34 protein-coding genes, 1 pseudogene and 1 riboswitch are annotated in these 41,652 nt (G+C 69.5%); of the genes and pseudogenes, 7 read left to right on the top strand and 28 right to left on the bottom strand.

Going from position 1 to position 41,652, the window contains the following annotated elements; genetic code table 11:
- Positions 1–172: 172 nt before the first annotated feature.
- From gatB to ABZ208_RS34980, 10 genes are all read right to left on the bottom strand, one after another.
- Entirely contained in the window at positions 173–1,681 is a 1,509-nt protein-coding gene (gatB, locus tag ABZ208_RS34935; RefSeq protein ID WP_356913463.1) for an Asp-tRNA(Asn)/Glu-tRNA(Gln) amidotransferase subunit GatB, read from the bottom strand.
- Positions 1,682–1,697: 16 nt separating this feature from the next.
- Complete coding sequence (locus ABZ208_RS34940) at positions 1,698–1,931, bottom strand: hypothetical protein (RefSeq protein WP_328405544.1); 234 nt, start codon at positions 1,929–1,931, stop codon at positions 1,698–1,700.
- A gap of 5 nt (positions 1,932–1,936) precedes the next feature.
- Positions 1,937–3,430: an Asp-tRNA(Asn)/Glu-tRNA(Gln) amidotransferase subunit GatA gene (gatA, locus tag ABZ208_RS34945; RefSeq protein ID WP_328396135.1), complete on the bottom strand. Its 1,494-nt coding sequence runs from the start codon at positions 3,428–3,430 to the stop codon at positions 1,937–1,939.
- A 5-nt stretch (positions 3,431–3,435) separates the two neighbouring features.
- Positions 3,436–3,732, bottom strand: a complete 297-nt coding sequence (gene gatC, locus ABZ208_RS34950) for an Asp-tRNA(Asn)/Glu-tRNA(Gln) amidotransferase subunit GatC (RefSeq protein ID WP_328396137.1) — start codon at positions 3,730–3,732, stop codon at positions 3,436–3,438.
- A 494-nt stretch (positions 3,733–4,226) separates the two neighbouring features.
- Entirely contained in the window at positions 4,227–4,700 is a 474-nt protein-coding gene (locus tag ABZ208_RS34955) for a carboxymuconolactone decarboxylase family protein (protein ID WP_356913464.1), read from the bottom strand.
- Between the two features lie 240 nt (positions 4,701–4,940).
- Positions 4,941–7,067, bottom strand: a complete 2,127-nt coding sequence (locus ABZ208_RS34960) for an EAL domain-containing protein (protein ID WP_356913465.1) — start codon at positions 7,065–7,067, stop codon at positions 4,941–4,943.
- Positions 7,068–7,384: 317 nt separating this feature from the next.
- The gene (ligA, locus tag ABZ208_RS34965) at positions 7,385–9,568 is read right to left on the bottom strand and encodes an NAD-dependent DNA ligase LigA (protein ID WP_356913466.1); all 2,184 of its coding nucleotides are present in this window, start codon (positions 9,566–9,568) and stop codon (positions 7,385–7,387) included.
- A gap of 31 nt (positions 9,569–9,599) precedes the next feature.
- A complete protein-coding gene (locus tag ABZ208_RS34970; RefSeq protein ID WP_356913467.1) occupies positions 9,600–10,604 on the bottom strand; it encodes a methionine synthase in 1,005 nt (334 codons plus the stop codon).
- A 186-nt stretch (positions 10,605–10,790) separates the two neighbouring features.
- Positions 10,791–11,480, bottom strand: a complete 690-nt coding sequence (locus tag ABZ208_RS34975) for an SDR family oxidoreductase (RefSeq protein WP_356913468.1) — start codon at positions 11,478–11,480, stop codon at positions 10,791–10,793.
- 24 nt (positions 11,481–11,504) lie between these two features.
- Positions 11,505–12,044, bottom strand: a complete 540-nt coding sequence (locus ABZ208_RS34980; RefSeq protein ID WP_356913469.1) for a TIGR00730 family Rossman fold protein — start codon at positions 12,042–12,044, stop codon at positions 11,505–11,507.
- A 395-nt stretch (positions 12,045–12,439) separates the two neighbouring features.
- Between ABZ208_RS34980 and ABZ208_RS34985 the strand changes: the two genes are divergently transcribed.
- Positions 12,440–14,233, top strand: a complete 1,794-nt coding sequence (locus ABZ208_RS34985) for a hypothetical protein (RefSeq protein ID WP_356913470.1) — start codon at positions 12,440–12,442, stop codon at positions 14,231–14,233.
- A 191-nt stretch (positions 14,234–14,424) separates the two neighbouring features.
- Here ABZ208_RS34985 and mnmA read toward each other — a convergent pair whose 3' ends face one another.
- Positions 14,425–15,549, bottom strand: coding sequence for a tRNA 2-thiouridine(34) synthase MnmA (mnmA, locus tag ABZ208_RS34990; protein ID WP_356913471.1), 1,125 nt, complete (start codon positions 15,547–15,549; stop codon positions 14,425–14,427).
- A 61-nt stretch (positions 15,550–15,610) separates the two neighbouring features.
- Here mnmA and ABZ208_RS34995 point away from each other — a divergent pair, with 61 nt between their 5' ends.
- A complete protein-coding gene (locus ABZ208_RS34995; protein WP_356913472.1) occupies positions 15,611–16,330 on the top strand; it encodes an N-acetylmuramoyl-L-alanine amidase in 720 nt (239 codons plus the stop codon).
- A gap of 118 nt (positions 16,331–16,448) precedes the next feature.
- On the opposite strand, the gene ABZ208_RS35000 is transcribed toward ABZ208_RS34995, so the two are convergent.
- The 4 genes from ABZ208_RS35000 to ABZ208_RS35015 form a co-directional block, all read right to left on the bottom strand.
- Positions 16,449–17,402, bottom strand: a complete 954-nt coding sequence (locus ABZ208_RS35000) for an IS481 family transposase (RefSeq protein ID WP_356913473.1) — start codon at positions 17,400–17,402, stop codon at positions 16,449–16,451.
- 129 nt (positions 17,403–17,531) lie between these two features.
- The gene (locus ABZ208_RS35005; protein ID WP_356913474.1) at positions 17,532–18,695 is read right to left on the bottom strand and encodes a cysteine desulfurase family protein; all 1,164 of its coding nucleotides are present in this window, start codon (positions 18,693–18,695) and stop codon (positions 17,532–17,534) included.
- A 120-nt stretch (positions 18,696–18,815) separates the two neighbouring features.
- Positions 18,816–19,106 (bottom strand): DUF4190 domain-containing protein, encoded by a 291-nt coding sequence (locus tag ABZ208_RS35010; protein ID WP_356913475.1) that lies wholly within the window; start codon positions 19,104–19,106, stop codon positions 18,816–18,818.
- A 22-nt stretch (positions 19,107–19,128) separates the two neighbouring features.
- Positions 19,129–19,281: a hypothetical protein gene (locus ABZ208_RS35015; RefSeq protein ID WP_356913476.1), complete on the bottom strand. Its 153-nt coding sequence runs from the start codon at positions 19,279–19,281 to the stop codon at positions 19,129–19,131.
- A 132-nt stretch (positions 19,282–19,413) separates the two neighbouring features.
- On the opposite strand from ABZ208_RS35015, the gene ABZ208_RS35020 reads away from it, so the two are divergent.
- A complete protein-coding gene (locus ABZ208_RS35020) occupies positions 19,414–20,028 on the top strand; it encodes a TetR family transcriptional regulator (RefSeq protein ID WP_356913477.1) in 615 nt (204 codons plus the stop codon).
- Between the two features lie 181 nt (positions 20,029–20,209).
- Here the strand turns inward: ABZ208_RS35020 and ABZ208_RS35025 are convergent, their stop codons facing one another.
- From ABZ208_RS35025 to ABZ208_RS35070, 10 genes are all read right to left on the bottom strand, one after another.
- Complete coding sequence (locus tag ABZ208_RS35025; protein WP_356913478.1) at positions 20,210–21,058, bottom strand: thioesterase family protein; 849 nt, start codon at positions 21,056–21,058, stop codon at positions 20,210–20,212.
- Positions 21,059–21,120: 62 nt separating this feature from the next.
- A complete protein-coding gene (locus ABZ208_RS35030) occupies positions 21,121–21,783 on the bottom strand; it encodes a trimeric intracellular cation channel family protein (protein ID WP_356913479.1) in 663 nt (220 codons plus the stop codon).
- 47 nt (positions 21,784–21,830) lie between these two features.
- Complete coding sequence (locus tag ABZ208_RS35035) at positions 21,831–23,201, bottom strand: oligopeptide/dipeptide ABC transporter ATP-binding protein (RefSeq protein WP_356913480.1); 1,371 nt, start codon at positions 23,199–23,201, stop codon at positions 21,831–21,833.
- Positions 23,198–24,196, bottom strand: coding sequence for an ABC transporter ATP-binding protein (locus tag ABZ208_RS35040; protein WP_356913481.1), 999 nt, complete (start codon positions 24,194–24,196; stop codon positions 23,198–23,200). The genes ABZ208_RS35035 and ABZ208_RS35040 overlap by 4 nt, the downstream gene beginning before the upstream one ends.
- Positions 24,197–24,202: 6 nt before the next feature.
- Positions 24,203–25,165, bottom strand: coding sequence for an ABC transporter permease (locus ABZ208_RS35045; RefSeq protein WP_356913482.1), 963 nt, complete (start codon positions 25,163–25,165; stop codon positions 24,203–24,205).
- Between the two features lies 1 nt (position 25,166).
- Positions 25,167–26,171: an ABC transporter permease gene (locus tag ABZ208_RS35050; protein ID WP_356913483.1), complete on the bottom strand. Its 1,005-nt coding sequence runs from the start codon at positions 26,169–26,171 to the stop codon at positions 25,167–25,169.
- Between the two features lie 85 nt (positions 26,172–26,256).
- Positions 26,257–27,924: an ABC transporter substrate-binding protein gene (locus tag ABZ208_RS35055; RefSeq protein WP_356913484.1), complete on the bottom strand. Its 1,668-nt coding sequence runs from the start codon at positions 27,922–27,924 to the stop codon at positions 26,257–26,259.
- A 217-nt stretch (positions 27,925–28,141) separates the two neighbouring features.
- Positions 28,142–28,930 (bottom strand): enhanced serine sensitivity protein SseB C-terminal domain-containing protein, encoded by a 789-nt coding sequence (locus tag ABZ208_RS35060; RefSeq protein WP_356913485.1) that lies wholly within the window; start codon positions 28,928–28,930, stop codon positions 28,142–28,144.
- A 113-nt stretch (positions 28,931–29,043) separates the two neighbouring features.
- On the bottom strand, positions 29,044–29,814 hold the full coding sequence (locus tag ABZ208_RS35065) for an enhanced serine sensitivity protein SseB (protein WP_356913486.1): 771 nt from the start codon (positions 29,812–29,814) through the stop codon (positions 29,044–29,046).
- Between the two features lie 311 nt (positions 29,815–30,125).
- Positions 30,126–30,794, bottom strand: a complete 669-nt coding sequence (locus ABZ208_RS35070; RefSeq protein ID WP_356913487.1) for an AAA family ATPase — start codon at positions 30,792–30,794, stop codon at positions 30,126–30,128.
- Positions 30,795–30,972: 178 nt separating this feature from the next.
- Positions 30,973–31,070, top strand: a riboswitch (glycine riboswitch).
- Between the two features lie 148 nt (positions 31,071–31,218).
- Between ABZ208_RS35070 and gcvT the strand changes: the two genes are divergently transcribed.
- The 4 genes from gcvT (at position 31,219) to ABZ208_RS35090 (ending at position 35,560) form a co-directional block, all read left to right on the top strand.
- Positions 31,219–32,334 carry a glycine cleavage system aminomethyltransferase GcvT gene (gcvT, locus tag ABZ208_RS35075; RefSeq protein WP_356913488.1) on the top strand — a complete coding sequence of 372 codons (1,116 nt, stop codon included), beginning with the start codon at positions 31,219–31,221 and terminating at the stop codon, positions 32,332–32,334.
- 58 nt (positions 32,335–32,392) lie between these two features.
- Positions 32,393–32,767 (top strand): glycine cleavage system protein GcvH, encoded by a 375-nt coding sequence (gene gcvH, locus ABZ208_RS35080; RefSeq protein ID WP_328396192.1) that lies wholly within the window; start codon positions 32,393–32,395, stop codon positions 32,765–32,767.
- Positions 32,768–32,791: 24 nt separating this feature from the next.
- Entirely contained in the window at positions 32,792–34,057 is a 1,266-nt protein-coding gene (gene glyA, locus ABZ208_RS35085; RefSeq protein WP_356913489.1) for a serine hydroxymethyltransferase, read from the top strand.
- Positions 34,058–34,192: 135 nt separating this feature from the next.
- Positions 34,193–35,560 (top strand): L-serine ammonia-lyase, encoded by a 1,368-nt coding sequence (locus ABZ208_RS35090; protein ID WP_356913490.1) that lies wholly within the window; start codon positions 34,193–34,195, stop codon positions 35,558–35,560.
- A 481-nt stretch (positions 35,561–36,041) separates the two neighbouring features.
- On the opposite strand, the gene ABZ208_RS35095 is transcribed toward ABZ208_RS35090, so the two are convergent.
- The 3 genes and pseudogenes from ABZ208_RS35095 to ABZ208_RS35105 all read right to left on the bottom strand — a co-directional run.
- Complete coding sequence (locus ABZ208_RS35095) at positions 36,042–36,668, bottom strand: hypothetical protein (RefSeq protein WP_356913491.1); 627 nt, start codon at positions 36,666–36,668, stop codon at positions 36,042–36,044.
- Positions 36,669–36,757: 89 nt separating this feature from the next.
- Entirely contained in the window at positions 36,758–37,069 is a 312-nt protein-coding gene (locus ABZ208_RS35100; protein WP_356913492.1) for a hypothetical protein, read from the bottom strand.
- Positions 37,070–38,220: 1,151 nt separating this feature from the next.
- Positions 38,221–41,652 (bottom strand): annotated as a pseudogene (locus ABZ208_RS35105) (DUF6531 domain-containing protein); the annotation flags it as partial.

The raw sequence follows: 41,652 nt of genomic DNA on the forward strand, positions 1-41,652 counted from the left end.
CTCCCCCCGCCCCCCCCCCCCCCGGCCCCGCCGGCGTCGGGGCGGGCGTGCGGGGGGGGCCCCCCGCGGGGGGGCGGCCCCCCCCGCGCCCCCCCCACCCCTGTGACGTCCTGCCTGAGGCGAACGGCCGGTGACCGCTGCCGCCGTCAGCCCTCGCTGACGGCGACCTCGATCATTCGCTCACGCCGAGCCGCTCGAGAATCAGTTCCTTGACGCGCGCCGCGTCGGCCTGCCCGCGGGTGGCCTTCATGACCGCGCCCACCAGCGCACCGACAGCGGCAACCTTGCCGCCGCGGATCTTGTCGGCGATGGCCGCGTTGCCTGCGATCGCCTCGTCGACGGCCGTGCCCAGCGCGCCCTCGTCCGAGACGACCTTCAGACCGCGCTTCTCGACGACCGTGTCCGGGTCGCCCTCGCCGGCAAGTACGCCCTCGATGACCTGGCGGGCCAGCTTGTCGTTGAGCGAACCCTCCGTGACCAGCGCGGTCACCCGGGCGACCTGCGCCGGGGTGATCGGGAGCTCGTCCAGGCCCTTGCCCGACTCGTTGGCGTTACGGGCGAGCTCGCCCATCCACCACTTGCGGGCCTGGTCGGCGGGGGCGCCGGCGTCGATCGTGGCGACGATCAGGTCCACCGCACCCGCGTTGAGGATCGACTGCATGTCGTGCTCGGAGACGCCCCACTCCTCGCGGAGCCGGTTGCGGCGCAGCCGCGGCAGTTCGGGCAGCGTGGCACGCAGCTCCTCGACCCACTCACGGGGCGGGGCGACCGGCACCAGGTCGGGCTCGGGGAAGTAGCGGTAGTCCTCCGCCTCCTCCTTGACCCGGCCGGACGTCGTGGAGCCGTCCTCCTCGTGGAAGTGACGGGTCTCCTGGATGATCGTGCCACCGGAGGAGAGCACCGCGGCGTGGCGCTGGATCTCGAACCGGGCGGCACGCTCCACCGAGCGCAGCGAGTTGACGTTCTTGGTCTCCGAGCGGGTACCGAACTTCTCGGTGCCGTGGGGGCGCAGCGACAGGTTCACGTCGCAGCGCATCTGGCCCATCTCCATACGGGCCTCGGAGACGTCGAGCGCCTTGATGAGCTCGCGCAGCTCGGCGACGTACGCCTTGGCGACCTCGGGGGCGCGCTCGCCGGCGCCGACGATCGGCTTGGTGACGATCTCGATCAGCGGGATGCCGGCGCGGTTGTAGTCGAGCAGCGAGTGCTGAGCGCCATGGATACGGCCGGTGGCACCGCCGACGTGCGTCGACTTGCCGGTGTCCTCCTCCATGTGGGCGCGCTCGATCTCCACGCGGAAGACCTCGCCGTCCTCGAGCTGGACGTCCAGATAGCCGTTGAAGGCGATCGGCTCGTCGTACTGCGAGGTCTGGAAGTTCTTCGGCATGTCCGGATAGAAGTAGTTCTTCCGGGCGAAGCGGCACCACTCGGCGATCTCGCAGTGCAGCGCGAGGCCGATCTTGACGGCGGACTCGACGCCGATCGCGTTGACGACCGGGAGGGAGCCGGGCATGCCGAGGCAGGTCGGGCAGGTCTGCGAGTTGGGCGCGGCGCCCAGCTCGGTCGAACACCCGCAGAACATCTTGGTCTTGGTGCCGAGCTCGACATGGACCTCGAGGCCCATGACGGGGTCGTAGGACGCGAGGGCGTCCTCGTACGACACCAGTTCAGTGACGGTCACGATGAAACTTTCCCTCTCAGCCCAGCAGGACGTCGTCGTCGCCGAGGCGCTTCAGCTCGCGGTAGAGGATCGCCAGGCCGGTGACGATGGCAGCGGCCGAGATCCCGGCGTCGATCAGCCGGAGCACGTCGTTGTCCTTGCGCGCCATCTTGGCCTGCTTGGCGACACCGATGGCACCGAAAGCGGTGGTGCCGAGCGACAGGTACAGACCGGACTTGGACTTCTTGAAGTTCTTGGCCTTCTTGGTCATTGCACTCACAGCGACGGAGCCTCCTCCAGCAGCGGGTGACCCCACCTTTCCACGAAGGCGGCCTCGACGGCGGCGCCGACCTTGTACAGCCGGTCGTCCTTCATGGCGGGGGCGATGATCTGCAGACCGACCGGCAGGCCGTCCTCCGGCGCAAGACCGCAGGGCAGCGACATGGCGGCGTTGCCTGCCAGGTTGGTCGGAATGGTGCACAGGTCGGCGAGGTACATGGCCATCGGGTCGTCGGCGCGCTCGCCGATCGGGAAGGCGGTGGTCGGCGTCGTCGGGGAGACGATGACGTCGACCTGCTCGAACGCCTTCTCGAAGTCGCGGGTGATGAGCGTGCGCACCTTCTGGGCCGAGCCGTAGTACGCGTCGTAGTAGCCGGAGCTCAGCGCGTACGTGCCGAGCATGATGCGCCGCTTGACCTCGTCGCCGAAACCGGCTTCGCGGGTCAGCGCGGTGACCTCCTCGGCGGACTTCGTGCCGTCGTCGCCGACCCGCAGGCCGTAGCGCATGGCGTCGAAGCGCGCGAGGTTCGAGGAGCACTCGGACGGCGCGATCAGGTAGTAGGCCGACAGGGCGAGGTCGAAGGAGGGGCAGTCCAGCTCGACGATCTCGGCGCCCAGTTCACGCAGCAGCTCCACCGACTCGTCGAAGCGCTGCACGACTCCGGCCTGGTAGCCCTCACCGCGGAACTGCTTGACGACGCCGACGCGCATGCCCTCGACCGAGCCGTTGCGCGCGGCCTCGACGACCGGCGGGACCGGGGCCTCGATGGAGGTCGAGTCCAGCGGATCGTGCCCGGCGATGACCTCGTGCAGCAGCGCCGCGTCCAGGACCGTACGGGCACAGGGGCCGCCCTGGTCGAGGGAGGAGGAGAAGGCCACCATGCCGTAGCGGGAGACCGCGCCGTAGGTGGGCTTGACGCCGACGGTGGCGGTGACGGCGGCGGGCTGACGGATGGAGCCGCCGGTGTCGGTGCCGATGGCGAGCGGGGCCTGGAAGGAGGCGAGGGCCGCCGAGGAGCCGCCGCCGGAGCCGCCGGGGATACGGGTGAGGTCCCACGGGTTGCCGGTCGGGCCGTAGGCGCTGTTCTCGGTCGAGGACCCCATGGCGAACTCGTCCATGTTGGTCTTGCCGAGGATGACCACGTCGGCAGCCTTGAGCCGCTTGGTCAGCGTCGCGTCGTACGGCGGGATCCAGCCCTCGAGGATCTTGGATCCGACCGTGGTCGGGATGCCCTCGGTGGTGAAGATGTCCTTGAGCGCCAGCGGCACACCGGCCAGCGGACCGAGCTTCTCACCGGCCTCACGCTTGGCGTCGACGGCGCGTGCCTGGGCGAGCGCTCCCTCGCGGTCGACGTGCAGGAAGGCGTGCACCTTCTCGTCGACGGCCTCGATACGGGCCAGGTGCGCCTCGGTGACCTCGACGGCCGTGAGCTCGCCCGCGGCGATCTTCTCGGCGGTCTCGGCCGCGGTGAGCTTGATGATGTCCGTCATGGGATTCAGTCCTCCCCCAGGATCTGCGGCACCTTGAAACGCTGCTGCTCCTGGGCCGGGGCGCCGGACAGCGCCTGCTCGGGGGTGAGCGACGGACGGACCTCGTCCGCGCGCATGACGTTGGTCAGCGGCAGCGGGTGGGAGGTCGGGGGTACGTCTTGGTCGGCGACCTCGGAGACGCGGGCGACCGCGCCGATGATGTCGTCGAGCTGTCCGGCGAAGTGCTCGAGCTCGTCGCCGGAAAGCTCCAGACGCGCCAGCCGGGCGAGGTGGGCAACCTCCTCGCGCGTAATGCCAGGCATGCAGCGATCCTCAGGGTGAGTGTGTGGTGTTTGGCCCAATCCTATGGGGCAGCGACACCCGACCGTGAAACGGTTTGCTCCCTCACCCCGGCCTTCCCCCGGTCCGGGGGAAGGCCGGGTCCCCCTGGGAGGCCACGCAAAGCCGGCGCCCGCCCCTCTCCCACGGTCCGGCTGTGCGCCGCGTGCACGGGCGCGGCGGCGCCACCGAACGGCGATTACCGGGAGCAACCGGGGCGCTTTGGAGATACTCCGCTCTTCGAGGCGCAGCAGGTGCGGATTCGCCCATGACCCGCGAGTCGGGTGCCCCTGACGATGCCGGGTGCGCGCGCCGCTCCGGTGCGCATACGCGTTCGTGCCGCCCTTCGTCTCAGGAGAGCTCGTGAGCGCCGGACCACCGGTGGGCCGGAGAAGCGCCCCGGGGCCGGCGAGGGTGCCGGGCCCGGGGCTGCTGCCGGCACGGCAACGGCCCCGGCCTGCGGGTCAGGCACTCCCGGCTATCCGAACTGGCCGGGCTGGTAGTCGCCGGCGGGCTGCTGGACGATGACGTTCAGCCGGTTGAAGGCATTGATGACGGCGATCAGCGACACCAGGGCGGCGAGCTGCTCCTCGTCGTAGTGCTTGGCGGCATTCGCCCAGGCCTCGTCCGTGACCCCACCGGCCGCATCCGCGATGCGGGTGCCCTGCTCCGCCAGTTCCAGAGCGGCGCGCTCGGCCTCGGTGAAGACCGTGGCCTCCCGCCACGCCGCGACCAGGTTGAGGCGCACCGACGATTCACCGGCGGCTACGGCGTCCTTGGTGTGCATGTCGGTGCAGAAACCGCACCCGTTGATCTGACTCGCGCGGATCTTCACCAGCTCCTGCGTCGCGTCCGGCAATGTCGAGTCCGAGACCACCTTGCCTGCCGAGACGATGTGCTTCAGGAACTTCCCTGCGGTCTCGTTGCCGAAGACGTTCAAACGGGCGCTCATGGTGACTCCTCTGCCGTTGTCGGTGGCTACACACCAATGACGGAACGGCTCGGCGCGATGTGACACGCACGAATGTGACGTGTGTCTCCCCTGCCCGTGCTGTGGGAGCGACCGTCCACCACGAGGTCAGGGCCGTCGGCAGGTCGCCACCCCCGCGCACCGGGGTGGAGGCGCCTCTTCGCTCGACCCCGCGTCGCGGGAGTCTTCCTCCGGTCCGCCCGGTGATCCGGACGAAACGGCCTAGTTCACGACATGGCCCGACGGGCGGTCCGCTTCGGCCGGTCCCGGCGCGGCGGCGGGCAGTTCCGCCGGACGGCGCCAGCCCCGCTTGCCCCTGGCCCGCAGCCACGCCGTCGTCTCCTGCGGCGGCATCGCTGCGGCGACCAGCCAGCCCTGCACCGCGTCGCAGCGCAGGTCGCGCAGCCGCTCCCAGGTCTCGTCGTCCTCGACGCCCTCGGCGACCACCAGCAGTCCGAGCGAATGGGCGAGGTCGACCGTGCAGCGGACGATCTCCGCGTCCTCGTTGTCGACGGCGAGCCGGGCGACGAAGGACCGGTCGATCTTGAGCTCACTGACCGGAAGGCGGCGCAGATGGACCAGAGAGGAGTAGCCGGTGCCGAAGTCGTCCAGCGACATCTTCACCCCGTGGTCGGCGAGCGCGGCGAGCGTGTCGGCGGCGCGCTGCGGGTCCTCCAGCAGCACATGCTCCGTGATCTCCAGCTGGAGCGCCCCGGGCGGGACGCCGTGCCGGGCGAGGCGGGCGGCGACGGCTCCGGCGAATCCGGGGGTGTGGACGTCGCGCGGTGAGACATTGACGGCTACGGGGACGTTGAGCCCCTGGGCCCGCCACCTGGCGACCTGGGCGAGCGCGGTCTCGAGGACGTACTCCGTCAGATGCGGCATCAGGCCGGAGGATTCCGCGATGGCGATGAACTCGTCCGGGGGGACCCGGCCCCGCTCCGGATGCACCCAGCGGACCAGCGCCTCGAGTCCCGCGACCTGGCCGTCGAAGCGGACCTTGGGCTGGTAGTGCAGCTCGACGTCGCCGGCGTCGAGCGCACGGCGCAGATCGCCCAGCAGGCCAAGCCGGTCGGGCGTGTTGCTGTCGCGCTTGGACTCGTACACCTCGACGCCGGTGCGATCACGCTTCGCCTGGTACATCGCCACGTCGGCGCGGCGCAGCAGGCCCTCTGCGTCGAGTGCGTGGTCGGGGAAGACGGCGACCCCGGCACTGGCCTCCAGGACGAGAGTGAGGCCGTCGAGGTCGAGGGGCGAGGAGAGCTCGGCGACGAGGTGGCGGGCGACGCGCTGGGCGCTCGTGGCGGAGTCGGCGGTGGGCAACAGGACGGCGAACTCGTCGCCGCCGAGCCGCGCCGCCTCGGCCCCGCGCGGCAGGGCGAGCCGCAGCCGCTCGGCGATCTGGAGCAGGAGCCGGTCGCCGGCGAGGTGGCCGAGGGTGTCGTTGACGGACCGGAAGCGGTCGAGGTCGATCAGTACGAGGGCGGACCGGGCGCCGCTGCTCTCGGCGTCCTCCAGCGCGGCCCAGGTGCGCTCCAGCAGCCACTGGCGGTTGGGCAGGCCGGTGAGCGGGTCACGCAGCTGCTCCTCGGCCCTGGCCCTGGCTATCCAGAGAGTGGAGTCCAGGGCGATCAGCGGTACGGCGAACAGGGGCAGCAGCAGTGGCATCGCGACGGCGACCACGCAGATCAGCGGAGCGATGCCGAGCAGGGCGACGGCGACAAGTCCCTGCCGGAGCAGGGCCGTACGGGCGACGGTGGGCAGCCCGCCGCCCGACGGCGTCAGCACGTACCAGAGCAGCAGCCGGGTGACGGCGAGATACGCGGTGGCCGCGAGGATCACCTCGGGGACGGCGGAGATCCCCCAGTGGAGCGGGTCCCAGGGCACCTCGACGCTGGGGACGACCCCGAACACGGCGAGGGCGAGCGCCGCGGCGCCGATGCCCAGGATGTCGACGGCGCCGTGCAGCAGCCCCTGGCGCCGGCGGGTGGGGCAGGCGGCGCCGACCAGGGTGACGACGGCCAGGCTGACGAGCCCGGCGGGCAGCCAGCCGAACAGCAGGAGGGCGGCGAGGGTGAGGGCGGCGCCGGAGCCGGTGCCGCCCCACCAGCGGTCGCGGCCCAGTGCGACGAGATGGCCGACGATGATCCCGGTGAGCAGGGCGAGCGACCAGCCGACCGTGCCGGAGGGGAAGAGCGCATGGCTCTCCCGGACCGCCTGGACGATGCCGGTCAGCAGGACGAGCACGGCGCAGGCGACAACGGCCAGGGGCAGCCCGGGGGTTCGGCCCAGCAGGGCCACAAGTGCACGCGGCCGTGTGACCGGGGCGGCGCTCTCGGTCGGTTTCATTCCCGTCCCTCTCACAGCCGGCGGTGCCGATGCCTCGCGATGGCTCCCTGTGTCATGCCACCACGACTGAAATCCCACCACGCAGCCGTGCACGACAGGCGCACATCTCAACAGTAGGGCGCAGGAGGCTCGGACGGGCAGCGCTCTACAGCTCTTGCCCGAATGCGACCTGGCCACCCTTCACCATCTGCTATGCGCTGAACGGGTGACCTGTACCAGCTGTTCCACCGGCGTGGAACGCGTCCGGATCCGGCCCCTGTCGGCGTGCTCGAGCGCCTCGTGCGCCCCCGATGAGCGCCCCTCCCTGCCCCCCTTTGTCACACCTCCGTGGCCGCAGCAGCCTCACGGGCCGCATCAGGGCCCTGTTCGAGGAGTACGGCGAAGCCCGACTCGTCCAGCACCGGCACCTTCAGCTGCACCGCCTTGTCGTACTTGGAACCGGGGTTGTCACCGACGACCACGAACGCAGTTTTCTTGGACACGGAACCGGCCACTTTCGCGCCAAGGCTCTGGAGCGCCTCTTTTGCGCCATCCCTGGTGTGGTTCCGCAGTGTTCCGGTGACGACGACGGTCAGGCCCTCGAGGGGACGCGGCCCGGTGTCCTCGTCAGCGCCCTCGTCCGCCATCCGGACGCCCGCCGCCCGCCACTTGCGCAGGATCTCCTGGTGCCAGTCCTCGGCGAACCACTGCTTGAGCGATGCCGCGATGATCTCGCCGACCCCGTCGGTGGCCGCCAACTCGGCCTCGGTGGCCTGCTCGATCCGGTCGATGGACCGGAACTCGCGGGCAAGTGCCTCCGCGGCGACCGGGCCCACGTGCCGGATGGAGAGCCCGGTGAGGATCCGGGCGAGCGGGCGGTTCCTGGCGGCCGCGATGTTGTCCAGCATCGCGGCGGCGTTCTTCTTCGGCTCACCCTGCTGGTTGGCGAAGACCGTCGCGATCTTCTCCTCTCCGGTCTTCGGGTCGCGCTTGGGAAGTCCGCTGTCCTGGTCGAGCACATACGCCTTGATGGGCAGCAGTTGCTCGACGGTGAGGTCGAACAGGTCCCCCTCGTCGGTCAGCACCGGCTGCGACGGCTCGAGCGGCTTGGTCAGCGCGGCGGCCGCGACATAGCCGAAGTGCTCGATGTCCAGCGACTTGCGGCCCGCGAGGTAGAACAGGCGCTCGCGCAACTGGGCAGGACAGGACCGGGCGTTCGGGCAGCGCAGATCGACGTCGCCCTCCTTCATGGGGCGCAGCGCCGTGCCGCACTCGGGACACTCGGCCGGCATCACGAACTCCCGCTCGGAGCCGTCCCGCAGGTCCACCACCGGGCCGAGGATCTCAGGGATGACATCACCCGCCTTGCGGATCACGACGGTGTCGCCGATGAGAACACCCTTGGCCTTGACCACGTCCTGGTTGTGCAGGGTGGCGAACTCGACCTCGGAGCCCGCCACCGTGACCGGCTCGACCTGGGCGTACGGCGTCACCCGGCCCGTACGGCCCACGCCCACCCGGATGTTGACCAGCTTGGTGTTGACCTCCTCCGGCGGGTACTTCCACGCGATGGCCCAGCGCGGGGCGCGCGCGGTGGAGCCGAGCCGGCCCTGCAGGGGGATCTCGTCCAGCTTGACGACCACACCGTCGATCTCGTGCTCCACCGAGTGCCGGTTCTCGCCGAAGTACGCGATGAACTCCCGTACGGCGTCGAGTGATTCCACCACCTTGTTGTGGCGGGCGGTGGGCAGGCCCCATTCACGCAGCAGGTCGTACGCCTGCGACAGGCGGTCGATGTCGAAGCCCTCGCGCGCGCCGATGCCGTGCACGACCATGTGCAGCGGCAGCTTCGCCGTGACTTTGGGGTCCTTCTGGCGCAGCGAACCGGACGCGGAATTGCGCGGGTTGGCGTACGGCTGCTCCCCGGCCGCCACCCGCCGCGCGTTGAGCTCCTGGAACTGCTCCATCGGGAAGTAGACCTCGCCGCGGATCTCGACGAGGTCCGGGATGCGGTCGCCCTGGAGGCGGTCGGGGATCTCGGCGATGGTGCGCACGTTCGGAGTGATGTCCTCGCCGACCCGGCCGTCGCCGCGGGTGGCCGCGCGGACCAGTCTGCCCTTCTGGTACGTGAGGTTGACCGCGAGGCCGTCGACCTTCAGCTCGCACAGGAAGTGGTAGCCGGAGCCGCCGACGTCCCGGGCGACGCGCTCGGACCAGGCGGCGAGCTCGGTGTCGTCGAAGGCGTTGTCGAGGGAGAGCATGCGCTCGCGGTGCTCGACCTTGGTCAGCTCGGTCTCGTAGTCCCCCGCGACCTTCTGGGTGGGCGAGTCGGGGGTGCGCAGTGCCGGGTACTCCTCCTCGATCGCCTCGAGGCCGCGCAGCAGCTTGTCGAAGTCCGCGTCGCTGATGACGGGGCTGTCCTTCACGTAATACCGGAAGCGGTGCTCCTCGACCTGCTCGGCGAGCCGGGCGTGCTGCTCCCGTGCCTCCGCGGGCAGTGCCGTCTCCTGTTCGCCAGCCACCGTTTCGTCCTCCCGTATGCCGTGCGCCCCGTCACTCAGGGTTGTCTGCGAGCGATCTCGCGGCCCGGACGCAGTGGGCGAGCGCCGCGCGCGCGTAGGCGGGCGATGCGCCGGCGAGCCCGCACGACGGGGTGATGACGACGGACTCGGCGAGAGTCCCCGGATTCAGCCCCAGCCTGCGCCACAGCGTCCTGACACCCATGACGCTACCTGCCGGGTCCGACAATGCCGCGTCGGTGGACGGCACCACGCCCGCGAGCAGCTTGGTGCCTGCCTCCACCGCCTCACCGATCGACTCTTCCTCACGCTCGGTGAGCAGCCCGAAATCGAACGAGACACCCGCGACACCTGCCCTGCGCAGCAGCCCGAACGGCACCTCCGGCGCGCAGGAGTGCACGATCGCGGGGTCGCCGCTCACCTCGATGACGTCGCGCAGGGCGCTCTCGACCACCTGCCGGTCCACCGCCCGGTACGTGCGGTAACCGCTGGCGGTCCTGACCTGCCCGCGCAGCACCGCGGTGAGCGAGGGCTCGTCGAGCTGAAGCACGACCCGGGCGCCCGGCACCCGGCGGCGTACCTCGCCGAGGTGGCCGCGCAGCCCCTCGGCGAGGGACCCCACGAGATCGCGGCAGGCACCCGGGTCACCGAGCGCCGCCTCGCCTCCCCTCAGCTCCAGCGCGGCGGCAAGCGTCCACGGCCCGACAGCCTGCACCTTCAGCGGGCCCTCGTAGCCCTGGGTGAACTCCTCCAGCGCATCGAGGTCCTCGCCGAGCCAGGACCATGCCCTGCGCGTGTCACGCCCTGGCCGGTCGCTGATCCGCCAGCCGCTGGGCTCGACATGGGCGTACATCTCGACGAGCAGTCCGATGGTCCGCCCGATCATGTCGGCGCCGGGCCCTCGGGCCGGCAGCTCGGGCAGGTACGGGAAGTCGTCGAAGGACCCGGCGACGGTCTTGGCGCTTTCCCGGGCGTCCCCACCGGGCATGGACCCGACGCCGGTGGCGGGGCCCCAGCTGAAGTCGTTCTTCTCGCTCACCCGGGAAGCGTACGTGCCACCCCGGGCGCTCCGGGTGCTGCTGCCGGGACAGGGCCCGGCAGCAGCGCGCCCGCGGGACAGGGCACCGCGGGGCGGGGGCGGCAGGCCATCACCGGCGCGACCAGCCGGTTCCCGGCGGGGTGATCATGCCGGTGCGCTGCCGCGGACCGGTCCTGGCCCGGTCCCTCAGCGTCCCGGCCGGACCGTCAGATCGTTGATCTCGGCGTCGCGCGGCAGATCCAGTGCGGTCAGGATCGTCGTGGCCACCGACTCCGGGTCGATCCAGCGGGACTCGTCGTACTCCTTGCCCTCCTGGGAGTGCACCTTGGCCTGCATCGGGCTCGCGGTGCGCCCCGGATAGACGGACGTCACGCGCACGCCGTTGCCGTGCTCCTCGTGGCGCAACGAGTCGGCGAGCGCCTTCAGACCGTGCTTGGAGGCCGCGTACGCAGCCCATTCGGCATGGGCGTTGAGCCCGGCGCCGGAGTTGACGAAGACCACATGCCCCTGGGCGACGCGCAGTTGGGGCAGAAAGAGCCGGGTCAGCTCGGCCGGTGCGACGAGGTTGACGTCGAGCTGGTTGTGCCAGGTCCTGGGGGTGAGGTCGCCGACGCGCCCGAGGTCGACGACGCCGGCGATGTGCAGCAGCGAGTCGATCCGGTCGGGCAGCGTCTGGTGACCGAGCGCCCAGGAGATGCGGTCAGGGGCCGCGAGGTCGGCGACGAGCGTACGGGCGCCGGCGTACCGGTCGGCGAGCTCCTTGGCGCGGCCCGCGTCGCGCGCCACGAGGACGAGGTCGTCGCCGCGCTCGTGCAGACGGCGCGCGACGGCGGCGCCGATGCCGGATCCGGCGCCGGTGATCAGATGGGTAGCCATGTCCGCCATGCTCGCACCACTGCGCTACTGCACACCCACCGACTCCTCCAGGTATGCCAGCGCCCCGGCGGCGTCCTCGGCGAAGAACACCAGCTCGGTCAGGGGCACCGGCAGGAAGCCCTCGGCCTCCATCCGCAGGAACTGCTGCTTCAACCCGTCGTAGAAACCCGCGGTGTTCAGCAGCACGACCGGCTTGGTGGTCCTGCCGTGCTTCTTCAGCTCCAGGATCTCGGTGGCCTCATCCAGCGTCCCGGCACCGCCCACCATGATCACCACCGCGTCCGCCTTGGCGAGCAGCAGCGCCTTTCGCTCGGCCAGGTCCTTGGCGATCACCATCTCGTCGGCGCTCGCCCGGGCGTTCGCGGCCAGGAACTCCACGGACACGCCCACCAGCCGCCCGCCCGCCTCCTGCACACCGTCCGCGACGACCTTCATCAGCCCGCACTCGGAGCCGCCCCATACGAGCGTGTGGCCGCCCTTGCCGATGAGCTTCGCGAACTCGCGTGCGGGGACGGTGTAACGGTCGTCGAGGTCGGCGGCGGAAAGGAAGACGCAGATGTTCATGGATCCCACGGTACGGGCGGCCGCCGGCGGAGTCTCTCCGTGCCCCTCCTCCACGGCCGCCACCGCACCCTGACGGGCCGGACGCACGGTGTGGCGCCGCATGCGCCGGCGCCCGCGTGGGTGGACTTCCTCGACGAGTGACCCGGGGGCGGTGTCACGCGACGAAATCCCTTGCCGCGGTGGTGAATTCGCAGCTCGCGACAGTGTCGGCCTCGAACAGGCCCGCGGCCCCATGCCCTTGCCGCAGCTGCTTCAGGCCCTGGCCGCGCACATCGGCTGCACGTCGTCCCGTTGCGTACTCTCGCGGTCGGCCGGCGAGCAAATCCGTTGATGCCACCGGAATCGGCGTGCCATGCTCCCCGCATGACCTACGGAATCGAGTCCCACCCCGCCCGGTGAGCGCCCCGGAAGAGCGCACCGCGCTCCCCCAGCCGGCCTCCCTGTACGCCTACGCCCTGCGCCTTCAGCGCGCGGAGCCCGACGACCGCCTGCCGAAGGGCGGCTACTCACTACCGGACGCACCAGAGCGCCGCGCCCGGCCCAGCCGCGACTGGCGGGAGTCCGAGGAAGCCGCGCGCAAGGCCCTCGAACCCCTGCTGGCCGAGGCAGACACGGCCCGTGCCGCCGAAGAGGTGGATCGCCGCCTGCGCGAGGCAGGGGTGAACAGCCGTCACATCTTCTCGGTCGTCGACACGATGACTCTGCCCGACGAGGAGCAGGCCAGGACCCTCGGGCGGCGCCTCACCCGCTCCGGGACCACGGCGTACGCCGTGGGCACCGGCATCGCCCTCCTCACGCGCCTCGGCGAGCCGGAGGACGTGCCCTACCTCAGGACCCTCGGCCTGCTGCGCGGTTTCACCCGGCACGCGATCCGGGCCCTCGATACGATCGACGCCCCGACTGCAGCCCTGCTGTGGCTCGGCTGCTACACGGGGGAGAGTGAGCTGCGACCGTTGATCGACGCCCTCACCGCCCGCGACGACGAGGCGGCACGGGCCGGTCTGCTCCGCGTGCCCATGGATCCGCGCGCCGTGGACTCCGCAATCGCCCGCCGGATCGCCGAGAGCGTTCTCCTCTCCGACGTTCTCCGCGACGAGCCGGTCGACGAGGGGATCCTGGCTCAGGGGGCACGTCTGCTGGCCCGGATGACGAGCCCGCGGCACTACGAGGCGGAGATCCGCAGCTACCGGGATGCCGTCACCGTGTACACCGCCGTGATCGCCCAGACCTCCCGCCTCACCCCGTCCCTCGACCACTACGCCACGCTGCTCACGCTCGCGCTCGACCTGCACAGCGGGCCCAGCGTGCTGCTGGACTGGCGACCCGGACAGCGGGAGGCACTGCTCGACGCCCTGGACTCGCTTCTCACCACGCCCGACTGGGCCGCCGTCCTGGACGCCCGCGAACCGGCCGGCCCCGCCGAGCGCCGTCGGCTCCGGTGGGCGCGCCGCACCGCCCGTCAGCCGTTCACCGCCAGGCCCGACACGTTCCGCCTGCGGATCGAGGTCGTCGTGCGCGATCCGGCGGACCCCGACATCGTGGAGACCCGGTTCCTCGTCGACGGACGTCCGCTGGTACCCGAGGCGTTCGGCCGGGGGCCGGGCCACTCCCCCGAACACCTGCTTCACAGCGGTTCGCTGCGGGCCACGGCGGACGGCCAGGAGGTGCAACTGGCTGAGGCGTACTGCACCGAGGGGTGCTGCGGCGCGCTGTTCGTCACCATCCGCCGCGACGGCGACGAGGTGGTGTGGGGCGGCTGGCGCGGCACCTCCAAGGGCGTGGTGCTCCCCGAGTACCGCTTCGACGCCGCCGCCTACGACGCCGAGATCGGGCGGGCCGAGACCGACCACTCCTGGGCATGGCCCGCCCGGACGACGGCCCGGCTGATCACGAACGGCCTCCGCGAGTCTCCGGATGTCGTCAGCCGGTGGCGGCTGAGCCGGGGCCGGGCAGACACGGACTTCTCGGACCCGGACACGGTTGTGGTGTGGTTCTTCTTCCAGCCGGAGGAGGACGGCCCCTGGCTGCAGTTCAGTTGGCAGCTCCCGGACGACGGCACGCCTCCCGAGGCACGGGCCGCGGCGGTGCTGCGGCGACTGGCCGAGGAGGACCCGAAGGGATACGCGAAGATCAGCGGCGGCTCGCGGGAGTACGCGGAACAGCTGGGGTTCCCCTGGCCGGAAGGCTGACGCCGAGGGGGTCGGCGGCGAGGCCGCGGGGGCACGCGCAGGGGCCCGCACACGGCTGCAGTCGTCTGCCGTGCCTCTTGCGGCGAACCGGGCCACCGGTTACCGGTGCGGGCGGACCACGGAAGGAATGAGCGACGGAACGGTGCCCGGATGTCTGCTGACCTCGGTCAAGGTGACCGTCGCCATGTGGCTCACGCCATCGACGTCGCCCTGCGCTGCGTCGTGGCGATCGTCGCCGAACCGACCACGCGGGTGCCGTCGTACAGCACGATCGCCTGGCCGGGTGCGACCCCGCGGACCGGCTCGGTGAAGGTGACGCGCAGCTCGCCCTCGACCAGCTCCGCAGTCGTCTCCGTCTCGCCGCCGTGGGCGCGCAGCTGGGCGGTGTACGTGCTCGGGCCGGTCGGCGCCGCGCCGCACCAGCGCGGCTTGATCGCGGTCAGCGAGACGACGTCCAGCGCCTCGGCGGGGCCGACGGTCACGGTGTTGTTCACCGGGGAGATGTCGAGGACGTAGCGCGGCTTGCCGTCGGGGGCCGGGTGGCCGATGCGCAGACCCTTGCGCTGTCCGATCGTGAAGCCGAAGGCCCCGTCGTGGCTGCCGAGCCTGGTGCCCGACTCGTCGACGATGTCGCCCTCGGCCGTGCCCAGCCGCGAGGCGAGGAAGCCCTGGGTGTCACCGTCGGCGATGAAGCAGATGTCGTGGCTGTCGGGCTTCTTCGCGACGGCCAGACCGCGGCGCTCCGCCTCCGCCCTGATCTCGTCCTTCGTGGTGAGCGTGTCCCCGAGCGGGAACATGGCGTGCGCCAGCTGCTTCTCGTCCAGCACTCCGAGGACGTACGACTGGTCCTTGGCCATGTCGCTGGCGCGGTGCAGCTCGCGGCTGCCCTCCTCGTTCAGGACGACGGTCGCGTAGTGGCCCGTGCACACCGCGTCGAAGCCCAGCGCCAGCGCCTTGTCGAGCAGCGCGGCGAACTTGATCTTCTCGTTGCAGCGCAGGCACGGGTTGGGCGTACGGCCCGCCTCGTACTCGGCGATGAAGTCCTCGACCACGTCCTCGCGGAACCTCTCGGCGAGATCCCACACATAGAACGGGATGCCGATCACGTCCGCGGCACGGCGGGCGTCGCGCGAGTCCTCGATGGTGCAGCAGCCCCGCGCGCCGGTGCGGAAGGACTGCGGGTTGGCGGAGAGCGCCAGGTGGACACCGGTGACATCGTGTCCGGCCTCGGCGGCACGGGCGGCGGCGACGGCGGAATCCACGCCGCCCGACATGGCGGCGAGCACACGGAGGGGTCGCTGGGAAGTCTGAGTCATAGCGCTACCAGAGTACGGGGCGCCGGGAACCGATGGCTTGCGAGTATGCGTTGTGGGACGCATGGGGAGTGACAGCAAGCGCGGCAGCCGCAGGAGCGAGGACGGCCGCAAGGGCGGGGGGCGCGGCGTGAGCCGGCGCGCCGTGCTGATCGGCAGCGGTGCGGTCCTGGTGGGCGCGGGCGTCGTGGCGCAGGACACACTGCGGCGGGCCTGGTGGCGGCTCCCGGGGGTGGCGAAGCCGCGCAAGGAGGGCGAGATCGACCACCTCGGCGCGGAGTGGACGGCCGCGTCCCGGGCGAACTGGCGGCTCGCCGACCGCCCCGACGACTACGGCATCGACCGCGTGATCATCCATGTGGTCCAGGGCAGTTACCGCTCGGCTCTCAAGGTGTTCAAGGACCCAGGCCACGGGGCGGCGACGCACTATGTGGTCCGCAAGGACGGGCATGTGGCCCAGCTGATCCGGGAGCTGGACGTCGCCTTCCATGCGGGGAACCGTTCGTTCAACGAGCGCAGCATCGGCATCGAGCACGAGGGGTTCGTGGACAAGCCCAAGGGTTTCACGGACGCGATGTACCGCTCGTCGGCGCGGCTGACAGCAGGCGTCTGCGCGCGGTACGGCATACCGGTCGACCGCGAGCACATCATCGGGCACGTGGAGGTGCCGGGTACGGATCACACGGACCCGGGCCCGCACTGGAACTGGGACCGGTATCTGAAGCTGGTACGTGAGGCGTCCCCCGCGGCACGCGAAGCAGTGCAGGCCGCGGCGTCCCGCTAGCGCGGCCGGCGGGGGGAACAATTCCGGCGCACGAGGCGCCGGACGGTCTCCGGAACCGGCGGGTGCGCTAGCGCAGTCGCGGCGCCGGGCCCGCCTGCCGGCGCGCCCCGGCAGGGCACTAGGTGTATTGCCCTGTGAGGTTGGGGATGCGGCTGGCGGGTGGTTTGCCTGCGAGCGCGGTGTGTCCGCGGTGGTGATTGTAGGTATGCAGCCAGTGCGGGAAGGTGTCGCGGCGTTCGGCTTCTGAGTGGTAGGGGCGTGCGTAGGCCCATTCGTCGAGCAGGGTGCGGTTGAGGCGTTCGACCTTGCCGTTCGTCTGGGGCCGGTAGGGCCGGGTTCGCTTGTGGGTGATCCCGGCCGCCGCGAGTGTGTCGCGCCAGAGGCGGGACTTGTAGCAGGCGCCGTTGTCGGTCAGGACCCGCTCGACGGTGATCCCGCAGGCGGTGAAGAACTCCTGGGCCCGGGTCCAGAAAGCGGTGGCGGTCTCCTTCTTCTCGTCGCTGAGGATCTCGCTGTAAGCGAGGCGGGAGTGGTCGTCGACGGCGGTGTGGATGTAGCTGTAGCCGGCCCGGGAACGTGTCTTGCGGCCGGCCTGGCGCCCCAGGGTCTTGTGGCCGCCGCCGTCGGGGATGTTGCCGAGCTTCTTGATGTCCACGTGCACCAGTTCGCCCGGCCGGTCGCGTTCGTAGCGGCGTATGTTCCGGCCGGTGGCGCGGTCCAGGTGGGTGAGCCGGGCGAGGCCGAAGCGGGTGAGCACGCGGTGCACGGTCGAAGGGACCAGGCCCAGCAGGTGTGCGATGCGGGCCGGTCCCCAGCGGCGCAGGAGTCGGACCTTGATGATCCGTCGTTCGGTGCGGGTCGGGGTGCGGTGCGGGCTGGTGTGCGGGCGGCTTGATCGGTCCGCCATGCCGGCCTCGCCGCGGAGGCGGAAACGGTCTGCCCACCGCTGGGCGGTGGTCGGCGAGACCTGGAAGCGTTCGGCCGCCCGGCGCAGGGGCCAGCCGTCGTCAACAACGCAGCGGGCAAGCCGCAGTCGACCTGTCTCGGTCAGGGGTGCATTACGGTGGGGCACGAGGGCCTTCCTGTCGCCGGTGCAGATGTCGCAATCCACACCAGGCCAGAAGGCCCTCACCCATTTCAAGATCACACAGCCGTGAACCCTGTCACGAACCTCCGTGGACAGAACAACTAGGGACAGCCCCTAGCTGAGTCCTGCCGTGCGCGCCCTCTCGACCGCCGGGCCGATCACCTGTGCCACCGCGTCCACATCCGCCTTGGTGGAGGTGTGGCCGAGGCTGAACCGCAGCGTGCCGCGGGCCAGGTCCGGGTCGGTGCCGGTGGCCAGCAGCACGTGGCTCGGCTGGGCGATGCCGGCCGTGCAGGCGGAGCCGGTCGAGCATTCGATGCCCTGGGCGTCGAGCAGCAGCAGCAGCGAGTCGCCCTCGCAGCCGGGGAAGGTGAAGTGGGCGTTGGCGGGCAGCCGGTCCACCGGGTCGCCGCCGAGGATCGCCTCCGGCACGGCCTCGCGCACGACCCGGACCAGCTCGTCGCGGAGCCCGCCGATGTCGCGGGCGAAGTCGCCGCGGCGCTCCGCGGCGATGCTGCCGGCCGCCGCGAAGGCGGCGATCGCGGGCGCGTCGAGGGTGCCCGAGCGTACGTGCCGCTCCTGGCCGCCACCGTGCAGTACCGGAACGGGGGTGTACTCCCTGCCGAGCAGCAGTGCGCCGATGCCGTACGGGCCGCCGATCTTGTGACCGGACACGGTCATGGCGGCGAGGCCGGAGGCGGCGAAGTCGACCTCGAGCTGACCGAAGGCCTGGACGGCGTCGGCGTGCAACGGGACGTCGAACTCAGCTGCAACGGCGGAGAGTTCGGCCACCGGCATGACGGTGCCGATTTCGTTGTTGGCCCACATCACGGTGGCGAACGCCACGTCGTCGGGGTTGCGCTCGATGGCCTCACGCAGCGCCTCGGGGTGCACCCTGCCGTACGCGTCCACCGGCAGATGTTCGACGGTCGCGCCCTCGTGTTCGCCGAGCCAGTCCACCGCGTCGAGTACGGCATGGTGCTCCACGGGACTGACCAGTACACGGGTCCGGGCGGGCTCTGCGTCCCGGCGGGCCCAGTACAGCCCCTTCACGGCGAGGTTGTCGGCCTCGGTGCCGCCGGAGGTGAAGACGACCTCGCTGGGCCGTGCGCCGAGTGCGTCGGCGAGCGTCTCGCGGGCCTCCTCGACGGTGCGACGGGCCCGGCGCCCGGCGGCGTGCAGGGCCGAGGCGTTGCCGGTGACGGCGAGCTGGGCGGTCATCGCCTCGACGGCCTCCGGAAGCATCGGAGTGGTCGCGGCGTGGTCGAGGTAAGCCATGGTGGCCACGATTCTACGAGCCCTGCCGGGGCGCGGCCGCGGCGCAGGGGTGCACGGTCGTCCTGCGTGCGCCCCTGGGTGGTGGCAGCGGCTCCGATGCCGCGCCGCGTCGGACCCGGTTCAGGCTCCGAAGCCCCAGACGACCGCGCCGTTCACGGTCACCAGGACGGCGAGCACGACGAGGTCGGCGATACCGAGGGCGAGCCCGAGCAGAGCACGTCCGCGGCGGGCCGTACCGCGCCACAGGGCGAGTGCGGCAAGCACGATCGCGGTCGGGCCGAGCACGATGTTCATGACGAGCAGGCCGACGAGTCCGAGCAGGAAGGCCGCGATGGCCATACCGTCGGCGTCCTTGCGTGCCGCACGGACCTGGGCGTCGGTGTCGCCGCGTACGAGTGTGGTGTCCTGCATGGCAGTTCGGCTCCGTCCGGGATCAGTTGCGCCGGGCGCGACGCTCGCGCACGGCGAAGACGAGCAGCCAGCAGCCGATGACTGCCGTGGCCACCAGGGTGGCGGAGGCGGGGAGTTGGACCACGGCGCCCAGCATGATCCCCATCAGGAGGAGCGCTGCGACGAGGGCCATCATGTGTCGTCCTTTCGCTGAGTGGAACGGGGGTGAACTCTGGCGATCTTTCGGTGAACACTTGCGAGTACATGTGTTCACTGACTCAGGAGTCTACCCTTCCTTTCCTCGGAGAACGGATGTTTACTGAATGCCATGAGTCACACCCTCGGCATCCGTCAGGCCCAGAAGCAGAAGACCCGCCAGGCCCTGCTGGACGCGGCGCTCCAGCTCCTGGAGGAGCAGAGCCTGAGCAGCGTCGGACTGCGGGAGGTCACCCGGGCCGTGGGCGTCGCGCCGACCGCGTTCTACCGGCACTTCAGGGACATGGCCGACCTCGGCGTCGCGCTCGTCGAGGAGGCGCTGGGCAGCCTGCATCTCACGATCGGCGAGGCGCTCAAGGAAGACGGTGACGGGGCCCGCATCGACCGGACGGTGGCGCTGATCGCCGACCTGGTCCGCACCTCGCCGGCCCATGTCCGCTTCGTCGCCAGGGAGCGCCACGGCGGTGTGGCGCCGGTCCGCGAGGCGATCGGCGAGCAGTTGCGGCGGTTCGCGGACGAGGTGGCCGCGGCGTTCGCCCAGCGCCCGGAGATGGCCGGGTGGAGCGCGGAGGATCTGCAGATGCTCGCGGGCGTCTACGTCGACCACATGGTGATGACGGCCTCGGCGCTGCTGGAGGCGGGGCCGGAGGGCGAGGAGCGGATCAGCTCACTGGCCCGGCGACAGCTGCGCCTGGTGGGTCTGGGCCGCATCCACTGGCTGGACTGAACGCGCCCCACCCGAAGCCGCACCCCGGCCCGCGGGAACGACGCGGGCAACGTCACGGCGCTCCCGGCGCGCGGAACACCCGGAACGCGTACGCGAACACCCCGGGCGCAGATGCGCCCGGGGTGGAGAGACCGGTCCGGGGCCGACCCCCCGGACCGGAGATCGGACTCCGGACCGGGGATCAGGTGGTGCGCGGCGCCTTGGCCAGCTGACGCGACTGGGCCACCAGACGGTCCGCCGAGTCCCACACCTCCGCGTCCTCCTCGAGGAACCCGCCCGCGAGGTTGCGAGTCGTGATCGAGACCCGCAAGGGCCCCGGGGCCGGGCGGCAGCGGATGTGCGTGGTCAGCTCCACCGTCGGGGTCCAGCCCTTGAGGCCGAGTTCGAACGAGGTCGGCGGCAGCGCGTCAACGGTCAGCAGCAGTGAGAGCGGGTCCGCGTCACGTCCGTCCGCCAGCCCGAACCAGCCGCGCATCTCACCCTTGCCCGACGGAGCGCCGACCGCCCAGCCCACCGTGGCCGGGTCCAGCTTGATGCTCAGGCGCTCGGTGATCGCGGAGCTGCCCGGTATCGCGGCGGGTCCGTCCTTGGGACCGAGGCAGTGCTCGAGCGGCGGGATCGCCGGCGGCTGCGCCGTGGTGTGCACCTCCTCGGGCAGCGCGTCGAGGTCGCCGTAGGTGGCGAGGACGCGGATGCGCTCGACCTCCGTGCCGTCCTCGGCGTACTGGAAGAGCGAGGCCTGGCCGGTGGAGAGCGTGCGGCCGGTCCGGACGACTTCGGTACGGATGACCGCGGGGCCCGGCTGGGAGGCCGTGAGGTAGTGCGCGGAGACGGTGAAGGGGTCCGGGTGCGGCAGCGCGTCGCCCAGCGCCCGGCCCAGCAGCGCCAGCAGATAGCCGCCGTTCACGGCGTGGATGATCGTCCAGCCGGCCGAGAGGTCCGCGTCGTAGATGCCCGTCTCACGCAGGGCGACAGCCGTGTCGCGGTCGAACTCGCTGTCACCGATACGTGCCTGAACTGCCTGTGCCATGGCGGTACGGTACAACAGGAAATTACTGAGCGGTAGCTTTTTCCTGGGGACTCAAGGAAGGCTCAGGGTGTCTCCTCGACCGCCTGTGAGCGCCTGTTCCACGCCCGCGGCGCCCGCCAGTGGAACCGCATCGCCAGCAGTCGCAGCACGAACGCCGTCACCACCGCGAACCCGCTCGTCGCGGCGTTCAGCACATCGAACTGGATGCACAGGACGACCATGGTCGCGCCGACCATCGCGGGCACGGCATAGAGGTCGCGGTCCCAGCGCAGCAGTGACGGCACCTCGTTTGCCAGCACATCGCGCAGCACACCTCCGCCGACCGCCGTGGCCAGACCCAGCCCCGCGGAGGCGGTGAGCCCGAGCCCGTACTCGTACGCCTTGGTCGTGCCGGTGACGCAGAACAGCCCGAGGCCCGCCGCGTCGAAGACATTGACGCCCACCTGGATGCGCTCGACCTGCGGGTGCAGGAAGAAGACCAGCGCGGTCGCGACCAGGGGCGTGACGAAGTACCCGAGATCGGTGAAGGCAGCGGGCGGTACGGCCCCGATGATCAGGTCACGCAGCATCCCTCCGCCCAGCGCCGTGACCTCGGCGAGCACGGCCATGCCGAAGACGTCGAAGTTCTTTCGTACGGCGAGCAGCGCACCGGAGATCGCGAAGACGAAGATCCCCATGAGGTCGAGCACATGCTGGACGGAGGGCGTGAAGAGTTCTTGGAGCACCGGACAGTTCTACAACGTCCGGTGCTCCCGACTGCCGGGAGGTGTCCTCACCCGGCCTTGGCAGCTCCCTCGCCGGCCTCGGCGGAGTCCTTCGCCTCCTCGGACCCGGCGCCTTCAGCGCTCTGCCCGGCGGGGGCCTCGGGGACGTCGGTCCCGGCGTCCGCCTCCGCATCGGACTCGGCGTCCGAGTCCTTCGCCTCCGCCGCGGCGCCCTCCTCGCCCACCGCGTCGGCCGGCTCGGTCTCGTCGTCCGCGGTCCGGGCGGCCGGGATGCCCACCGGCTGCGCGTCGGACTTCTCGTCCGCCCCGTCCTCGTCCGCATCGGCGACCTCGGCGACGGCCCCGGCCTTCACCGGCTCGGCCTGCTCCGCGACCTCCGCCGTCGCCGTGACGGCCTCGATACCCGTCGCACGGGTCCGCGCCACCGTCCCGGCCTCGATCTCCGCCGCGAAGTGGCAGGCCACCTTGTGGCCGCCGCCCACGTCCTTCAGCGTCGGACGCTCCGTCGCGCACAGCGTGTCCTGCGCCCACGGGCAGCGGGTGTGGAAACGGCAGCCCGCCGGCGGATTGGCGGGCGACGGCAGATCGCCGTGCAGCAGGATCCGCTCGCGCCGGTCCTCGACCTCCGGGTCGGGCACCGGTACCGCGGACATCAGCGCCTTGGTGTACGGGTGCTTCGGCCCGGCGTACAGCGCGTCGCTCGGCGCCTCCTCCACCAGGCCGCCCAGGTACATGACCCCGATGACGTCCGAGATGTGCCGGACGACGGCGAGGTCATGGGCGATGACCAGGTAGGTGAGACCCAGCGACTCCTGGAGCTCCTCCAGGAGGTTGATCACCTGCGCCTGGATCGACACGTCGAGTGCCGACACCGGCTCGTCACAGATGATCACGTCCGGCTCGAGGACCAGCGCCCGGGCGATGCCGATGCGCTGGCGCTGCCCGCCGGAGAACTCGTGCGGATAGCGCGACAGCGCATTGTCCGGCAGGCCGACCTTGGCGAGGATCGCCTTGATCTTCTCCCGCCGGTCCTTCTGGTTCTCGCCGATGCCGTGCGCGGCCATGCCCTCGGACAGGATCGACTCGATGTTCTGCCGCGGGTTGAGACTGCCCAGCGGGTCCTGGAACACCATCTGGAGACGGCGCCGGAACGAGCGCATCTTCTCGTCGGACAGCTTGGCCAGGTCCGTACCGTCGAAGACGACCTCGCCGTCGGTGATGTCCACGAGCCTCAGTACGGCACGGCCCAGGGTGGTCTTGCCACAGCCCGACTCGCCCACCAGGCCGTACGTCTGACCGGCTTCGACGCTCAGCGAGACGCCGTCGACGGCGTACACATGGCCGACCGTCCGGTCGAAGATGACGCCCTTCTTGACGGGGAAGTGGACCTTCACATCGTCGAGTTCGAGCAGACTCATGCCGAGACCTCCGCCTTGGGCTTGGGAAGGACCGGGTTGACGCAACGCACCTGGTGTCCGGCCGCGCGTGGTTCGGTCAGTTCGGGTGTGCCGGTCAGGCACTCCATCGTGTAGAAGTCGCAGCGGGGCGCGAAGGCACAGCCGTCGGCCCAGGCGATCTTGTCGTTGATGGATCCGCGGATCGGGTTGAGCGGCTCCCCGCGCGGTGCGTCGAGACGCGGGATGGAGCCGAGCAGGCCGTGCGCGTACGGGTGGGTGGGGTGCGCGAACAGCTCGCGGCGGCCCGCCGATTCCACCGCACGGCCCGCGTACAGCACATTGACCTGGTCGCACAGGCCGGCCACGACACCCAGGTCATGGGTGATCATCAGCAGGGCGGTGCCCTCCTGGTCGACCAGTTCCTTCAGGAGCTCGAGGATCTGCGCCTGGATGGTCACATCCAGCGCCGTGGTCGGCTCGTCGGCGATCAGCAGGCGCGGCGCACAGGCGACCGCCATGGCGATGAGCGCACGCTGGCGCATACCGCCGGACAGCTGGTGCGGATACTCCTTCAGCCGCCGCGTGGGGTCGGGGATGCCGACCCGGTCCAGCAGATGGGCGGCCTCCTTGCGGGCCGCCTCCCCCTTGAGGCCGCGGTGGCGCTGAAGGATCTCGGTGACCTGAATGCCGATGGGGATCACCGGGTTCAGCGAGGACAGCGGGTCCTGGAAGATCATCGCCAGCTGGCTGCCGCGCATGTCCCGCAGCTTGCGCGGGCTCATGGCGAGCAGGTTCTGGCCGTCGAAGTCGGCACGTCCGCCGATCTTCACACCTTTGCCGGGCAGCAGACCCATCAGGGCGAGCGAGGTCACGGACTTGCCGCAGCCGGACTCGCCCACCAGGCCGACGACCTGGCCCTGGTCGACGTCGAAGGAGACGCCGTCCACGGCCGTCGAGTCCTTGCGGCCCTTGGCGGTGAAGGTGACGCTGAGTTCGTCAACAGAGAGCAGTGCCATGGGACTTCAGCCTCGCAGCTTCGGGTCGAGGGCTTCGCGCATGGCCTCGCCGAGCAGGGTGAAGCCAAGGGCGGTGATGATGATGCCGATGGCCGGATAGGCCGACATCATGGGCTCGTTGTCGAAGAACCGCTGCGCCTGGGAGAGCATCACACCCCATTCGGGGATGGCCGGGTCGGGGTTGCCGAGACCCAGGTAGGACAGGGCAGCGGCCTCGATGATCGCGGTGGCGAGGCTGAGGGTCGCCTGGACGATCACCGGGCTGAGCGAGTTCGGCAGGATCTGGGTGAGGACGATCCGCTTCTTCCGAATGCCGAGCGCCTTGGCCGCGAGCACATAGTCCGCGCCGCCCTGGGCCAGCATGGAACCGCGCAGCAGACGGGCGAAGATCGGGATCTGGACGACACCGACGGCGATCATCACCGTGGTCAGGGACTGGCCCATGACCGCGGCGATCGAGACGGCCAGCAGCAGCGACGGCAGCGAGAGCATGATGTCGGTGATCCGCATGATCACGGTGTCGATCCGCTGTCCCGCCGGGCCGCCGAGGGTCGCGGCCGCGCCGGAAAGGACACCGACGACCGCACCGATGACCAGGCCGATCAGCATCGAGACGACACCGACCAGCAGGGTCTGCCGGGCTCCGACGAGGATCCGGGAGAACATGTCCCGGCCCAAGTGGTCGAGGCCGAACCAGTTCTCGCCGCGCATGCCGACGAACTTGCCCTGATTGGGGAACACCTCGCCGCGCCAGGTCTGCGCGGTGGGGGTGTGCGGTGCGATCCACGGCCCGATGATCGCGATCACGACGAACAGCGCGATGATCACGGCGCCGATGACGGCCATCTTGCTCGACCGGAGCCGGCGCATCGCCTCGCGCCACAGGCTGGCGCCCGAGGTCGTCTCGGTCTTCTGAGTCAGCGCGGCCAGCCGGTCGATCTTGTCGGCCTTCTTGGTCATGGTCGTCACGTCAGTTCACCCGCACTCTCGGGTCGATGAGGCTGTACGCGAGGTCGACCAGCAGGTTGATGAGGACATACACCATCGCGATGAAGAGGATGAACCCGACGAGCACCGGGTAGTCGCGGGCGTCGATCGAAGAGCGGATGAAGGAGCCGATACCACCGAAGGAGAACACCGACTCGGTCAGCACCGCCCCTGACAGCAGGCTGCCGGTCAGCAGACCGATCGTGGTGGTGACAGGCAGCAGCGCGTTGCGCAGGACGTGCCGGCCCCGGACGACCCGCTTGTCGAGGCCCTTGGACTCGGCGGTTCGGACATAGTCCTCGCCCAGCACCTCCAGGACGCTGGCCCTGGTCATCCGCACGATGACGGCGAGCGGGATGGAGGAGAGAGCGACGGCGGGCAGCACCAGGTGCATGATCGCGTCCCAGCTCGCGTCGAACTCACCGGTCAGCAGGCCGTCGAGGACGGCGAACCCGGTGACCTCGGTGGCGTTGATGCCGCTCTCGAGCCGTCCGTAGCTCGGGAAAAGGTGCAGCGTTTCGGAGAAAACACCCTTGAGCAGCAGGGCGAGGAAGAACACCGGAATGCAGATGCCTATGAGCGAGCCGGATACGGATGCGACATCGAGCCAGCCGCCGCGGCGCTTGGCCGCGAGGTAGCCGAGCGGGATGCCGACAACGATGGCAATCAGCATCGCGGCGATGCTCAGTTCCACGGTCGCCGGGAAGCGCAGGGTGAACTCCTCCCACACCGGCTGACCGGTCTGGGTGGACGTGCCCAGGTCCAGTTCGAAGATGCGCTTGAGGAAGCGCCAGTACTGGACGTAGACGGGCTGGTCGAGCCCCAACGCCCTGTTGATTCGTGCCACTTCGGCTTCGGTCGCCCGCTCGCCCAGGATCGCTGAGGCGGGTCCGCCGGGCAGCCGGTTCAGCCACAGGAAGAGCAGAACCGACAGGCCGAGCAGGGTGGGAATGAGCTGTAGCAGTCTTCTTACGACGAGTCGCAGCACCCCGCATGCCCCTTTCTCACGTGCGTCGATGCGGGTCCGCCCGGCCACCGAGGATCTGTGGCCGGGCGGACCCGCTGGTGTGCGATTACTTGAAGGAGACCTCGGCGAAGTTCTCCTGCGTCAGCGGGGAGACGTTCGGCGGGTTGACGTTCTTGGCGAACGCGATGGCCGGCGGGGAGGACGAGATCGGGAGACCCGGCAGGTACTCCATGATCGTCTCGTTGGCCTTCTTGTAGGCCTCGACGCGGCCCGCGGGGTCGGTGACCTTCGACGCGGCGTTCACCGAGTCGAAGACCTTCTTGTCCTTGAAGCCCCACTGCTTGTCGGCGCCGGCGAACCAGGTCCCGATGAAGTTGAAGCCGTCGTTGAAGTCACCGGTCCAGCCGAGCATGTGCAGCGCGCAGGAGCCGGCCTCGGTGGCGTCCAGGTAGTCCGGGGCCCACTTCATGGCCTTCGGGGTGACCGTGATGCCGGCCTTCTCCAGGTCGGCCTTCATCAGCTCGAACATGTCCTGCGGGGCAGGCATGTACGGGCGGGTGACCTCGGTCGGGTAGCAGAACTCGATCTTGAGCTTCTCCTCACCCGCGCCCTTGAGGAGCTGCTTGGCCTTGTCCGTGTCGAACTCGTACTTCTTCACGTTCTCGGAGAAGCCGGCGACCGTGTCGGGCATGAACTGCGTGGCGACCTTGCCGCCCTCGGGCAGCTGGGTCTTGACGATGTTCTCGCGGTCGATGGCGTGCGCGATGGCCTGCCGGACCTCGGGCTTCTTCAGCGCCGGGTTCTTCGACTGGGTCATACCGACGTAGAAGAGGTTGAAGACATCACGGGTCGGGACCTTGTAGCCCTCGCCCTCGAGCGTCTTGATGTCGGCGGGCGCAACGAGGTCGTAGCCGTCGATGTCACCGGCCCGGAGCGCCTGACGGCGACCGTCCTCGGTGTCGATCGTACGGAAGATCAGGTTCTTGATCTTGGCCTTCTCGCCCCAGTAGTCGTCGAAGCGCTCGAGCGAGACTTCCTTGTTGCCCTTGTTCCACTTCACGATCTTGTACGGGCCGGTACCGGCGACCGTGCCGGCCTCCTGGCTGTATTTGGGGTACGTGATCGCGTCACCCTTGGCGCTCGCGTCCTGCTTCTCGTACTCCTTGATGGCCTTGGGCGAGTGGATCGCCAGGGCCTGGAGCGAGAAGCCGCCGGGGAGGTTGGCCGAGGGCTCGTTGATCTCGATGACAGCGGTGCTGTCGTCCTTCGCGGTGCAGGACTTGTAGTTCGCCTTCGGCGCTTCCTTGTCCTCGTTCTTCGCGAAGCCGCCCATGATGGACTGCCAGTAGTACGAGACCGCGCTGGACTGGTAGGTGCCCTTCCAGTTGAACCAGTGGTCGTAGTTCGCGCAGACCGCGGCGGCGTTGAACGCCTCACCGTCGTGGAACTTCACGTCCTTGCGAAGATTGAACGTCCACACGGTGCCGGCCGGGTTGCTCGACCACTTCTCGGCGAGACCACCGACGAGCTTGCTGCCGCCGGACTCGTGCTCGAGCAGCGCCTCGAACGCCTGACGGGTGACACGGAAGGTCTCACCGTCACTCGCGAGCGCAGGGTCCAGGGAACCGGGGTCACCGGCACCGGCGAAGACGAAGGTGTCCTTGGCGCCGGCCTTGTCGTCCTTGCCGCGCTCACTGGAGCATCCCGTCGCGATCAGACCGACGGCCACCGCCGCCGTGATCGCCCGGACAACGCCGGACTTGAATATTCGCATGGGTCCACCCCTGGTTCGCCATGTGGTGAGGTCTTGACGGCCGAACACTACAGATCGGAGACACCACGGAGAACAGTCCGGATAGCGGTGATACCTAGCTGAGACCCGGACATTCAACAAACCGGGCAGTTCCGGGACATCCTTGCCGGGCTTGTTAACACTCTTGACATAAGTGCCTGTTCAGGCGTGTGTGTTCGAAGGGTGTCTCGAAGGGTGGTCAGCGTCCGACGGGCGGCGGATATCCGTAGCCGCCGGCTGCGGGAGCGCCGCCGTGGGCCTCACGGTCGTAGAACGGGCGTGCGTTGGCCCGCAGCCACATCGTGACCGGGTCGTACTCGTCGGACATCGCGACCGTGGACACCGGAAGGCCGTCCGGGACCGCGCCGACCGACTGCTGCATCATCGCGCGCACCGCGTCCACGGACTGCGGGCTGGTGTCGTAGAGGTCCAGGCCGACGGCGAGATACGCGGCGCCGATCGCGGGCTGCACCCAGGCGCGGCGGAGCGAGCGGACCGCGGGGGTGCGGTGGGCGTTCTGCGCCAGCAGCCCGTAGAACTGCGGGATCTCGATCGCCGGTTCGGACAGGCGCAGCGGCCCGGCCGGCATGCGGTCGAGTCCGGTGGCGATACGGCGCAGGTCCAGCCAGGGAATGCCCACGCCGCCACCGGGGGCATGCGGATTGAGCCAGATGCCCCAGCGCTCCGGGTACAGCGCACGGGCGATGTCGCGTCCGCTGACCACCTCGTGCGCGCGGTTCCAGCCGGAGACGGCGAGCTCCTGGGCGGAGGTGACGCACGGCGCGTATCCCACACCGTCGACGTCCATGTTTCCGTACTGGGCGTCGGGGGATCCGGGCTGACCGTGCCACAGCAGCATCCAGATCCGGCCGCCCGCGGGGTCCGCGAGGGCGCGCAGCAGTGCCTCGTACGCGTCGTAGCGTCCGGGAGTCACCTGGCGCAGCATGTGCTCGACCTGCCCGGTCGCCGCGGTGCCTGACGCGCTCACTCTGGTTCCGCCCCTCTTGTGTCCCTCTTCGATCCGGCCATCGGCACTGCTTCACGGCCTCCGGTCAGGCCATGGAACCAGCTTAATCCGCAGTCCTTACACAGACTTGACGACTACCCGTGCCGGCGCTGGTAGAAGGGCCGGACCCGCTCCAGCATCCAGTCGCCGACGGGGTCCTGGGCTATGTCCAGCAGGACGAGGTTGACCGGCCAGCCGAGCTGTACCCGGCTCAGCGCACGGCCGAGCGCGTCCATCGGGGCATTGCGGTCGGAGCCCTCGAAGGAGGAGAGCTGGACGCCGATGAACAGGACCGGCGCATCCCCCTCGACGGAGGCGAGGGCACGGCGGGCGGTCAGGACGATTCCGGTCGCCTCGAACTCTCCGGCGGCGGCCGAGAGGAAGTCGACCGGCTCCTCCTGCCAGTCCGGCTCGAACAGCCGCACCCTCCCTCCGGTGGCAGGCCCCTCGAGCGGGGTACGCCCCACCCGGCACAGCTCGGCGACGGCGGGCGGAGGCAGCGGGACGCCGACGGCGCCGCCGGGGTTCACGGCGATGCCGAGCTGCGGGGGCAGCCCGCGCGCGAATTCCCGGGCGGGCGCGACGGTGAAGGACATATGGCTCCCGACGCAGGCGAAGAACTGCTGCTCGGAGCTGAAGACAGGGACGTAAGGGGCGCCCTCGATCTCCACGGTGGGCAGATCGAGATTCGGGCTGTCGGGGCCGCCACCGCTCGGCAGCGGGACCCAGACGTGGCTGCGGCCGAGCACCTCGACCAGCCGCCCTCCGGCCGCGGGGTTGCCCAGCGCGGCGCCGAGCACCTGTTCCAGCTCATTGCCCGGCCAGCCGCTGTACGGCTGCTGGTGGGTGTGCTCCGAAGTCTCCATGTGCGTGTCCTTCTCCCCCGGTCCTCCCCCGCACGTTCCGGGGTCGCGCCCCCGACGATAACGGGTCCCTCCCGGCCCACGGCGACCCGTCCGGGTGCCGGAAGGCCCCCGGACGGTCGCATCGGCCGAGGAGGCGTCGCGGCGCAGCGCGGCACGCAAGGCCTTTTCTCACGCACCGACCGGGGCCGCGGTGGCCGGCCGAGAGCCCACCCTGCGGGACCCGGGCCCGCGCACATTGCGTGCAGCACGGGGCGCCGCAGGCGGACGCGACGGCGGCCCGTCCGCCCCGACCCGCCCGTCCGCCCGCCCGGCTACTCCTCGGTGAAGCCCAGCCGCGTCAGCCCCGCCGCCGCCGCGCGGTCCAGCAGCACCGCCGAGGCGCAGCCGGCCGGGAGCCGGCCCGATTCCGCGGCCGCGAGCAGGCGGGCGACCGCCCGGCGGTGGCGGGCGAAGGCGTAGCCGGAGACGCCGCGACCACGCTCACGCTGGCCCTCGCGGGCCACCCGCGGGGTGACGTCGAGCAGTACGAGATGCAGCCCGGTCCCGCGTCTGCGCACCTCGCGGGCGATCCAGCGCCGCACCCAGGCCTGGGTGCCGCAGTCGTGGACGACCACGCTGCGACCCGAGCGCAGTGCGCGCCGCAGACCCGCGTAGTGGGCGATACGGACGAACGGCCGGTACACCGTGTACGGCAGCAGGCGGGGCATACGGGCGTCCCACCTGTCCCGGGTGTCCTGGGAGTCGATCCCGAGACCGCGTGCGGCCCGCTCGATCAGCGTGGACTTTCCGCTGCCGGGCAGACCGGAGACGATCACCACGTCACCGGCGGCGAAGACAAGGCTGTGCGGACCGCGCCCCGATCGGTGCCTCAGGTCGCGCAGGACGGATGCACCGGCCTGGCCGCGGCCCCGGACGGGGACCGCCGGCTGAGCGGGTACTCCCGCTGACGTGGCATATGCGCCGGACGGCTGCAAGGTCATCACCCTCCCCCATCTCGGGACACCCATCACCCTTGCCCATAAAGCGTAAAGAAATGGTAATGCCACTCAACCTATTTATGGCGGCGCGACACGGGCGTCCTCACACCCGCTTCCCGGCCACCGCCCACTCTTCCCCGATGCGTGCAATGATGTGCGCGCCAACTGCATACCGGCCGCTTGAATCCGCGCGGGAGAGTCCCGGCCACCTGGTGTGGCGGGCGCCGAAGGAGCAAGATCCTCCCTTGAATCTCTCAGGCCCCGTACCGCGCGCGATGAGGCAGATCTGAAAAGCGAGCCGCTGTCGAGTGGCTCCACCCAAGGTGCAAGTCACGACTACCCGTACGCGGGGTCGGGGCGAACCTCTCAGGTTCCGATGACAGATGGGGAGGATTGTCCTCGCCGCCATGCCCTGGGAGCTTCATCCATGAGCAATGCCCCCCGTCTGACCGCTCTCGACGCCCTGCACCGCTCGCTGGGCGCGACCATGACCGACTTCGCGGGCTGGGACATGCCGCTGCGGTACGGCAGTGAGCGCGACGAGCACAACGCCGTCCGTACCAGGGCCGGTCTCTTCGACCTCTCCCACATGGGCGAGATCACCGTCACCGGCCCGCAGGCCGCCGCCCTCCTCGACTACGCGCTGGTCGGCAACATCGGCTCCGTCGGTATCGGCCGCGCCCGCTACACGATGATCTGCCAGGAGAGCGGCGGGATCGTCGACGACCTGATCGTCTATCGCCTCGGCGACAACGAGTACATGGTCGTCGCCAACGCGGGCAACGCGCAGATCGTCCTGGACGCCCTGACCGAGCGCGCCGGAGGCTTCGACGCCGAGGTGCGCGACGACCGTGACGCGTACGCGCTGATCGCCGTCCAGGGTCCCGAGTCCCCCGGCATCCTGAAGTCGCTGACCGACGCCGACCTGGACGGCCTGAAGTACTACGCGGGCCTGCCCGGCACGGTCGCCGGCGTGCCGGCACTGATCGCCCGTACGGGCTACACGGGCGAGGACGGCTTCGAGCTGTTCGTCGAGCCGCAGCACGCCGAGAAGCTGTGGCAGGCGCTGACCGAGGCGGGCGCCCCGGCCGGTCTGATCCCCTGCGGTCTCTCCTGCCGGGACACGCTGCGCCTGGAGGCGGGCATGCCGCTGTACGGGCATGAGCTGACCACCTCGCTGACCCCCTTCGACGCGGGGCTCGGCCGGGTCGTGAAGTTCGAGAAGAGCGGTGACTTCGTCGGCCGCGAGGCGCTGCAGGCCGCCGCCGAGCGCGCCGAGACCGACCCGCCGCGCAAGCTCGTCGGCCTGATCGCCGAGGGCCGCCGGGTGCCCCGCGCCGGCATGTCCGTGGTGGCCGGCGGAGCGGTGGTCGGCGAGGTCACGTCGGGCGCCCCGAGCCCCACCCTCGGCAAGCCGATCGCCATCGCCTACGTGGACGCGGTCCACGCCGAGCCCGGTACGCCGGGTGTCGGTGTCGACATCCGCGGCACGCACGAGCCGTACGAGGTCGTGGCGCTGCCGTTCTACAAGCGCCAGAAGTGATCGTCCGCACCCTCTCTTCGTTCACCAGCACTCCCCCGCGTACAGGAGAATTCAGGTCATGAGCAACCCCCAGCAGCTGCGCTACAGCAAGGAGCACGAGTGGCTGTCGGCCGCCGAGGACGGCGTGTCGACGGTCGGCATCACGGAGCACGCGGCCAATGCGCTCGGCGACGTGGTGTACGTCCAGCTCCCCGAGGTCGGCGACACCGTCACCGCGGGTGACACCTGCGGAGAGCTGGAGTCCACCAAGTCGGTCAGCGACCTGTACTCGCCCGTCTCCGGTGAGGTCACCGAGACCAACGAGGACGTCGTCAACGACCCGTCGCTGGTGAACTCCGCCCCGTTCGAGGGCGGTTGGCTCTTCAAGGTGCGCGTCAGCGAGGAGCCGAAGGATCTGCTCTCCGCGGACGAGTACACCGACTTCGCCAGCTGACACACGACCCGTAGGGACCGAGAGATGTCGCTTCTGAACACCCCTCTCCATGAGCTGGACCCGGACGTCGCCGCCGCCGTCGACGCCGAGCTCCACCGTCAGCAGTCCACCCTCGAAATGATCGCCTCGGAGAACTTCGCTCCGGTGGCGGTCATGGAGGCCCAGGGCTCCGTCCTCACCAACAAGTACGCCGAGGGCTACCCCGGCCGCCGCTACTACGGCGGCTGTGAGCACGTCGACGTGGTCGAGCAGATCGCGATCGACCGCATCAAGGAGCTCTTCGGCGCCGAGCACGCCAATGTCCAGCCGCACTCGGGCGCCCAGGCGAACGCGGCCGCGATGTTCGCGCTGCTGAAGCCGGGCGACACGATCATGGGCCTGAACCTGGCCCACGGCGGTCACCTGACCCACGGCATGAAGATCAACTTCTCCGGCAAGCTCTACAACGTGGTCGCCTACCACGTGGACGAGCAGACCGGTCAGGTCGACATGGCAGAGGTCGAGAAGCTCGCCAAGGAGTCCAAGCCGAAGCTGATCGTGGCCGGCTGGTCCGCGTATCCGCGTCAGCTGGACTTCGCGGCGTTCCGCCGGATCGCCGACGAGGTCGGTGCCTACCTGATGGTCGACATGGCCCACTTCGCGGGCCTGGTGGCCGCGGGCCTGCACCCCAACCCGGTGCCGCACGCCCATGTGGTCACCACCACCACGCACAAGACCCTCGGCGGTCCGCGCGGCGGTGTGATCCTGTCGACGGCCGAGCTCGCCAAGAAGATCAACTCCGCGGTCTTCCCCGGCCAGCAGGGCGGCCCGCTCGAGCACGTCATCGCGGCGAAGGCGGTCTCCTTCAAGATCGCGGCCTCCGAGGACTTCAAGGAGCGCCAGCAGCGCACGCTGGACGGCGCCCGCATCCTCGCCGAGCGTCTCGTCCGGTCCGACGTGGCCGAGCACGGTGTCTCCGTGCTGTCCGGCGGTACGGACGTGCACCTGGTCCTGGTGGACCTGCGCAACTCCGAGCTGGACGGCCAGCAGGCCGAGGACCGTCTCCACGAGGTCGGCATCACGGTCAACCGCAACGCGATCCCGAACGACCCGCGGCCGCCGATGGTCACCTCGGGTCTGCGGATCGGCACCCCGGCGCTGGCCACCCGCGGCTTCCAGGCCGATGACTTCCGCGAGGTCGCGGACATCATCGCCGAGGCGCTGAAGCCGTCGTACGACGCCGCGGGCCTGCGTGCCCGGGTCACGGCGCTGGCCGACAAGCACCCGCTTTACCCTGGGCTGACGAAGTAGTTCTTTCGGCCCGAAGCAAAACAAAACGGGGCACCGCGCACACTGGACAGTGAGTGCGGTGCCCCGCACCGCACGCTCTGAGTTATCTGCACCACCCCGGCAGACAACGGCGTCTACCAACCTGAGGAGTACCCCGTGGCCATCTCGGTCTTCGACCTGTTCTCGATCGGCATCGGCCCGTCCAGCTCCCACACGGTCGGCCCGATGCGCGCGGCGCGCATGTTCGCCCGCCGCCTCAAGAACGAGGGCCTGCTCGCCGGCACCACCGCGATACGCGCGGAGCTCTACGGCTCCCTGGGCGCGACCGGCCACGGCCACGGCACCCCGAAAGCGGTCCTGCTGGGCCTCGAGGGCAACTCTCCCCGCACCGTCGACGTCGAGACGGCCGACGACCAGGTCGAGCGGATCAAGTCGGCCCGGCGCATCAATCTGCTCGGCATGCACGAGATCGACTTCGACTTCGACGAGCATCTGGTTCTGCACCGCCGCAAGGCCCTGCCGTACCACGCCAACGGCATGACGATCTTCGCGTACGACGCCGAGGGCGCGACCGTCCTGGAGAAGACGTACTACTCGGTGGGCGGCGGCTTCGTCGTGGACGAGGACGCCGTCGGCGAGGACCGGATCAAGCTCGACGACACCGTGCTGAAGTACCCCTTCCGCACCGGCGACGAGCTGCTGCGGCTCACGAAGGAGACCGGCCTGTCGATCTCCGCGCTGATGCTGGAGAACGAGACGGCCTGGCGCTCCGAGGAGGAGATCCGCGAGGGGCTGCTGGAGATCTGGCGTGTGATGCAGGCGTGCGTGGCCCGCGGCATGTCCCGCGAGGGCATCCTGCCGGGCGGCCTCAAGGTCCGCCGCCGAGCCGCCACCACCGCCCGCAAGCTGCGCTCCGAGGGCGACCCGCAGGCGCTGGCGATGGAGTGGATCACTCTGTACGCGATGGCCGTGAACGAGGAGAACGCCGCGGGCGGCCGGGTCGTCACCGCCCCGACCAACGGCGCCGCAGGCATCATCCCCGCGGTCCTGCACTACTACATGAACTTCGTGCCCGGCGCGGACGAGGACGGCGTGGTCCGCTTCCTGCTCGCCGCCGGCGCGATCGGCATGCTCTTCAAGGAGAACGCCTCCATCTCCGGCGCCGAGGTCGGGTGCCAGGGCGAGGTCGGCTCCGCCTGCTCGATGGCGGCAGGCGCGCTGGCCGAGGTGCTCGGCGGCAGCCCCGAGCAGGTCGAGAACGCCGCGGAGATCGGCATGGAGCACAACCTGGGCCTGACCTGCGACCCGGTCGGCGGCCTCGTCCAGATCCCGTGCATCGAGCGCAACGGCATGGCGGCGGTCAAGGCCGTGACCGCGGCCCGGATGGCGATGCGCGGCGACGGCAGCCACAAGGTGTCGCTCGACAAGGTCATCAAGACCATGAAGGAGACCGGGGCGGACATGTCGGTGAAGTACAAGGAGACGGCGCGCGGCGGTCTCGCCGTGAACATCATCGAGTGCTGAGGACATGGGCCCTGACCAGCGCCTTCGTCTCTTTCAGCGCTGTCAGGGCCTTCCCTGCTTGCACAGCGGAAAGTCCCTGGAACCTCCCTGGGACAGACGTGAAAGTCCCTGGGAAGTCCCTGGGAAGTCGCTCGCAGATGGGGCGGTGACCTGGAAGTTTGTGGCAGACGTGTGGCGACAGACGTCCCTCGACGCCATGGTTGCCCAACCGGGTTCCGAAGAAGGCCCCTCATCCAGCGCCAACTTGAGCGGGACCGACTGCGCGAAGTCGTCGAAGAAGCGGCAGCCGAACACGGCCCGGTCGATCAGGCGGCGGCCGACGCCAAGCGAGCGATCCTCCGCGCCAGTGATGCGGCCGGTTCTGCAGCGCCGCGTGAGCGGCACGCCCGTGCGAAGGCCTGTCCAAGCCGGCACGACGCGTGCCCGAGATCACCGTGACGCTTCCCGGCGGCGGTTCCCTGTGTCTTATGACGAGCGTCGTTCAGGGAAGGCGCGGAACGAGCTCCAGCCAGGCACGCGTCTCCTGGAAGGCGAGGTCGTCACCTTCCAGGAGTGCGCGGAGGGGAAGCAGCGGAGTCAGCATGTTCTTGATCCGGCGCAGTTGCAGCATCTGATCCCGCGGTGCTGATTTCCACCCTTCGGCGAGCCGCGCGCCTGCCTCCGGCGACACTCCCACGTTCCGCAGGATCTCTGAGCAGAGAGAGGGAAGGTCCCGAGCCGCATCCGCGTTGCTGACCCCGAATTCCCGGATCATGCAGGCACGCACGTGGACAGACTCGGCCATCGCCTGTTGTGGCGTCTCGCTCCGCTCCTTTCTTGAGATTGCGGAGAGAGCGAGACGACCCCATCGGAGCCTGGTTTCGTACGGGAGACCACGGGACTGCATGCCGCGGACGGCGAAATCACGCAACTGTTCCCAGTGCTCCAGCGAGCAGGCCCCCGCTTCGGGTGTCAGCACGTACCGTTCCAGGTCCTCCAGCGAAGAACCGAGGAACCGGCGCCCGCTCCCGTGGCAGCCGCGCGTTTCAGGGGAACGGTCAGAGGACGGGGATTCCGGCACGTTCAGACGTTCGGCGTCGGCCAGCTCGCCTGCCAGTTCGTCCGGCATCCGATTGTGGAAGAGGCACGGTGAAAGTCCTCTTGGGTCGCTCCACGTGTGCGGATTGTTGACATACGTTGCCGGGTTCGGGGCAGGGACTAGACCCAGGGGTCCTGGGGTGCGGGGGCCGGTCGACTCATGGGACGGGTGGCTGGCCACGAGGCCTCCGTCTGGTTTCCGGCGTCGTCATAGGCGTACTGCTGCTCCGTCCAGCCCCGCGCATGGACGGCCGTGACGCGGCCTGCCGCATCCAGGTCGAAGCGGCGGGCGCCGGAGAGTGCGTCGGTGATGCCGATGAGTCCGCCGTCCGCACGGTAGGTGTACGCGCGGTGCTGCAGGCGGCGACCCGAGTTGGCGGTGACCTCCTGATCGGTGAGGCGGCCCATCGCATCAAATGCATGCTTGATCACGACTGTCGTGCCGATACGTCGTGTCAGTTCCTGTCCTGAGGCGTCGCGCTCAAAGGTCAGGGCCAGCCGGATGTGGCGAGCTCGTTGCAACGGCCGACCCGGTCGTACGCCCATGGCTACGCGTCATCTGCGGAGGCATTCCGGACGAAGCGAATCGGCAAGGTTCCCATGTCGAACCGTCGCTTCCAGATAGAGCGACACCCGTGCAGCTTCGGTTCCCCACCTTGGCACGTCAGAGCCCGTACTCGCTCTACAGTTGGCCTTCACCACGGGATGGATAGGCGGCTTGCGTGGTCACTCTCCTGGACGCCGCGGCGACGAAGAAACAGGGCATGTCCACCCGCCCGATCGGAAAAGCGGTACGGGTGGACCTGTCCTTGGTCAACGATGCCCGGCAGCGAACCGAGCAGTCTCAATGGGGTCCGGATCGTAACGCAGCAGGCTGGGATCAACTGTGTACGGAGCATCCCACCAGGCAGGTACGTACCCATCTGGGTAGTACTCGAAGGTGCGGCAACTGCTGCACCACTCCCAAAGTCGCCCGTGACCCACGAACGACTCCCCTCGCAAAGTCACTACACGACTACTTTCCACCACGTAGTAGCGGTGCAGTGTGGACTTCGAGCACACCGGGCACGCTGCTTCCGGCGCGTCATTGTGCCAATCATCGTTGAAAATGCGACGCCAGGCGGTGCGTCTTTCGAGATCGACCTCATGCCACGTGGGTTCTTCGCTCATCGATTTCCGTTGATCCAATCTTCCAGTGCGTTACCGGAGCCGTATGGAGTTCCGTCGCCCAACGAATCGGCGTGGCCATGCTCTTCCCCCTTAAAGGTTCCGTGCTTGAGGAAGTATCTCGCATGACTCAGTTCGTGGGCTATCGTGTTGGCAGCTGTCGCATCGTCATAAATTCCGTCAGGTCCAACCCGAATTATTCGACCTCCGTCCAGTTCTCGTGTGACGCCTTGAACTCCTCTTCCGAGGTCAGGGTCGAACACTACCGAGATGTCCTGTCCTGACCCTCTGAGATTAATGCCGTATTTCTTGGCCACATCCTGCAGGTAGGTGGTCTTGTCGAGCGAATTGTCCAGCGTGCGCTCCACACCCTCCTGTACCTTGCCCAGTCTCGTCCGCTCCTGCGGCGCGTCCGCCGGGCAAGGCGAAAGGCCGAGTGGATCTGCCCAGGTGTGGGGGTTTTGGACGTAGGTGGTGGGGTTGGGAGCAGGCGTCAAGCCCAAGGGGTCGGAGGTCAGATACCGAGCTGTTTCAGGGTCGTAGTGACGATTGACGTTGTAGTGGAGGCCAGTTTCAGGGTCGAAGTATTGGCCCGGGAAGCGGAGAGGTGTGTAGGTCGTGCTCGTGGCAGCCCACGTCGTAGTACCCCACAGCGCCCTGCGGCACTGCCAGGCGACGGCTCCCCCCTCGTCCAGGAGCTCGGCGGGCGCCCCAATGAGGTCGGTGACGATGGCGAAGAAGCGTTCGTCGATTGCTTCTTGTGGAGCATTCGTTGCGAGTATGCGTTCCGTCTGAGCGAGCGGACGCAGGCCGTGGTGATCCCACGTGAGGGTGACCCGGTTGGGCAGTCGTTGGGCGTCAGTCGTCTGTTCGCAGAGAGTGGTGCCATCCCAGGTGAAGTCGACTTGCTCGAGGATGCTTTCGCCGTCGTGGGCCAGTCGTTGTTTGGCGACACGGCGGCCGAAGGGGTCGTACCGGTAGAACCAGCGCGTGCCGTCGGGGGTAGTGACAGCCATGAGGCGGTCTTCAGCGTCCCATTCGTAGTGCCAGGTGTCAGGCTTGCGCGAAAGACGGGGCTTTTGACGCAGGGTGATGCGGCCAAGTGCGTCGTGTTCGTAGCGGACGCCTCCGGCACGGGTGATCACGGTGCCGGAGTAGGCGCGGAAGCCTGTAGCCTCCTGCCCTGGATGAGATGTGGGCCAGGATGCCTCGGTCTGATTGCCCGCCGCGTCGTAGGCATAGCGCTCGGTCCAGCCTGCCGCTTGGACGGCGGTGACCCGGCCGAGTGGGTCGAGGTCGAAGGCTCGGGTGCCGGTCAGCTGGTCTCTGAGGGAGACGAGATTGCCGTCACGCCGGTAGGTGTAGTCGCGGCGCTGAATGCTACGGCCCGCGCCCGTCACCTGTTGGCTGGTGAGACGGCCCAACGTGTCAAACTGGGACGCCAGAGTTATGGTCTCGCCGATGTGGCGAGTGATCTCCTGGCCCGCTGCGTCATGTTCGAAGGTGAGCGTGCGGCCCGAGGTGATGAGCGAGACAGGTCTGCCCGTAGCGTCGTATGTCCAGGTGCTGATCGCTCCGCTAGGGGTCTCCCGGCCGATTCGCCGACCGAGGCGGTCGTACTCGTACGCGATGGTTTGGCCGTTGACTGTCTCCGACGTGAGGCGGCCGTAACGATCGCGAAGGCGTGTGATGGTCGCCTCCGGGCCAACCGCCTCTCCAAGTTGGTCGAAGATGTCGTACGCGAAGGTGGTGACCTTCCCAGCCGCATCCTTGCGGACGATGCGGTCGAGTGCGTCGCGTTCGTAGCGGATGGTCTGGCCGAGTGCGTCGGTGCGTGAGGTGAGGCGGCCCGCTGCGTCGCGGGTGTAGGTGAGGGTGCGGTTGTCGAAGTCGGTCTCGGATATGAGGTGGCCGGCTGGGTCGTATTCGTAGTTCCAGGTCAGGCCCTGGGGGTTGAGTACCTGGGTGAGGCGGAGTTCGTGGTCGTGGGTGAATTCGTAGCGGACGCCGTCGGGGCCGGTGCGGGCGGTCATGAGGTCGAAGTGGGTGTAGTCGAAGCGGGAGACCTGGCCCATGGCGTCGGTGTGGGTGAGGCAGTTGCCTTCTCCGTCGTACGTCCATGACTGCTCGGTGCGGTCTGCCTCGGTACGGCGGGCCAGCTTGCCTTCCGGAGTCCATGCGAGACGGGTGGCGTTACCGAGCGGTTCGGTGAGGGTGACCGGGCGGCCGAAGGCGTCCCGTTCGATGCGGGTGACCGCGCCGAGCGGGTCGGTGATCTCGACGGGCAGACCGGCTGCGTTGCTGCGGATACTGCTGGTGTTGCCGAGTGCGTCCGTGATTTGTGTCGCGTGGCCGGCCTGGTTGAACGTGTAGCGCGTGACGGCGCCGGTCGGGTCGGCGACGGCGATGCGGTTGCCGCGTGCGTCGTATTCCTGGCGGATGGATGTCCGGTCCGGGTTGGTGATGCGTACAGGGAGACCGAGAGCGTTGTACTCCGCTGACAGCTCTCGCCCGTCCGGGCGCAGGATCGTCGTGAGCCGACCGGCATCGTCGTAGGCGAAGCGCGTGGTGCGGCCGAGTGGGTCGGTGCGGGACAGAAGGCGGTTGTAGCGGTCGCGTTCGTAGCGGGTGACTGCGCCGAGGGGGTCGATCTCTGTGACGAGCTGGTGGGCGTCGTTGATGACGAATCGGCTGACCGCTCCCGATGATGTAGTGGTCGTGGTGACGCGGAGGCCGGTCTCGGGGTCGGTGCCGCCGTAGTCGAGCCGCAGCGCTACGTGGCCGTCGACGCCGCCTTCGGCGATGCACCGGTCACGGTCGTCGTAGAGGTAGTCGTAGGAGCTGCCGTTGGTGTCGGTCCAGGAGGTGACCCGGGCGCGTTCGTCATATGTGAACTGCAGGGGCAGGCCGGAGGAGTTGGTGACGGCGGTGAGGTTGCCGTCGGTGTAGCCGTAGCGCAAGATCTCCTGATCTCCGCCGTCCCGGGCCCCGCCCGCCAGGTGCAAGGCGGTGATCCGGCCCTCGCTGGTGGTGAGTTTGAGGTGGTAGCCGCCGCTGTGCACGATCGAGGTGGGGGCGTCGGCCTGGTCGTACTCGAAGGTGATCCAGTTGCCGTTGCGGTCATCGATCTGGGCGACCAGCGCCAGGTCGTCGTGGCGCGTCGTGAAGTGCCAGACGCGGCCGGTCTCCGGGTTGCTGACGGTGTAGTCGCCGTGGGTGTCGCGATCGAGCGGCCAGCGCGGGCCGTGGCTGGGCATGACCGGAACGCCCGAAGCGGGATGCGGGTAGGACAGGAGCAGGCCGTCCTCGCACACGAAGACGACACCCTCGGAGTCGATCTCCAGACGCTGGTCTGCGGTGGAGGACCAGGACGGGCCGAACCAGCGGCCCGCGCGGTAGTCGGAGGCAACGCGGCGGCGGAAGATCAGGGGAAGGGCGCCGGGCAGGGCGATGTCCGTCTGCGGCAAGTACATCACGCCGGTCGCCAGGTCGACCGGGTCCGTGCCTTTGTGCTCGACCGCATCCGCGGTCCGGGACGGCTTGGCAGGATCGCCGACGCCACTACGTGCCGCTGTCTCCACGCCTTCCTTGATGCCGTTGCGCATGCCGGCGCGGGCGAGGGTCCTGAGGCCGCCCGCGCCTTTGGTGCCGATGAGTTCGGGGATGAGGCGTCCGATGAATTCGGCGGGGTCGCCCTTTGCTGCTTCCCAGGCGTTCTTCAGGGCGCGGTCGGGGTTGGCGGCCGTGGAGACGAGGCCGGCGAGCGTCATGTTGACGCCCTTGTAGTACTCGGCCGGGTGGGTCAGGTTGTAGCCGTCGATCGGGTTGATCGAGCGGACGAAGTTGAC

The organism is Streptomyces sp. NPDC006208, assembly GCF_040613775.1.
In the GTDB taxonomy this organism is placed as follows: domain Bacteria; phylum Actinomycetota; class Actinomycetes; order Streptomycetales; family Streptomycetaceae; genus Streptomyces.

What these genes read in the sequence shown, in the direction of transcription:
- ABZ208_RS34940 (WP_328405544.1), bottom strand. Translation starts at nt 1,931, where the DNA reads ATGACCAAGAAGGCCAAGAACTTCAAGAAGTCCAAGTCCGGTCTGTAC.
- gatA (WP_328396135.1), bottom strand. Translation starts at nt 3,430, where the DNA reads ATGACGGACATCATCAAGCTCACCGCGGCCGAGACCGCCGAGAAGATC.
- gatC (WP_328396137.1), bottom strand. Translation starts at nt 3,732, where the DNA reads ATGCCTGGCATTACGCGCGAGGAGGTTGCCCACCTCGCCCGGCTGGCG.
- ABZ208_RS34955 (WP_356913464.1), bottom strand. Translation starts at nt 4,700, where the DNA reads ATGAGCGCCCGTTTGAACGTCTTCGGCAACGAGACCGCAGGGAAGTTC.
- ABZ208_RS34960 (WP_356913465.1), bottom strand. Translation starts at nt 7,067, where the DNA reads ATGAAACCGACCGAGAGCGCCGCCCCGGTCACACGGCCGCGTGCACTT.
- ABZ208_RS34975 (WP_356913468.1), bottom strand. Translation starts at nt 11,480, where the DNA reads ATGGCTACCCATCTGATCACCGGCGCCGGATCCGGCATCGGCGCCGCC.
- ABZ208_RS34980 (WP_356913469.1), bottom strand. Translation starts at nt 12,044, where the DNA reads ATGAACATCTGCGTCTTCCTTTCCGCCGCCGACCTCGACGACCGTTAC.
- mnmA (WP_356913471.1), bottom strand. Translation starts at nt 15,549, where the DNA reads ATGACTCAGACTTCCCAGCGACCCCTCCGTGTGCTCGCCGCCATGTCG.
- ABZ208_RS34995 (WP_356913472.1), top strand. Translation starts at nt 15,611, where the DNA reads ATGGGGAGTGACAGCAAGCGCGGCAGCCGCAGGAGCGAGGACGGCCGC.
- ABZ208_RS35005 (WP_356913474.1), bottom strand. Translation starts at nt 18,695, where the DNA reads ATGGCTTACCTCGACCACGCCGCGACCACTCCGATGCTTCCGGAGGCC.
- ABZ208_RS35010 (WP_356913475.1), bottom strand. Translation starts at nt 19,106, where the DNA reads ATGCAGGACACCACACTCGTACGCGGCGACACCGACGCCCAGGTCCGT.
- ABZ208_RS35015 (WP_356913476.1), bottom strand. Translation starts at nt 19,281, where the DNA reads ATGATGGCCCTCGTCGCAGCGCTCCTCCTGATGGGGATCATGCTGGGC.
- ABZ208_RS35020 (WP_356913477.1), top strand. Translation starts at nt 19,414, where the DNA reads ATGAGTCACACCCTCGGCATCCGTCAGGCCCAGAAGCAGAAGACCCGC.
- ABZ208_RS35025 (WP_356913478.1), bottom strand. Translation starts at nt 21,058, where the DNA reads ATGGCACAGGCAGTTCAGGCACGTATCGGTGACAGCGAGTTCGACCGC.
- ABZ208_RS35035 (WP_356913480.1), bottom strand. Translation starts at nt 23,201, where the DNA reads ATGAGTCTGCTCGAACTCGACGATGTGAAGGTCCACTTCCCCGTCAAG.
- ABZ208_RS35040 (WP_356913481.1), bottom strand. Translation starts at nt 24,196, where the DNA reads ATGGCACTGCTCTCTGTTGACGAACTCAGCGTCACCTTCACCGCCAAG.
- ABZ208_RS35055 (WP_356913484.1), bottom strand. Translation starts at nt 27,924, where the DNA reads ATGCGAATATTCAAGTCCGGCGTTGTCCGGGCGATCACGGCGGCGGTG.
- ABZ208_RS35065 (WP_356913486.1), bottom strand. Translation starts at nt 29,814, where the DNA reads ATGGAGACTTCGGAGCACACCCACCAGCAGCCGTACAGCGGCTGGCCG.
- ABZ208_RS35070 (WP_356913487.1), bottom strand. Translation starts at nt 30,794, where the DNA reads ATGACCTTGCAGCCGTCCGGCGCATATGCCACGTCAGCGGGAGTACCC.
- gcvT (WP_356913488.1), top strand. Translation starts at nt 31,219, where the DNA reads ATGAGCAATGCCCCCCGTCTGACCGCTCTCGACGCCCTGCACCGCTCG.
- gcvH (WP_328396192.1), top strand. Translation starts at nt 32,393, where the DNA reads ATGAGCAACCCCCAGCAGCTGCGCTACAGCAAGGAGCACGAGTGGCTG.
- glyA (WP_356913489.1), top strand. Translation starts at nt 32,792, where the DNA reads ATGTCGCTTCTGAACACCCCTCTCCATGAGCTGGACCCGGACGTCGCC.
- ABZ208_RS35095 (WP_356913491.1), bottom strand. Translation starts at nt 36,668, where the DNA reads ATGCCGGACGAACTGGCAGGCGAGCTGGCCGACGCCGAACGTCTGAAC.